General features: G+C 71.2%; 33 protein-coding genes, 2 tRNA genes and 1 pseudogene. 28 read left to right on the top strand and 8 right to left on the bottom strand.

The genetic code is table 11. From position 1 onward, the window contains the following. Positions 1-254: 254 nt before the first annotated feature. Positions 255-2,837 carry an aminopeptidase N gene (gene pepN / locus IF37_RS0126610; protein ID WP_030747604.1) on the bottom strand — a complete coding sequence of 861 codons (2,583 nt, stop codon included), beginning with the start codon at positions 2,835-2,837 and terminating at the stop codon, positions 255-257. 141 nt (positions 2,838-2,978) lie between these two features. Here pepN and IF37_RS0126605 point away from each other — a divergent pair, with 141 nt between their 5' ends. Continuing rightward, complete coding sequence (locus IF37_RS0126605) at positions 2,979-3,641, top strand: DsbA family protein (RefSeq protein WP_030747601.1); 663 nt, start codon at positions 2,979-2,981, stop codon at positions 3,639-3,641. Positions 3,642-3,749: 108 nt separating this feature from the next. On the opposite strand, the gene IF37_RS0126600 is transcribed toward IF37_RS0126605, so the two are convergent. Next, on the bottom strand, positions 3,750-5,135 hold the full coding sequence (locus tag IF37_RS0126600; protein WP_030747594.1) for an amino acid permease: 1,386 nt from the start codon (positions 5,133-5,135) through the stop codon (positions 3,750-3,752). A 366-nt stretch (positions 5,136-5,501) separates the two neighbouring features. Here IF37_RS0126600 and IF37_RS0126595 point away from each other — a divergent pair, with 366 nt between their 5' ends. Beyond that, on the top strand, positions 5,502-6,083 hold the full coding sequence (locus IF37_RS0126595) for a biotin transporter BioY (RefSeq protein WP_030747593.1): 582 nt from the start codon (positions 5,502-5,504) through the stop codon (positions 6,081-6,083). Between the two features lie 107 nt (positions 6,084-6,190). Here IF37_RS0126595 and IF37_RS0126590 read toward each other — a convergent pair whose 3' ends face one another. Next, positions 6,191-7,609 (bottom strand): amino acid permease, encoded by a 1,419-nt coding sequence (locus tag IF37_RS0126590; RefSeq protein WP_030747592.1) that lies wholly within the window; start codon positions 7,607-7,609, stop codon positions 6,191-6,193. 215 nt (positions 7,610-7,824) lie between these two features. On the opposite strand from IF37_RS0126590, the gene IF37_RS0126585 reads away from it, so the two are divergent. Both IF37_RS0126585 and IF37_RS0126580 read left to right on the top strand, forming a co-directional pair. Then, the gene (locus IF37_RS0126585) at positions 7,825-8,310 is read left to right on the top strand and encodes a ribose-5-phosphate isomerase (RefSeq protein WP_030747591.1); all 486 of its coding nucleotides are present in this window, start codon (positions 7,825-7,827) and stop codon (positions 8,308-8,310) included. A 101-nt stretch (positions 8,311-8,411) separates the two neighbouring features. Next, entirely contained in the window at positions 8,412-9,221 is an 810-nt protein-coding gene (locus IF37_RS0126580; RefSeq protein ID WP_030747590.1) for an Fpg/Nei family DNA glycosylase, read from the top strand. A gap of 67 nt (positions 9,222-9,288) precedes the next feature. On the opposite strand, the gene IF37_RS0126575 is transcribed toward IF37_RS0126580, so the two are convergent. Beyond that, positions 9,289-10,530: a GNAT family N-acetyltransferase gene (locus IF37_RS0126575; RefSeq protein WP_030747583.1), complete on the bottom strand. Its 1,242-nt coding sequence runs from the start codon at positions 10,528-10,530 to the stop codon at positions 9,289-9,291. 172 nt (positions 10,531-10,702) lie between these two features. On the opposite strand from IF37_RS0126575, the gene IF37_RS0126570 reads away from it, so the two are divergent. Then, positions 10,703-11,872 carry a PP2C family protein-serine/threonine phosphatase gene (locus tag IF37_RS0126570; protein ID WP_030747582.1) on the top strand — a complete coding sequence of 390 codons (1,170 nt, stop codon included), beginning with the start codon at positions 10,703-10,705 and terminating at the stop codon, positions 11,870-11,872. A gap of 95 nt (positions 11,873-11,967) precedes the next feature. Beyond that, complete coding sequence (locus tag IF37_RS0126565) at positions 11,968-12,438, top strand: HD domain-containing protein (RefSeq protein WP_030747581.1); 471 nt, start codon at positions 11,968-11,970, stop codon at positions 12,436-12,438. Positions 12,439-12,462: 24 nt separating this feature from the next. Here IF37_RS0126565 and IF37_RS0126560 read toward each other — a convergent pair whose 3' ends face one another. Beyond that, entirely contained in the window at positions 12,463-13,662 is a 1,200-nt protein-coding gene (locus IF37_RS0126560; RefSeq protein WP_037857096.1) for an acyltransferase family protein, read from the bottom strand. A 436-nt stretch (positions 13,663-14,098) separates the two neighbouring features. Here IF37_RS0126560 and IF37_RS0126555 point away from each other — a divergent pair, with 436 nt between their 5' ends. Then, positions 14,099-14,293, top strand: coding sequence for a hypothetical protein (locus IF37_RS0126555; RefSeq protein WP_030747579.1), 195 nt, complete (start codon positions 14,099-14,101; stop codon positions 14,291-14,293). 427 nt (positions 14,294-14,720) lie between these two features. Here IF37_RS0126555 and IF37_RS0126550 read toward each other — a convergent pair. After that, positions 14,721-14,791 (bottom strand) — tRNA-Gly (locus tag IF37_RS0126550). Between the two features lie 182 nt (positions 14,792-14,973). Here IF37_RS0126550 and IF37_RS0126545 point away from each other — a divergent pair. The 5 genes from IF37_RS0126545 to clpX all read left to right on the top strand — a co-directional run bounded on the left by IF37_RS0126545 (position 14,974) and on the right by clpX (position 19,917). Beyond that, a tRNA-Pro gene (locus IF37_RS0126545) sits at positions 14,974-15,050 on the top strand. A 179-nt stretch (positions 15,051-15,229) separates the two neighbouring features. Then, entirely contained in the window at positions 15,230-16,624 is a 1,395-nt protein-coding gene (gene tig, locus IF37_RS0126540; protein ID WP_030747577.1) for a trigger factor, read from the top strand. A gap of 494 nt (positions 16,625-17,118) precedes the next feature. Next, positions 17,119-17,724, top strand: coding sequence for an ATP-dependent Clp protease proteolytic subunit (locus tag IF37_RS0126535; RefSeq protein WP_030747568.1), 606 nt, complete (start codon positions 17,119-17,121; stop codon positions 17,722-17,724). A 70-nt stretch (positions 17,725-17,794) separates the two neighbouring features. Then, complete coding sequence (locus tag IF37_RS0126530) at positions 17,795-18,460, top strand: ATP-dependent Clp protease proteolytic subunit (RefSeq protein WP_030747565.1); 666 nt, start codon at positions 17,795-17,797, stop codon at positions 18,458-18,460. 170 nt (positions 18,461-18,630) lie between these two features. After that, positions 18,631-19,917 carry an ATP-dependent Clp protease ATP-binding subunit ClpX gene (gene clpX, locus IF37_RS0126525; protein WP_030747560.1) on the top strand — a complete coding sequence of 429 codons (1,287 nt, stop codon included), beginning with the start codon at positions 18,631-18,633 and terminating at the stop codon, positions 19,915-19,917. Between the two features lie 162 nt (positions 19,918-20,079). Here clpX and IF37_RS0126520 read toward each other — a convergent pair whose 3' ends face one another. Continuing rightward, on the bottom strand, positions 20,080-21,087 hold the full coding sequence (locus tag IF37_RS0126520; RefSeq protein WP_030747558.1) for a membrane protein: 1,008 nt from the start codon (positions 21,085-21,087) through the stop codon (positions 20,080-20,082). Between the two features lie 137 nt (positions 21,088-21,224). Between IF37_RS0126520 and IF37_RS0126515 the strand changes: the two genes are divergently transcribed. From IF37_RS0126515 to IF37_RS39715, 13 genes and pseudogenes are all read left to right on the top strand, one after another. After that, on the top strand, positions 21,225-23,849 hold the full coding sequence (locus tag IF37_RS0126515; RefSeq protein WP_030747554.1) for a valine--tRNA ligase: 2,625 nt from the start codon (positions 21,225-21,227) through the stop codon (positions 23,847-23,849). 188 nt (positions 23,850-24,037) lie between these two features. After that, a complete protein-coding gene (locus IF37_RS0126510) occupies positions 24,038-25,549 on the top strand; it encodes a folylpolyglutamate synthase/dihydrofolate synthase family protein (protein ID WP_030747551.1) in 1,512 nt (503 codons plus the stop codon). Positions 25,550-25,557: 8 nt separating this feature from the next. Beyond that, positions 25,558-25,920, top strand: coding sequence for a DUF4233 domain-containing protein (locus tag IF37_RS0126505; RefSeq protein WP_030747548.1), 363 nt, complete (start codon positions 25,558-25,560; stop codon positions 25,918-25,920). Between the two features lie 66 nt (positions 25,921-25,986). Further along, complete coding sequence (gene ndk / locus IF37_RS0126500; protein WP_030747546.1) at positions 25,987-26,400, top strand: nucleoside-diphosphate kinase; 414 nt, start codon at positions 25,987-25,989, stop codon at positions 26,398-26,400. Positions 26,401-26,671: 271 nt separating this feature from the next. Next, positions 26,672-27,691: a rod shape-determining protein gene (locus tag IF37_RS0126495; protein WP_020940056.1), complete on the top strand. Its 1,020-nt coding sequence runs from the start codon at positions 26,672-26,674 to the stop codon at positions 27,689-27,691. A 167-nt stretch (positions 27,692-27,858) separates the two neighbouring features. Next, entirely contained in the window at positions 27,859-28,821 is a 963-nt protein-coding gene (gene mreC, locus IF37_RS0126490; RefSeq protein ID WP_030747541.1) for a rod shape-determining protein MreC, read from the top strand. Between the two features lie 12 nt (positions 28,822-28,833). Beyond that, on the top strand, positions 28,834-29,511 hold the full coding sequence (gene mreD / locus IF37_RS0126485; RefSeq protein WP_030747538.1) for a rod shape-determining protein MreD: 678 nt from the start codon (positions 28,834-28,836) through the stop codon (positions 29,509-29,511). A 311-nt stretch (positions 29,512-29,822) separates the two neighbouring features. Further along, positions 29,823-32,075 (top strand): penicillin-binding protein 2, encoded by a 2,253-nt coding sequence (mrdA, locus tag IF37_RS0126480; protein ID WP_030747536.1) that lies wholly within the window; start codon positions 29,823-29,825, stop codon positions 32,073-32,075. Further along, positions 32,072-33,268, top strand: coding sequence for a rod shape-determining protein RodA (gene rodA / locus IF37_RS0126475; protein ID WP_030747533.1), 1,197 nt, complete (start codon positions 32,072-32,074; stop codon positions 33,266-33,268). Before mrdA ends, rodA begins: the two co-directional genes overlap by 4 nt. Positions 33,269-33,446: 178 nt before the next feature. Next, entirely contained in the window at positions 33,447-34,994 is a 1,548-nt protein-coding gene (locus IF37_RS0126470) for a CYTH and CHAD domain-containing protein (protein WP_030747530.1), read from the top strand. Between the two features lie 70 nt (positions 34,995-35,064). Then, positions 35,065-37,035: a TIGR03960 family B12-binding radical SAM protein gene (locus IF37_RS0126465; protein ID WP_030747527.1), complete on the top strand. Its 1,971-nt coding sequence runs from the start codon at positions 35,065-35,067 to the stop codon at positions 37,033-37,035. 258 nt (positions 37,036-37,293) lie between these two features. Then, the gene (locus tag IF37_RS0126460) at positions 37,294-39,351 is read left to right on the top strand and encodes a restriction endonuclease (protein ID WP_030747524.1); all 2,058 of its coding nucleotides are present in this window, start codon (positions 37,294-37,296) and stop codon (positions 39,349-39,351) included. Between the two features lie 48 nt (positions 39,352-39,399). Then, positions 39,400-40,033 (top strand): annotated as a pseudogene (locus IF37_RS39715) (cytochrome P450); the annotation flags it as partial. Between the two features lie 19 nt (positions 40,034-40,052). Here the strand turns inward: IF37_RS39715 and IF37_RS45965 are convergent. After that, entirely contained in the window at positions 40,053-40,202 is a 150-nt protein-coding gene (locus IF37_RS45965) for a hypothetical protein (protein WP_253915853.1), read from the bottom strand. A 403-nt stretch (positions 40,203-40,605) separates the two neighbouring features. Here IF37_RS45965 and IF37_RS0126445 point away from each other — a divergent pair, with 403 nt between their 5' ends. From IF37_RS0126445 to IF37_RS46415, 3 genes are all read left to right on the top strand, one after another. Continuing rightward, a complete protein-coding gene (locus IF37_RS0126445; protein ID WP_030747522.1) occupies positions 40,606-41,727 on the top strand; it encodes a hypothetical protein in 1,122 nt (373 codons plus the stop codon). Between the two features lie 46 nt (positions 41,728-41,773). Continuing rightward, positions 41,774-42,550 (top strand): TIGR03936 family radical SAM-associated protein, encoded by a 777-nt coding sequence (locus IF37_RS0126440; RefSeq protein WP_030747519.1) that lies wholly within the window; start codon positions 41,774-41,776, stop codon positions 42,548-42,550. A gap of 262 nt (positions 42,551-42,812) precedes the next feature. Further along, positions 42,813-43,457, top strand: a complete 645-nt coding sequence (locus IF37_RS46415) for a hypothetical protein (RefSeq protein ID WP_030747516.1) — start codon at positions 42,813-42,815, stop codon at positions 43,455-43,457. Positions 43,458-43,823 lie beyond the last annotated feature (366 nt).

Below are 43,823 nucleotides of genomic sequence, written 5' to 3'. Positions count from 1 at the left end.
TGTAACAGCGGTTACGGGCGGGGGGAGAGCGGGGTGTTGTGGGTCATGGCGTCGGCATTCCCGCCCTCCGTCCCGCCCGTAACCGCTGTTACACGCCCGTCGAGAAATACGGACAAGGCGGGACTAAAGGTCAGGTGTTCGGATGCCGAGGAGGACGCGAAAACCCCTGGTCCGATCAGGTGCGGACCAGGGGTTACGGCCAGGACTGCCCGGATCTCGTAACGGTCACCGCCCGGGCAGGCCCAGGCCAAGGCTCAGCGGTCGGCGGCCGTCGCGTCGGACGCCTGTGCGCGCAGGCCCCGCGCCAGGTCGTCCCGCGCCTCCAGCACCAGCCGGCGCAGCGCCGGAGCCGCGTCCGCGTGGGCCGAGAGCCACGCGTCCGTCGCGTCCAGCGTCCCCTGCCGGTCCTGGAACGCCGGGAACAGGCCCCGCACCACGTCCATGCCGATCTGGATCGACCGCTCCCGCCACACCCGCTCGATCGCGGCGAAGTACAGCTGCGCGTACGGCGCGGTCAGCTCCCGCTGCGACGGCTGCTGGAAGCCCGCGATCGTCGCCTCCACCAGCGCGTTCGACAGCGCGTCGGACTCCACGACCTGCGCCCACGCCTGCGCCTTCACCGCCGCCGACGGCCGCGCGGCCAGGCAGCGCACCTGGTGCCGCTTGCCGGACGCCGTGTCGTCCCGGGCCAGTTCCGCCGCCAGCACCGACTCGTCGGCCGCGCCGTGCGCCGCCAGCGGCCCCAGGAACGCCCAGCGCAGCTCCTGGTCCACCACCAGGCCCTCGACCTCGGTCGTGCCGTCCAGCAGCTCCCGCAGCAGCTTCAGGTCCGGCTCGGCGGCGGCCACGGCGGCGAAGAACCGTGCCCAGGCCAGCTGGTGCTCACTGCCCGGCTCGGCCGACCGCAGCTCCCCGAGCGCCCCCTCGGCCAGCAGCTCCCCGCCCCGCTCCCGCCAGGCGGGCGCCGCGTAGTGCACCAGCGCCGTGTTCGCCCAGGCGTGCAGCATCTGGAGCACGCCGATGTCCGACTCCCGGCCCGCGAACCGCAGCACCAGGCCGATGAAGTCCCGCGCCGGCAGCAGCCCGTCCCGGGTCATGTTCCACAGCGCCGACCAGCACAGGGCACGCGCCAGCGGATCGGTCAGCGCGCCCAGGTCCGTGCGCAGCGTCTCCAGCGAGTTCTCGTCGAACCGGATCTTGCAGTAGGTGAGGTCGTCGTCGTTGACCAGCACCAGCTCCGGCGCCTCGGCGCCGGCCAGCTCCGCCACCACCGTGCGCGGCTCGTGCAGGTCCGTCTCCACGCGGGCGTACCGCTCCAGCGCGCCCTCGGGCGTCCGCCGGTACAGGCCCACCGCGACCCGGTGCGGGCGCAGCCGCGGGTGCGACTCCGGGGCCTCCTGGACCACCGCCAGCTCGGCGATCCGGCCGCCCGTGGTGTCCAGCAGCACCTGCGGGGTCAGCGAGTTCACCCCGGCCGTCTGGAGCCAGGAGCGCGCCCATTCCGTCATGTCCCGGCCGCTCGTCTCGGCCAGCACCGACAGCAGGTCGCCCAGCCGGGTGTTGCCGTACGCGTGGCGCTTGAAGTAACGCCGGGCGCCCTCCAGGAACGCGTCCTGGCCGACGTACGCCACCAGCTGCTTCAGCACCGAGGCGCCCTTGGCGTAGGTGATGCCGTCGAAGTTCAGCTTGGCGTCCTGGAGGTCGCGGATGTCCGCCGTGACCGGATGCGTGGACGGCAGCTGGTCCGCCCGGTACGCCCAGGACTTGCGCCGGTTGGCGAAGGTGATCCAGGCGTCCTTGAAGCGGGTCGCGCCGACGTTGGCGAACGTGCCCATGAAGTCGGCGAAGGACTCCTTCAGCCACAGGTCGTCCCACCACTCCATGGTGACCAGGTCGCCGAACCACATGTGCGCCATCTCGTGCAGGATGACGTTGGCCCGCGCCTCGTACGACGCCTGCGTCACCTTCCCGCGGAAGATGTACTCCTCCCGGAAGGTCACCATCCCCGGGTTCTCCATCGCGCCCAGGTTGTACTCCGGCACGAACGCCTGGTCGTACTTCCCGAACGGGTACGGGAAGTCGAAGTGGTCGTGGAAGAAGTCCAGGCCCTGCTTGGTGACCAGGAAGACGTCCTCGGCGTCGAAGTGCGGGGCGAGCGCCTTGCGGCACATCGCGCCGAGCGGGATCTCCAGCTCCGTGCCGTCCGCGAAGGCGCGCCGGTAGGAGTCCGTCACGTAGTGGTACGGGCCCGCCACCACACAGGTGATGTACGTCGAGATCGGCTTCGTCTCCGCGAACCGCCAGGTGCCGTCGGCGAGTTCACCGGCGCTGTTGCTCCACACCGTCCACCCCTCGGGCGCCCGCACCTCGAACCGGTACGGCGCCTTCAGGTCGGGCTGCTCGAAGTTGGCGAACACCCGGCGGGCGTCGGCCGGCTCGTACTGGGTGTACAGGTAGACCTCGCCGTCCTCCGGGTCGACGAAGCGGTGCAGGCCCTCGCCGGTGCGCGAGTAGGCGCACTCGGCGTCCACCACCAGCTCGTTCTCCGCGGCCAGGTCCTCCAGCGCGATCCGGGAGCCGTCGAAGACCTCGCCCGGGTCCAGGTCCCGGCCGTTCAGCGAGACGGAGGTGACCCGCGGGGCGATCAGGTCGGCGAAGCTCGACGCTCCCGGCTCGTTGCAGCGGAAGCGGACCGTGGTCACCGACCGGAAGGTGCGCGCCCCGCCGTTCCCGTCGCCGACGGCGGACCTCAGGTCCAGGAACACCTCGTACCCGTCTACGGAGAGCAGGGCGGCCCGCTCCCTGGCCTCGTCGCGGGACAGATTCTCACCGGGCACGGACGGAACTCCTTCGTGATCACGCGAATGGCGGCTGAACAGGACCGATCCTGCCATGTGCTCCTGAGGGCGGACAGCGGGGAATGCGCGTGGCGGCGGCCTCGTTGACGCCGGTAAAGCACGTTCTCGCTGAGGAGCCCCATGTCCGAGACCGCCAGCTCGTCCGGCAAGACCCCCGTCGACTTCTGGTTCGACCCGCTGTGTCCGTGGGCCTGGATGACCTCCCGCTGGGTGCTGGAGGTGGAGAAGGTCCGCGACATCGAGGTCCGCTGGCACGTGATGAGCCTGGCGGTGCTCAACGAGGACAGGCTGGAGGAGCTGCCCGAGGACTACCGCGAGCTGCTGGCGACCAAGGCGTGGCCGTCGGTCCGCGTGGTCACCGCGGCCTGGCAGAAGCACGGCGACGAGGTCGTCGGCCCGCTCTACACCGCCCTCGGCACCCGCATTCACAACAATGGCGAGGGCGCGACCCGGGAGGCCATCGCCGGCGCGCTCGCCGATGTCGGCCTGCCCGCCGAGCTGATCGACTACGCCGGCCAGGAGGACTTCGAGTTCGAGGCCCAGCTGCGCGCCTCCCACAAGGAGGGCATCGAGAAGGTCGGCCAGGACGTCGGCACGCCGATCATCGCCCTGCCCGGTCCGGACGGCGAGCAGATCGCCTTCTTCGGCCCCGTCGTCACCCCCGCCCCGAAGGGCGAGGAGGCGGCCCGGCTGTGGGACGGCACGGTCGCCGTGGCCTCGGTGCCGGGCTTCTACGAGATCAAGCGGACCCGCACCAAGGGCCCGGACTTCGGCAACCTCTGACCCCGCGCGAACGGCCGCCTCCGGGACACGGGCACCCGGGGCGGGCGGCGGGCGACACGAAGGCCCCCACGCGTCGTGCGTGGGGGCCTTCGACGGTGACCGGGGGGTTCAGCCTCGGGCGCGTGCCCGCTGGCGGGCGTAGCCGACCGCGGCCAGGCACAGGGTCATGCCGCCCGTCGAGTACAGCTGGAGCCGGGTGTCCGGCTCACGGGCCATCAGGACGAAGATCGCGGCCATCCCGGCCAGCGCGATCCAGGTCAGCCACGGGAACGCCCACATGCGCACGACGAGCCGCTCGGGGGCCTCGCGCTCGATGCGGCGGCGCAGCAGCAGCTGGGAGACGGCGATGAAGATCCAGACGACCAGGATCACCGCGCCGATCATGTTCAGCAGCCACTTGAAGACGTCGTCCGGCCGCCAGTAGCTGAGCAGCACGCAGAGGAAGCCCAGCACGCACGAGGTGAGGACCGCGATCCGGGGCACCCCGCCGGACAGCCGCGCCAGCGCCTTCGGGCCCTGGCCGCGCTCGACCAGCGAGAAGGCGATGCGCGAGGAGCCGTAGATGTTGGCGTTCATCGCGGACAGCAGGGCGACCAGCACGACCACGTTCATCAGCTTCCCCGCGCCCGGGATGCCGAGGTGGTCGAGGGTGGCGACGTACGGGCCCTTCTCCACGACCTCCGCGGAGTCCCAGGGGACGAGGGTGACGACGACCGCCATGGAGCCGATGTAGAACAGCGCGATGCGCCACATCGCCGTCCGGACGGCGGAGGCGACCCCGCGCACCGGGTCCTCGGACTCGGCCGCCGCGATGGTGACCGTCTCCAGACCGCCGTACGCGAAGACCGACGCGAGCAGCCCGACCAGCAGGCCCTCGCTGCCGTTGGGCAGGAAGTCGCCGAGGTGGGAGGTGCCGGGGGCGTCCGTGCCGGGCAGCACGCCCGCGATGGCCAGCACGCCCAGGATCAGGAAGAGGCTGATCGCGCCGATCTTCAGCGCGGCGAACCAGAACTCGAACTCGCCGAAGTTCTTCACGGCGGCCAGGTTCGCGCCGCAGAACACCAGCATGAACAGGGCCACCCACATCCACTGCGGGGTGCCCGGCAGCCAGCCCTGGACGATCTTCGCGGCGCCGATGCCCTCCAGACCGACCGCCGTGCACAGCAGCACCCAGAACGACCAGCCGGCGGCGAAGCCCGCCCAGGGGCCGATCGCCCGTTCGGCGTGGGCGGAGAAGGAGCCCGACGACGGGTAGGCCGCCGACATCTCGCCGAGCATCCGCATCACCAGCATCACCAGCAGGCCGGAGAGGGTGTAGGCGATCACGATGGACGGGCCGGCGGCGGCGATGCCCGCGCCGGAGCCGACGAACAGTCCGGCGCCGATCACCCCGCCGAGGGCGATCATCGACAGATGGCGCTGTTTGAGTCCGTGGGAGAGGGAGCCGTCCGCCCGCTGCTGCGGCGGCGTCTCCTCGGTGGTGCGACTGGGCATGGGCGCGGCTCTCCCCTGATGAGCGGGCAAAAACTCCGCCAGTGTGGGCGGCCCGTCCGCCCGGGCGAAGGGGCGGCCCACCATCCGGACGGTCGACGAGCGGACGGTGAACATCCGGTTACCCGACCGGAGTCTAGTGGGGTCCGTTTGGCGGGAGTCAACAGTGCGTCCGTGAACCGTCGCGTGAGCGAAACGTCCTCCGCCCCGTGATCAGTGTCACGCCCGGGCCGGTGTAAGCCGCGCTCTTTGTCCGGAGCCCACCAAGCTCCCGTTCGGCGCTTTGTCGAGCGCGGACGGTGATCGGCCCGAACGGCCTGGGATAGCGTCACCGTGTCCCAGCATGTCCCCGTCACCCGCGGAGTCACCATGAGCACCGCCACCGCCGTCGCCCGCCCGGGCGCCGTCCTCGCCGACCTCCTGCCGGCCTCCCGCGTCCGCGACGCCGCCCTCGTCGTCGGCGGCGCCGTGCTCACCGGCGTCGCGGCCCAGCTCGCGGTGCCGGTGCCCGGCTCCCCGGTGCCGGTGACCGGCCAGACCTTCGCCGCGCTGCTCGTCGGCACCGCCCTCGGCGCCCGCCGCGGCTTCCTCTCCCTCGCCCTGTACGCGGTCGCCGGCGTGGCGGGCGTGCCGTGGTTCGCGGACGGCGGGGCCGGCGCAGGCACGGTCTCCTTCGGTTACGTCCTCGGCATGCTCCTGGCCTCCGCCCTCGTCGGCGCGCTGGCCCGGCGCGGCGCCGACCGCTCCCCGCTGCGCACGGCCGGCACGATGGTCCTCGGCGAGGCCGTCATCTACGCCGTCGGCGTCCCCTACCTGGCCCTGGCCGCGCATCTGTCCGCGTCCGAGGCGATCGCCGCCGGCCTCACCCCGTTCCTGATCGGGGACGCCCTCAAGGCCGCCCTGGCGATGGGCCTGCTGCCCGCCGCGTGGAAGTTCGCCGGCAAGCGCTAGGAACCCACGACGCACTCCGCACGGAAGAGGTCCGCCGGACCGGGGGGAACCCCGGTCCGGCGGACCTCTTCCGTGTCATGCGGTGCCGGGCCGGCCCGGCCCCGGGATCAGCCGACGGACACCCGGTCGGCCGGGGCCTCGGCGGCGGGGGCCGGGCGGTTCGCCCGGAGCCGCTCCCGGACCACGGCGATCACCAGCACGAAGGCGGCGACCAGCAGCGACAGCAGCACGGTCGTGCGGCCGTCGTGCTCGGTGTCGAACAGCATGTAGACCAGGACCGCCATGATCATTAGGGCCGTCGCCCAGGTCAGGTACGGGTACAGCCACATCTTCACGACGAGCTTCTCCGGCGCCTCGCGCTGGATGATCTTCCGCATCCGCAGCTGCGAGAAGCAGATGACCAGCCACACGAACAGGGCCACCGCGCCGGAGGAGTTCACCAGGAAGAGGAAGATCTTGTCCGGCGACAGGTAGTTGAAGAAGACGGCGACGAAGCCGAACACGACCGAGGAGAGGATCGCGGCCATCGGCACGCCCCGGCTGTTGACCCGGGCGAACGCCTTCGGCGCGTCGCCCCGCTCGCCGAGCGAGAAGGCCATCCGGGAGGCCGTGTACAGACCGGAGTTCAGACAGGACAGCACCGAGGTCAGCACGATGACGTTCATGATCTGACCGGCGTGCGCGATGCCCAGCGAGTCCAGGGCGGCGACGTAGGAGCCTTCCTTCCCGATGGCCGGGTCGTCCCACGGCAGCAGCGAGACCACGATCAGGATCGAGCCCAGGTAGAAGACGCCGATCCGCCAGATGATGCTGTTGGTGGACTTGGTGACGGCCCGCTGCGGGTCCTCGGACTCACCGGCCGCCAGGGTGGCGATCTCGCTGCCCATGAAGGAGAAGACGACCAGCAGCACACCGGTGAGGATCGCGCCCGGACCGTGCGGCAGGAAGCCGCCGTGCGAGGTGAGGTTGCCGAAGGAGGCCTTCTCGGCGTCGACGCCCGGCAGCACGCCGAACACGGCGAGCAGACCGATGACGATGAACGCGCCGATCGCCACGACCTTGATCCCGGCGAACCAGAACTCGAACTCGCCGTAGGAGCCGACGGAGACCAGGTTGGTCGCGGTCAGCACGGTCATCACGATCAGTGCCCAGCCCCACTGCGGGACGGCCGGGACCCAGCCCTCGAGGATCTTCGCGCCGGCGGTCGCCTCGACCGCGAGCACGACGACCCAGAAGAACCAGTAGAGCCAGCCGATGGAGAAACCGGCCCAGCGGCCGAGCGCACGGTCGGCGTGCGCGGAGAAGGAGCCGGACGTCGGGTTGGCCGCGGACATCTCGCCCAGCATCCGCATCACGAGGACGACGAGCGTGCCGACGAGTGCGTACGACAGGAGGATGCCGGGTCCCGCGGTGGCGATACCGGAACTGGAACCGACGAAGAGGCCGGCTCCGATGACGCCACCGATCGCGATCATCGTCAGGTGGCGGTTCTTGAGTCCTGCTTGGAGGCCCGAACCAGGGGTCATGGACGGATTTCCTTTGCGCCAGGTGATGCGTCCCGTACGAGCGGTGTACGAGTCGGTCCAGTGAATCCGAGGCGAACAGATTCGGGAACCTCCGAATCCGGATCGTTACTTGAGGTTCCCTTGAGGATCTATGGTGTGTCTCACGTTTGCCGCGCTCTGCCGGACCCCGACACCCTGGGGCTGCTGCCCGGAAACGGGCGTGTCACACTCGTTGCATGCGCGTGTATCTCGGCTCGGACCATGCGGGCTACGAACTGAAGAACCACCTCGTCGAGTGGCTGAAGGCCGCCGGACACGAGCCCGTCGACTGCGGGCCGCACGTCTACGACGCCCAGGACGACTACCCGCCCTTCTGCCTGCGGGCCGCGGAGCGGACCGCCGCGGACCCGGACGCCCTCGGCATCGTGATCGGCGGCTCCGGCAACGGCGAGCAGATCGCCGCGAACAAGGTGAAGGGCGTGCGCGCGGCGCTCGCCTGGAGCGAGGAGACGGCGTCGCTGGGCCGGCAGCACAACAACGCCAACGTGGTGGCCGTGGGCGCGCGCATGCACAGCACGCAGGAGGCGACCAAGTTCGTCGAGGTCTTCCTGGACACCCCGTTCTCCGGTGGCGAGCGCCACATCCGCCGCATCGACATGCTGTCGGAGTACGAGACCACGGGCGAGCTCCCGCCGATCCCGGCGCACCACCCGCAGCCGTAGCCGTAGCCGTCCCGGCCACCGGTTCCGCCCGCCGCCCGCCCGCCCCGCCCGCCTCGCGGCCGACCGGGGCGGGCGGGAGACGAGGAAAGGACACCCCCGCCTTGCCGGAAGGGCACACCATCCACCGGCTGGCCCGGGACTACGCCGAGCGCTTCCAGGGCACGGCCCCCCGCGTCACCAGTCCCCAGGGCAAGTTCTCCGACGCCGCCGCCCTCCTGGACCGCACCGGACTGACCGCCACCGACGCCCACGGCAAGCACCTCTTCCTGGGCTTCCGGGACGCCGACTGGGTCCACATCCACCTCGGCCTCTTCGGCAAGGTCGACTTCGGCGACACCCCCGCGCCCCCGCCGACGGACACCGTCCGGCTCCGGCTCGCGAACGACACCTCGTACGTCGACCTGCGCGGCCCCACCACCTGCGCCCTGATCACCGACGAGGAGAAGCGGGCGGTCCACGACCGGCTCGGCCCCGACCCGCTCCGCGCGGACGCCGACCCGGCCGCCGCGTACGGCAGGATCTCCCGCAGCCGCACCTCGATCGCCGCGCTCCTCATGGACCAGAAGGTCGTGGCCGGCGTCGGCAACGTCTACCGCGCCGAGGTCCTCTTCCGGCACGGCATCGACCCCTACCGCCCGGGCCGGGACATCACCCCGGCCGAGTGGGACGCCATCTGGACCGACCTGGCCGAGCTGATGCGGGAGGGCGTGCGGAACAACCGGATCGACACCGTCCGCCCCGAGCACACCCCGGAGGCGATGGGCCGCCCGCCCCGCGTGGACGACCACGGCGGCGAGGTGTACGTCTACCGCCGCGCGAACCAGCCCTGCCACATCTGCGGCGACGGGGTCCGCACGGCCGGCCTCGCCGCCCGCAACCTCTTCTGGTGCCCCGGCTGCCAGAACCGGTGAGCCGGGGCCCGTCGTCAGGGCCGGCGCACGGGCGACCGGCCGGCCGGCCGGAGTCCGGCCACAGGATCTAGAAACCGTGGGAGACCCACGGGGCCACCGGTGAGCCGAACGCCACCGACGCCTCCGTCAGCACCCCCGGCCTCAGCTCCCGCCCCCGCCCGGCCGCCGCCAGCGACAGCAGGCTCACCCCGCCGAGGTAGACCGCGCCCAGCTCCCGCACCGACAGGGCCAGGTCCGCCGCGTGGTCCGTCCGCTCGCAGGACGCCCCCTTCGCGTCCCCCGTCAGCCGCCAACGCCCCGCGTTCCAGGGGCAGAAGGCGTCCTCCACCTCGAACACGACGTCCACCGGCGTCACATAGGTGCGCGCCGACAGGGCCGCGCCCACGTCCACGAGCCGGATGTGCCCCGCGTCCCGCGGCTGGAGCAGACAGCGGCGGATGTCGGAGACCTGGTGCTGCCATGCCTCGTCCACCGGCCGCCCCCGCAGGCTCAGCGTCGTCATCAGGTCCATGCCGAACAGGAACCGCCACAGCGCCCCCGCGGTGACCGGATCGAGCGCGGCCAGGTCCGCCAGGCTCACCGTGCCCTCGGGCCCGCCCGGCCCCCAGCCGGACTTGGTGCGGAAGCGGGCGTACCCGGTGACCCGGCCGTCCCGTTCGGCGGTCACGCACTGGAGGGGCGACGCCCCTCCCCGCCGGCTCTCCGGGTCGAGCAGCACACTCCGCTCCCAGCCGGGCTGCCGGGCCAGCATGCCGGGGCGGGCGGGCACCTGGGCCGCGTACACCGCCTCGCACTCCGCCAGCACGTCGGCGGGCGCCGCGTAACGCACCCGTACCCCGTCCGCGCCCGCGGGCGGCTCCAGGGCGACCCGGCTGGTGTCGATCTCGGCGTTCACCTGGAAGGTCGCCGCCCCGAACCCGAAACGGCCGTAGATGGCGGGCTCGGACGCGAACAGCGCCGCCAGCGGCTCGCCCGCGGCGCGCGCGTCGTCCAGCAGCCGGCGCATCATCGAGGTCAGCACCCCGCGCCGCCGGTGCGTCGCGGACACACTGACCATGGTCACCCCGGCGGTGGGCACCAGGGCCCCGCCCGGCACGGACATCCGCAGGCTGTACGCCCCGGACGTGCCGACCACCGCGTCACCGTCCCACACGGCGAGCGTCCGGTCGAACTCCGTGAGAGACTCGTCCAGTTCACGCTCCTCGTCGGAGGCCGGACCGCCTCCGAAGGCACGGTACAGATGGTTCCACCACTGGTCGAACTCTTCCGGACGGAGCAGCTTCAGCTCGGTCCCGTGATCAGTCCCCATGCGCCATGATTACCAGGGCGCACGGGGGGCGATCCAGGCGATTTCCCGGCCGGAGCATGCCGCGAGACCGCCGGGAGACCGCGCGGGCGGACGGCGAAGTGGCGTCCCGCACGGGGGACAAGTGGGACCTCCCGTGCCAAGGAGCCGGTCCGCTGGATAGGGTCCCGAACTGATGGCAGCAGGACGACAGCGGCGCGCGAAGGCCGAGACGTTCGCGGCCCGGTGCAGAATGCAGTGGCACCGGGCCCGGGTCGGCGTGCGCAGAAGCGCCGTGGACTACTTCCGCGGCGACGGCTCCGACTGGATCGCCTTCGCCGGGCTGCTGCTGACCGTCCCGGTCCTCGCGGCCATGACCCTGCTCAACCCGGTGTGGTGCTCACCGGCCACCCTGGTGCTGCCGATCGTCGCGGGCGGCCTGCTGCTGCGCCCGGCGAGCCTGCTGGGCCTGTACGCGACGGCGGCCACCGCGCTGATCGTGGAGTCGGTACGGCTCGGCCCGTACACCGAGGGCCCCTCCCGGGTCACCCCGGGCGTGGTCCTGGTGGTCGCCGCGTGCGGCTTCTTCGGACTGCTGACCGCGCAGTTCCGCAGCCGGGTCGGCGTGCCCTGGCGGCGCGGCGGCACGATGCTGTTCGACCTGCGCGAGCGGATCCGGGTGCAGAGCAAGCTGCCGAAGCTGCCGAAGGGCTGGCACCACGAGATGGCGCTGCGGCCGGCGGGCGGCCAGTCCTTCTCCGGTGACTTCGTCGTCGCGTCCCGCACCAACGGCGGCCGGACCCTGGAGGTCGTGCTCACCGACGTCTCCGGCAAGGGCATGGACGCCGGTTCGCGCGCCCTGCTGCTGTCCGGCGCGTTCGGCGGCCTGCTCGGCTCCCTGCCCCCGCACGCCTTCCTCCCGGCAGCCAACGGCTACCTGCTCCGCCAGGACTGGGACGAGGGCTTCGCCACCTCCATCCACCTCGTCCTGGACCTGGACTCCGGGGACTACGAGCTGTACTCCGCGGGCCATCCGCTGGGGCTCCAGCTGAGCGCCGGCAGCGGACGCTGGGAGGAGAAGGCCGCAGAGGGACCGCTGCTGGGCGTGTACGACGGCGCGCAGTTCGACTCCGTGAAGGGCTCCCTGCGCCCCGGGGACGTGCTGATGCTGTTCACGGACGGGCTGGTGGAGACCTCCGACCGGGACATCGTGGAGGGCATCGACCGCCTCACCGGCGAGGCCGACCGCTATGTGGCGGGCGGCTTCCTAGGCGCCGCCTGGCACCTCATCGAGGCGGTCGCCAAGGACGTCAACGACGACCGGGCCCTGCTGCTGATCTGCCGCGAACCGACGACCCTCCACTGAACGCGCCCCGTTCCGGAGCCCCGTCCGGCCGCCGGAGGGCGCGAGGGCTTCCCGGGCGACGTCACCGGCCGGCCGGGACCGGGGAGACTGGGACCATGAACCAGCTCACCCTCGCCGAGGTCGAGGCCCTCGCGCGCGCCGCCCACGCCGGTCAGACCGACAAGGCGGGACGCCCGTACGCGGAGCACCTCGCGGCCGTCGCCGACGGCGTGCGCGCCCGCGGCGGCGACCCGGAGCAGATCGCGGCGGCCTGGCTGCACGACTCCGTGGAGGACGCGGCCCTCAGCGAGGAGTGGCTGGACGCCGCCGCGCTCACCGCGCGGACCAAGGCGATCGTGCGCGCCCTCACCAAGCGGCCGGGGGAACCGCCGGAGGTCTACGCCGGCCGTGTCCTCGCCACGCCGGGCGCGCTGCTGGTGAAGCGGGCCGACCTCGGGCACAACGCCGATCCGCGGCGCCTCGCGGCCCTCGACGAGGAGACCCGGAAACGACTGACCGAGAAGTACGCCCGCATGCGCGCACTTCTCGGTCTTCAGGGGGACACGGAGCCGGAACCGGGCCCGTGAGACGCGGCCGGCACGGCCAACCGGTCAGACGCCGACCTTCTCCCGCCGCTCCTGCCGGGGCTGCTGGCGTTCGCGGGCCGACTGGGCCGCGTCCCGCCGGAACGCCCACTCCATCCGCGGCTCCATGGCGAAGCGGAAGACGCGCCGCACCGGACCGGTGCACAGCACCGTGACGGCGCCCGCGGCGAGCACGGTCACCAGGATCTCGCCGAGCGGGCGGTGCAGCCAGGGGTGCTCGAACCAGCCGCGGTAGTCGCCGAACTTCACCAGGAACCCGTGCAGCAGATAGCCGTAGAGCGTGCCCGCGCCGAGCGTCGTGAACCACATGTGCCGACGCGGCACCCACGCGAAGAAACAGGCCGTCAGCAGCAGCGAGCAGCCCATCATCGCCAGCGTCATCACCGGACCGCACCACCACGGTGCGCCCAGCTCCTGCGCCGAGTCGCGGTGGTAGAACCACGCGGTGTTCATCCGCGGCACCGCCCACCAGCCGACCGCCAGCGCCACCGCGAACACCGGCACCGCGGCGACGCGCACCCAGCGCCGGCGCACCAGCTGGAAGTGCTCGGGCTTCATGCACAGGCCGAGCACGAAGTAGGGCAGGAACTGGAGGACCCGCTGGAGGTCGAGGTCGTCGCCGATGTTCGGGCTGACGGTGGCCAGCATGGCGATGCCGAGGGCCAGCGGCAGCGGCCAGCGCACCAGCCGCCAGATCGGCGTGGTCAGCCGCCAGACGAACAGCGCGACCAGGAACCAGGTCAGGTACCAGGGATCGAGGAGGCTGATCTCCTCGTGCGAGCCGGTGACGAGGTTCTTGAAGAGCGGGTACGCCGTCTCGAACAGCACGTACGGCACGACGACGCCGGTGATCAGCCGCTTCAGCCGGTCCGGCCGCATGTCGAAATTGCGCGAGAAGAAGCCGGAGATGAGGATGAACGCCGGCATGTGGAAGGAGTACACGACGGTGTACGCGGCCTCCAGGATGCGGCTGTCACCCTTCAGCGGCTCCCACGAGTGACCCATCGCGACGAGGACGATGGCCAGGTACTTGGCGTTGTCGAAGAACGCGTCGCGCTGCCGGCCGGGTCTGTCCGGTGCCGTCCGCCCCTTCCGGTCTCCCCGCGCGCTCACCGGGGTGCGCGGGGTGGGCACTCCGTCCGCCGGCGGCTGTGCCGGGGGGAGTGGCCTGCGGGTCTGGCCGTGGGACGAGGCGGCGTCAAACATCTCAGGCACCCTAGCGTCGTCTGCGGGATTTCGTAAAACTCCCGGAGTCATTCCTGGTTATCCCGTCCGGGTACCCGCTCATTTACCTGACTTGCCGCCCCTGTTCACGTGATGGTGCGCACACCGGGTCATCAGTTCATCCTTGATGTCCCGATTCATCCTGACTAATTGGGGCATGCATCGCCTCTGTGTCATCAATTCGAATTACCTGCGCACAGGATGTGTGGACACGGAAACGAAGTCGCGTAATTCCGTGGCGAGTCGGGCGTGCGTACCGGTCGAATTGCTGTGCGGAGGACCGCCCCGGCCGGCACCGGCTCCCGACGATCCGTCACGGGCCGCATATGTCGGCCGCGTTGGTGGCACGATGGTTCTGGCGGGGGTGCGCGGCGTGCTCCCGGGCCGGGGAAGCGGACCGACCTAAGGTGTGATCAGTGTGGCCATTTCACTGTCCGTGGTGGTGCTGTTGGCGGTCATCCTGGTGGTGTTGATCCGAGGGGGGAACATCAAGGCCGGCCCCGCCATCGTGGCGATCCTCTTCGGCTTCTTCCTGGCCTCCAGCGGCATGGCGCCGTCGATCACCCGCTTCCTGAACTCGATAGCGGACTCCATCAGCTCGATCAAGTTCTGACCCGGCGGCGGAGCCGGCGGACTCCGGCGAGCCGGACGGCCGCGTCGACGGGAAGGCCGAGCCGGCGGGAAGGTGCGGTGAAGCCGCCGCGGCCCCCGCCGCCGGTCGCCGGCCCGTCCCCGGCTGTCGGTCCCGTCACCGGCCGTCCACGCGCCGTCACCGACCGCCGAGGCCGCTCACGGCCCGTACGCCCCCGGCGACGGGTCCCGCACCCGCTCCCGCCGCGAGGCGGCCGTCGCGCGCCGTGCCGGGACGACTCCAGTGTGCGATGCCCCCGCGCATCCCGGTGGGCACCCGTTCGGCCCAACGCGTGGACACGTCCGGTCCGCGGCGGACGGCGGGCGGCGGATGGCGTCGGCGCGGGCCCCCGGGAACGTGCCAGGGGCCCGGCCCCGCCGAAGCGGAACCGGGCCCCTGGACCGGACAGAGCGGGCGACGGGAATCGAACCCGCGTAGCTAGTTTGGAAGACTAGGGCTCTACCATTGAGCTACGCCCGCAACGGCGCGCCGCAGGTCGGTGACCGCGGCACTGGAGGCATCGTAGCGGGTCGCCCGCCGTCGAGGCCAACGAGTCGCCGAGGACGGCGCCGGGGCGCGCGGCGCGGGCGGTCCTGCGTGTCGCGCCGGAGAATACGGCCGGCGCGGTCGGCCGGGGCATGTACCCTACGTGTCGCACCAGACGGGGTGTGGCGCAGCTTGGTAGCGCGTCCGCTTTGGGAGCGGAAGGCCGTGGGTTCAAATCCCGCCACCCCGACCACCGGCACACGACGTCCCGATGATCGCCTTTTGGGGCGCTGACCGCCTGCGGTTACTATGCAGACTGCGCGCCCGTGTGTCCCGGCCCACTCGGCCTACGTACTCCTCCGGGCAGCGAAATCCGCCGGGCCGGTCTGGCCCCGGCGGAACCCCAGAAGTCAGCCACAAGGAGACCGAACCGTGAAGAGCGCCGTGGAGACCCTGAACCCGACCCGGGTTCGGCTCACTGTCGAGGTGCCCTTCGAGGAGCTCAAGGACAGCCTCGACGCGGCGTACAAGAAGATCAACCAGCAGGTCACGGTGAAGGGCTTCCGCAAGGGCAAGATCCCCGCCCGCGTGATCGACCAGCGGTTCGGCCGGGGTGCGGTGCTGGAGGAGGCCGTCAACGACGCGCTGCCCAAGTTCTACACCGACGCCGTCAACGAGGCCGAGCTGAGCCCGCTGGGCCAGCCCGAGGTCGACATCACGGAGCTGAAGGACGGCGAGACGCTGAACTTCACCGCCGAGGTCGACGTCCGCCCGGCCCTGGAGATCCCGGACTACTCCGGTATCGAGGTCGAGGTCGACGCCGTCGAGGTCACCGACGAGGACCTCGAGAAGTCGGTGGAGCAGCTCCGCGAGCGCTTCGCCTCCACCACCCCGGTGGAGCGTGCCGCCGAGGACGGCGACGTCGTCACCATCGACCTGGAGGCCAAGGTCGACGGCGAGGTGCTGGAGGACGGCATCGCCAACGGCGTCTCCTACACCATCGGCTCCGGTGAGCTGCTGGACGGCATCGACGACGCCGTCAAGGGCAAGTCGGCCGGCGAGGAGGCCACCTTCTCCTCCGAGCTGAAGGGCGGCTCCGCCGCGGGCCGCGAGGCCGAGGTCACCGTCAAGGTCACCCAGGTCGCCGCCCGGGAACTCCCCGAGCTGGACGACGAGTTCGCGCAGCTCGCCTCCGAGTTCGACACCCTGGAGGAGCTGAAGGCCGACAGCCGCAAGCGCCTCGCCAACATGAAGCAGTTCGACCAGGCCACGCAGGCCCAGGAGCGCGTCCTGGAGAAGCTGCTGGAGCTGGTGGAGGTCCCCGTCCCCGAGAAGCTCCTCGAGGACGAGATCAACACCCGCAAGCACAACCTGGAGCACCACCAGCTCGGCCAGATGGGTCTCACCCTCGACAAGTACCTGGAGATCCAGGGCAAGACCGCCGAGGAGTTCGAGGCCGAGACCCGCGAGGCCGCGGTCAAGGGCATCAAGACCCAGTTCGTCCTGGACGAGCTGGTCAAGAAGGAGCAGCTCAACGTCAACCAGGAGGAGCTCACCGAGCACCTCATGCGGCGCGCCGCCTCCTCCGGCATGTCCCCCGACCAGTTCGCCCAGGCCGTCGTCGAGGGTGGCCAGGTGCCGCTCCTGGTCGGCGAGGTCGCCCGGGGCAAGGCGCTGGCCGTCGTGGTCGAGGCCGCCACGGTGAAGGACACCAACGGCGAGATCGTCGACCTGGACGACGAAGAGGAGGAGACCGAGGCCGCCCAGGCCGAGGCCACCGAGTCCACTGAGGCCGCCGAGGCCGCCGAGGAGAAGACCGAGGGCTGAACCGCCCCGCGTCGCCTCTGACGACGTCGACGGGCCCCTGGGAGTGTCTCCCGGGGGCCCGCGCCGTCTCCGGCCGGTGCGACCCGCCCGGGAAGCGCGCACCCGCGGCCGGGGGGCGGGCCTCACGGGAGACGGCCGTACCGGGACGACCCCGCCGGGCGACCGGCGATCACACCGGTCGGGCCGTACCGGACGACCGCGTCGACCCGGCCGCACCCACGGCCGTACCGGACGGCCGTACCGGAGCCACCGCACCGGACGACCACCCCGGGACGGCCGCACCGCACCCACGAACCGCACCCGGCCGCCCGCGGAGCGCTACGCCCCCGGCGAACACTCCCATCTCCGGGATTCTCCGAAGGGGCCTGAGCGTTAGGGTCCATGAATACGGGGGCAGGGGAGTCTCCTGACACCCCCCGCCAAGCCTCCGGCAGGACGACGTGAGACGGCCCGGCGCCGTCGTAAGACGAGCAGGTGGATACGTGACGAATCTGATGCCCTCCGCCGCCGGCGAGCCTTCCATCGGTGGTGGCCTCGGCGACCAGGTCTACAACCGGCTGCTCAACGAGCGGATCATCTTCCTCGGCCAGCAGGTTGACGACGACATCGCCAACAAGATCACCGCACAGCTGCTGCTCCTTGCCGCCGACCCGGACAAGGACATCTTCCTTTACATCAACAGCCCCGGCGGCTCGGTGACGGCCGGCATGGCGATCTACGACACCATGCAGTACATCCCGAACGACGTGGTGACGATCGCCATGGGAATGGCCGCTTCGATGGGCCAGTTCCTGCTCACCGGCGGCGCCGCCGGCAAGCGCTTCGCGCTGCCCCACGCCGACATCATGATGCACCAGGGCTCCGCGGGCCTCGGCGGTACGGTCTCGGACATCAAGATCCAGGCCGAGTACCTGCTGCGCACCAAGAAGCGCATGTCCGAGCTGACCGCGCTGCACTCCGGCCAGACGGTCGAGGCGATCATCCGCGACGGCGACCGCGACCGCTGGTTCACCCCGGAAGAGGCCAAGGAGTACGGTCTCATTGACGAGATCATCACGCACGCCTCGGGTGTTCCGGGAGGCGGCGGCACCGGTGCCTGACCGGCCCGGCCACGCCACGCACCGCCGAGACCGAAGCCACCCAGAACGCCACCAGGACGGTGAACACCCCATGAGCAACTTCCCCGGCGCCGCCAGCGGCATGTACGAAGGGCCCCGCCCCGACAGCCGCTACGTCATCCCGCGCTTCGTCGAGCGCACCTCCCAGGGCATCCGCGAGTACGACCCGTACGCGAAGCTCTTCGAGGAGCGCGTGATCTTCCTCGGCGTCCAGATCGACGACGCCTCCGCCAACGACGTCATGGCGCAGCTGCTGTGCCTGGAGTCGATGGACCCGGACCGGGACATCTCGATCTACATCAACAGCCCCGGTGGCGACATGACCGCCCTGACGGCGATCTACGACACGATGCAGTTCGTGAAGCCCGACATCCAGACGGTCTGCATGGGCCAGGCGGCCTCCGCCGCGGCCATCCTGCTCGCCGCGGGCACGCCCGGCAAGCGCATGGCGCTGCCGAACTCGCGCGTGCTGATCCACCAGCCGGCGGGCTCCACCGGTCGCGGTCAGCTCTCGGACCTGGAGATCATCGCCGCGGAGTTCACCCGGATGCGTGAGCAGCTGGAGAACATGCTGGCCAAGCACTCGAACCAGCCGATCGAGAAGGTCCGCGAGGACATCGAGCGCGACAAGATCCTCACGGCCGAGGAGGCGCTGGAGTACGGCCTCGTCGACCAGATCATCTCCACCCGCAAGCTGAACAACAGCGCGGTCCGCTGACGCGGATCCTCGCACTTGCGCCCTCCCTTGGCACGGCGCACGGCAAAGTGAACCCTGCCAAGGGGGGCCCGAACACCGGGCCCGGCAAGGTACCGTCGGACATAAGGCAGCACCAGGAGCCGCTGGACTCATGACGTCCAGGCGTCTCCCAGGCGAAGGGGAAGCACACCGTGGCACGCATCGGTGACGGCGGCGATCTGCTCAAGTGCTCGTTCTGTGGCAAGAGCCAGAAGCAGGTCAAGAAGCTCATCGCAGGGCCCGGTGTGTACATCTGCGACGAGTGCATCGATCTCTGCAACGAGATCATCGAGGAGGAGCTCGCGGAGACGAGCGAGGTGCGCTGGGAGGAACTGCCCAAGCCCCGCGAGATCTACGAGTTCCTGGAGGGCTACGTGGTCGGCCAGGAGGCCGCCAAGAAGGCCCTGTCCGTCGCGGTGTACAACCACTACAAGCGGGTCCAGGCGGGCGAGAACGGCGGCGCGAGCGGCCGTGACGACGCGATCGAGCTGGCGAAGTCCAACATCCTGCTGCTCGGGCCCACGGGCTCGGGCAAGACCCTCCTCGCGCAGACCCTGGCGCGCATGCTGAACGTCCCGTTCGCGATCGCCGACGCCACGGCGCTGACCGAGGCGGGGTACGTCGGCGAGGACGTCGAGAACATCCTGCTGAAGCTGATCCAGGCCGCGGACTACGACGTCAAGAAGGCCGAGACCGGGATCATCTACATCGACGAGATCGACAAGGTCGCCCGCAAGAGCGAGAACCCGTCGATCACCCGTGACGTGTCGGGCGAGGGCGTGCAGCAGGCCTTGCTGAAGATCCTCGAGGGCACCACGGCCTCGGTGCCGCCGCAGGGCGGCCGCAAGCACCCGCACCAGGAGTTCATCCAGATCGACACGACGAACGTGCTGTTCATCGTGGGCGGCGCCTTCGCCGGGCTGGAGAAGATCATCGAGGCCCGGGCCGGCGCGAAGGGCATCGGCTTCGGTGCCACGATCCTGTCCAAGCGCGAGCTGGAGGCCAAGGACGTCTTCGAGGACGTCATGCCGGAGGACCTGGTCAAGTTCGGCATGATCCCCGAGTTCATCGGCCGCCTGCCGGTGATCACCTCGGTCCACAACCTCGACCGCGAGGCGCTCCTGCAGATCCTGGTGGAGCCCCGCAACGCGCTCGTCAAGCAGTACCAGCGGCTGTTCGAACTCGACGGCGTGGAGCTGGACTTCGAGCGCGAGGCGCTGGAGGCCATCGCCGACCAGGCGATCCTCCGCCAGACCGGCGCCCGCGGTCTGCGCGCCATCATGGAGGAGGTCCTCCAGGGCGTGATGTACGAGGTGCCGTCCCGCAAGGACGTGGCCCGTGTCGTCATCACCGCCGACGTGGTCCTCTCCAACGTCAACCCGACCCTGATCCCGCGTGACGCCCGGGGACGGGGCTCGGGGGAGCAGAAGACGGCCTGAGCACACCGCACGCCGACGGGCAGGCACCCCCACGGGGTGCCTGCCCGTCGGCGTTTCCGGAGCCGGAGGCTCCGGACCGGGCGCCGACGCGCGAAAAGGGGTGTCCGCCCCCGTGGCGGACACCCCTGCGCGGAAGACGCGACGCCGCCCGCGCCCCGACCGCTAGATCTTCTCCCGCACGTCGTTGCGGAGCTTGGCCGTGAGGTTGCCCAGGTCCTCCACCGAGCCGCCGTCACCGGAGGCGATGGAGGCGACGCTGTACGCCGACACGAAGGCGACGGTGCTGTGGTCGGCCCATATGCACACCGGCATCTTGATGGTCTCCGGAACGCCCGACTCCGAGGCCGACGAGCTGCTGCTGTCGATCTGGGCGATCTGGCACTTCATGATGCCGCCCGAGAAGTCCGCCGGGCTCACGGCCTCGGGGCTGCCGACCAGCTTGCCCTTGGTGTCGGAGCCGCTCTGGGTCTTGTCGGCCTCGGACTTGGCCTTGGCGAACATGGCGTCGACGACGGCCTCGGGGTCGTCGATGGTGCCGTAGACGCCGCTGAAGGAGAGCCCCTTCTTGCTCAGCCCGGTGCCGGCCTCGTAACCGGCGCTCACCTCGGTGGGGTTCTTCACCCCCCACTTCTCGAAGTCCGAGCGGTCGGAGTCGGTGATGTCGTTGTCGGACCCCGAGTCGTTGGACTTCTTGTAGGTGCCGTCGACCACCGAGCTCTTCGCGACCAGCTTGTGCGGACCGTCGTCCGTGATATCGCCGCCGCTCCCGGCGAGCACGAAGTACGCCCCCACCGCCACGGCGGCCACCACGGCGACGGCGCCGACGATGAGACCCGTCTTCTTCTTCCCGCCGCCCGACTGCGGCGGCTGCGGCACGCCGTACGGCTGCTGCTGGCCGTAGGGGTTCGGCTGCTGGCCGTACGGCCCCGGCTGCTGCGGAGCGCCCTGCGGCGCGCCCTGGGGAGCGCCCTGGGGAGCGCCCTGGGGGTAGCCGTACCCGGGCTGCGGCGCCGGAGGGGCCTGCTGGGGGTAGCCGTAGCCGGGCTGCGGAGCCTGCGGCGGCTGGCCGTAGGGGCCCGGCTGGCCGTACGGCCCAGGCTGCCCCGGCTGGCCGTAGGGGCCCGGCTGCTGGGGCGGCTGGCCGTACGGGCCCGGCTGGTTGTTGCTCATTCCTGGGTTCCCCTCCAGAAGTTTATGTGTTCCCGACATCCTGGCCCAGGGCCGGGAAACGCACGGCACCGGGGGCCGCACCGTTACAGAACAAACGCGTTTCGGGACCGCCCCGTGACACCTCTAAACTGACCTGCGTGACCGAGAACGCTCAGCAGCAGCCACCCGCGCCCGACACCGAACTGCCGACCCAGTACGCGCCGGCCGATGTAGAGGGGCCGCTGTACGAGCGCTGGGTAGAGCGCGGTTACTTCGAGGCGGACGCGAAGAGCGACAAGCCGCCCTACACGATCGTCATCCCGCCGCCCAACGTCACCGGCAGCCTGCACCTCGGGCACGCCTTCGAGCACACCCTCATCGACGCCCTCACCCGCCGCAAGCGCATGCAGGGCTACGAGACGCTGTGGCAGCCCGGCATGGACCACGCCGGCATCGCCACGCAGAACGTGGTCGAGCGCGAGCTGGGCAAGGAGGGCAAGTCCCGGCAGGACCTGGGCCGCGAGGCATTCGTCGAGCGCGTCTGGCAGTGGAAGTCCGAGTCCGGCGGCCAGATCAGCGGCCAGATGCGCCGCCTCGGCGACGGCGTCGCCTGGTCCCGTGAGCGCTTCACCATGGACGAGGGCCTGTCCCAGGCCGTCCAGACCATCTTCAAGAAGCTCTACGACGACGAGCTGATCTACCGCGCCGAGCGCATCATCAACTGGTGCCCGCGCTGTCTGACGGCCATCTCGGACATCGAGGTGGAGTACCAGGACGACGACGGCGAGCTGGTCTCCATGAAGTACGGGGAGGGGGACGACACCATCGTCGTCGCCACCACCCGCGCGGAGACGATGCTCGGTGACACCGCCGTCGCCGTCCACCCCGAGGACGAGCGGTACAAGCACCTCGTCGGCACGCTCATCAGGCTCCCGCTGACCGACCGCTCCATCCCGGTCGTCGCCGACGAGCACGTCGACCCCGAGTTCGGCACGGGTGCCGTCAAGGTCACCCCGGCCCACGACCCGAACGACTTCGAGATCGGCCAGCGGCACGACCTGGCGTCCATCACCGTGATGGACGAGCACGCCGTCATCACCGTCCACGGCCCCTTCCAGGGCATGGACCGGCTGGAGGCCCGCTCGGCGATCGTCGCCGCGCTGCGCGCCGAGGGCCGGATCGTCGCCGAGAAGCGGCCCTACGTCCACTCCGTCGGCCACTGCTCGCGCTGCAAGACCACCATCGAGCCCCGGCTGTCCATGCAGTGGTGGGTCAAGGTCGGCCCGCTCGCCCAGGCCGCCGGCGACGCCGTCCGCGAGGGCAAGGTCAAGATCCATCCGCAGGAGATGGAGAAGCGGTACTTCGACTGGGTCGACAACCTGCACGACTGGTGCATCTCGCGCCAGCTGTGGTGGGGCCACCGCATCCCCGTCTGGTACGGCCCGGACGGCGAGGTCGTCTGCGTCGGCCCGGACGACGAGGCACCGACCGGCGAGGGCTGGCACCAGGAAACCGACGTCCTCGACACCTGGTTCTCCTCCGGCCTGTGGCCCTTCTCCACCCTCGGCTGGCCCGAACAGACCGAGTCGCTGGCGAAGTTCTACCCGAACTCCGTCCTGGTCACCGGCTACGACATCCTCTTCTTCTGGGTCGCCCGGATGATGATGTTCGGCCTGTACGCGATGGACGGCACCCCGCCGTTCCACACCATCGCCCTGCACGGCATGGTCCGCGACCAGTTCGGCAAGAAGATGTCGAAGTCCTTCGGCAACGCGGTCAACCCGCTGGACTGGATGGACAAGTACGGCTCCGACGCGCTCCGGTTCACCCTGGCGCGCGGCGCCAACCCGGGCGTCGACGTCCCGATCGGCGAGGACTGGGTCCAGGGCGCCCGCAACTTCGCCAACAAGATCTGGAACGCGACCCGCTTCGCGCTGATGAACGGCGCGACGGTGGAGGGGCCGCTGCCGGAGCCGGCGAAGCTGTCGGCGACGGACCGCTGGATCCTCTCCCGCCTCAACTCGGTCGTCGCCGAGGTCGACGCCCACTACGACGACTACCAGTTCGCCAAGCTCACCGACGCCCTCTTCCACTTCGCGTGGGACGAGGTCTTCGACTGGTACGTCGAGCTGTCCAAGACGGTCTTCCAGGCGGGCGGCGAGCCGGCCGAGGTCAGCAAGCGGGTCCTCGGCGAGGTCCTGGACGTCACCCTCAGGCTGCTGCACCCGGTGGTCCCGTTCGTCACCGAGACCCTGTGGACCACGCTGACCGGCGGCGAGTCGGTCGTCATCGCCGACTGGCCGACCGACAGCGGCTTCCGCGACGCGGCGGCCGAGCAGGAGATCTCCACCCTCCAGTCGGTCATCACCGAGGTCCGCCGGTTCCGCGCCGACCAGGGCCTCCAGCCCGGCCAGCGGGTTCCGGCCCGTCTGACGCTGGACGGCACGGCCCTCGCCCCGCACGAGGCCGCCATCCGCCAGCTGCTCCGCCTCCAGCCGGAGGGCGACTCCTTCACGGCCACGGCCACCCTGCCGGTGGGCGGCGCCGAGGTCGCCCTCGACCTCTCCGGCACGATCGACGTCGCCGCGGAGCGCAAGCGCCTGGCCAAGGACCTGGCCGCCGCCGAGAAGGAGAAGGCCCAGGCCACGGGCAAGCTCGGCAACGAGGCGTTCCTGGCCAAGGCCCCGGAGAACGTGGTGGACAAGATCCGCACGCGCCTGGCCAAGGCCGAGGAGGACATCACGCGCATCCAGGCCCAGCTGGAGCGGCTGCCGGAAGCGTGAGTCACCCCCGCGGGGGAGCGTCGAACGGCTGACGTCGGGGAAGGCCCCGGTGCCGGTGAGGCACCGGGGCCTTCCCCTGCCCGGGAGCGCGGGGAGCGCGCGATCGGCCATGGCGCACCTGTACCCGGCCGGGGCGCCCGGCCACCCCGAACGGCCCCTTTGTCAGTTCCGCTCCGTAGACTGGCACCGTGAGCGACACTCCCGGCAACGACCAGTCCGACCCCCTCGACAGCTTCGACGAGATCATCGAGGCCGAGACCGACCGCGACCCCGACCTCGCGGTCATCGAGGCCGGCAGCCGCACTCTGCGCACCCAGGGCGGCACCCCGCAGGCCGACGTCCCCGCGCGCCCGGAGGACCCGGAGGTCGACAAGGCCCTGCGCGAGGTCGAGGCCGAGCTGGCCACCCGCTGGGGCGAGACCAAGCTGGAGCCCTCGGTCGCCCGCATCGCCGCGCTGATGGACGTCCTCGGCGAGCCTCAGCGCTCGTACCCCTCGATCCACATCACGGGCACCAACGGCAAGACCTCCACCGCCCGCATGATCGAGGCCCTGCTCGGCGCCTTCGAGCTGCGCACCGGCCGGTACACCAGCCCGCACGTGCAGTCGGTCACCGAGCGGATCAGCCTGGACGGCGCCCCGGTCACGGCCGAGCGGTTCATCGAGACGTACCGGGACATCAAGCCGTACGTCGAGATGGTCGACTCCGCGCAGGAGTACCGCCTGTCCTTCTTCGAGGTCCTCACCGGCATGGCGTACGCCGCCTTCGCGGACGCCCCCGTGGACGTCGCCGTCGTCGAGGTCGGCATGGGCGGCTCCTGGGACGCAACCAACGTGATCGACGGTGACGTGGCCGTCGTGACCCCCATCGACCTCGACCACACCGACCGGCTCGGCGGCACGACCGCCGAGATCGCCGGCGAGAAGAGCGGCATCATCAAGCAGGACGCGACCGTCATCCTGGCCCAGCAGCCGGTGGACGCGGCGCAGGTGCTGCTGAAGAAGGCCGTCGAGGTGGACGCCACGGTCGCCCGCGAGGGGCTGGAGTTCGGCGTCGTCGCCCGGCAGGTCGCCGTCGGCGGGCAGCTGCTCACCCTGCGCGGCCTCGGCGGCGAGTACCCGGAGGTGTACCTCCCGCTGCACGGCGCGCACCAGGCGCACAACGCGGCCGTCGCGCTCGCCGCCGTGGAGGCGTTCTTCGGCGTCGGTGCGCAGCGCCGGGAGCCGCTGGACATCGACACCGTCCGCAAGGCCTTCGCGGCCGTCTCCTCCCCGGGCCGCCTGGAGGTCGTCCGGCGGTCACCCACCGTCGTGCTGGACGCCGCGCACAACCCGGCGGGCGCCGCGGCCACGGCCGAGGCGGTGCGGGAGGCGTTCGACTTCAGCCGGCTGATCGGGGTCGTGGGCGCGAGCGGCGACAAGAACGTGCGGGGGCTGCTGGAGGCCTTCGAGCCGCTCTTCGCCGAGGTCGTCGTCACCCAGAACTCCAGCCACCGCGCCATGGACGCGGACGAGCTGGCCGCGATCGCCGTCGAGGTGTTCGGCGACGAGCGGGTGCAGGTGGAGCCGCGGCTGCCGGACGCCCTGGAGGCCGCGATCACGCTGGCCGAGGAGGAGGGCGAGTTCGCGGGCGGCGGTGTGCTCGTCACCGGTTCCGTCATCACGGTCGGCGAGGCCCGGCTGCTGCTGGGGAAGGGCTGAGGACGACCATGCGTACGCTCTGCGCGTCGACCCTGCTCGGCGAGTTCTTCGTGATCGGTTTCGCCGGGCTCGTCGCCATGAAGGACCCGGACCTGTCCGGGTCGACGGTGTGGCTGGTCAGCGGCATCGCCATGGTGCTGTGCCTGCTGCTGTGCGGTGTGGTGACCCGCCCCGGCGGGGTGGCCCTCGGCTGGGCCCTCCAGATCGCCCTGATCGCCTCCGGCGTCTTCGTCCCGACCATGTACTTCATGGGCGCGGTCTTCGCGGCCCTGTGGTGGGCTTCGGTGCACTTCGGGAGAAAGGTGGACGAGGCGAAGGCCCGCTTCGCGGCGCAGGCCGGGTCCTCCTCCTCCACGGCTGACGCTGCGTAACAGGCGCCCCGATACGCCCTGTAACCTCATCCCACCGCACCCCGCACGTCGCGTAAGGAGTCTCCCGTGAGCCAGCGCACCCTCGTCCTCCTCAAGCCCGACGCCGTCCGTCGTGGCCTGACCGGCGAGATCATCAGCCGGATCGAGCGCAAGGCCGGCTGGCAGATCACCGCGCTGGAGCTGCGCACCCTGGACCGCGGCACGCTGGAGCAGCACTACGGCGAGCACGTCGGCAAGCCGTTCTACGAGCCGCTGGTCGAGTTCATGTCCTCCGGCCCGGTCGTCGCCCTGATCGTGGAGGGCGAGCGGGTGATCGAGGGCGTGCGCGCGCTCGCCGGCCCGACCGACCCGATCGCCGCCCCGCCCGGCTCGATCCGCGGTGACTTCGGTGTGATCGTCCGGGAGAACCTGATCCACGCCTCGGACTCGGAGGAGTCCGCCGAGCGCGAGGTGAAGCTCTTCTTCCCGGGCCACGTGTAACCCGGACGACCCGAGGCCGGGGAATCGGGGGACCGCTCCCGGGCCTCGTTCTTCCCGGCATGAGTACCGGCGATTGAGGGAACGCGCGTCCCCGAACGCCCGTCTCCACAAGCGGGGCGGCACGCCATCCGGTGACAATGGCGGAGACCCTCGCGCAGTGTTCGTGCAGGCGCGTTTACGATGGAAGCCTTCACGTCACAGCACCCGCCTCGCCGACCTGATATGCCCTCACATACGCAGGCCGGCCAGATGAATCCGGATGGGGAACTCAATGTCGTTCATCGGCCGTGACATGGCTGTCGACCTCGGGACCGCCAACACGCTGGTGTACGTCAGGGGTCGCGGGATCGTCCTGAACGAGCCGTCCGTCGTGGCGATCAACACCAACACGGGTGGGATCCTCGCGGTCGGTGCCGAAGCGAAGAAGATGATCGGCCGGACCCCGGGCAACATCGTGGCCGTCCGCCCGCTGAAGGACGGCGTCATCGCCGACTTCGAGATCACCGAGCGGATGCTCCGCTACTTCATCCTGAAGATCCACAAGCGGCGGTACCTGGCCCGGCCGCGGGTCGTCGTCTGCGTGCCCTCCGGCATCACGGGCGTCGAGCGCCGCGCGGTCATCGAGGCGTCCTCGCAGGCGGGCGCCCGCCAGGTGCACATCATCGAGGAACCCATGGCCGCCGCCATCGGCTCCGGACTGCCGGTCCACGAGGCCACGGGCAACATGGTGGTGGACATCGGCGGCGGCACCACGGAGGTCGCGGTCATCTCGCTCGGCGGCATCGTCACCGCCCAGTCCATCCGGGTCGCCGGCGACGAGCTGGACAACGCGATCATCCAGTACATCAAGAAGGAGTACAGCCTTCTGCTGGGCGAGCGCACCGCCGAACAGATCAAGATCACCATCGGTTCGGCGTACGACCTCGACAGCGACGAGCACACCGAAGTGCGCGGCCGGGACCTGGTGTCCGGGCTGCCGAAGACCGTCGTCATCTCGGCGGCCGAGGTCCGCAAGGCGATCGAGGAACCGGTCAACGCGATCGTGGACGCCGTGAAGACCACCCTCGACAAGTGCCCGCCGGAGCTGTCCGGCGACATCATGGACCGCGGAATCGTTCTGACCGGCGGCGGAGCACTGCTGCGCGGTCTCGACGAGCGGCTGCGGCGGGAGACCGGAATGCCGATCCACATCGCCGAGGACCCGCTGGACAGCGTCGCGCTCGGTTCCGGAAAGTGCGTCGAGGAGTTCGAGGCACTCCAGCAGGTTCTGGACGCCCAGCCGCGCAGATGACGCGACTCTTCGATTCCGCCGTACGAGACGTTCTCCTCTCGTGCGGCGGATCGTTGATATAGAGGCATAAGCTCCCCCAAATGGGCCGCTCCGGTTTGCGCCGCACCATTCGCGTTTTCCAGAGGCCCGACGAATTCCTACTTGAGGAAGGGCACGGCCGCCGCACTGTGAGGGACACGAAAGAGAGCCGGCTGCTCCTGGTCCTGTTGGTCGCGATCGCGTTCGCGTTGATCACGGTGGACATCCGGGGAGGACGCAACTCCCCGGTCGACGGCGCCCGGCACGCCGCCGCGGCGGTGTTCGGCCCGGTCGAGGACGGGCTGTCCTCCGCGGTCGACCCGGTCGGCAACGCCGTCTCCGCCGTCCGCGACTCCGGCGGCCGGCACGACCGGCTCGCCGCGCTGGAGAAGGAGAACGCGGCCCTCAAGGCCAAGCTGGGCAGCGACGACCGCAACCGCAGCCGCCTGGAGCAACTCGACAAGCTGATGAAGATCGCCGGCGAGGGGCAGTACGGCATCAAGGGCGCCCAGGTCATCGCCATAGGGTCGGCACAGGGCTTCTCCTGGACCATCACCATCGACGCGGGCGCCGACGACGGCATCAAGCGGGACATGACCGTCCTCAACGGCGACGGCCTCGTCGGCCGCGTCACCACCGTCGGCCCCGGCACCTCCACCGTGCTGCTCGCCAACGACCCGGACTTCACCGTCGGCACCCGGATGGAGGGTGACGACGAACTCGGCTTCGCCTCCGGCCAGGGCGACCGCCCGCTGCGCGTCGAACTGCTCAACGGCAAGGCGGAGGTGAAGAAGGGCGACCGGCTCGTCACCTTCGGCTCGCAGGCCGACCGGCCGTTCGTGCCCGGCGTCCCGGTCGGCGTGGTCTCCCGCGTCGACCCCTCCGGCGGCGGACTCACCCGCACGCTCAGCGTCACCCCGTACGTCGGCTTCACCAAGCTCGACATCGTCGGTGTGGTCGTGCAGGCCCCGAAGAAGGACCCGCGGGACACCGTGCTCCCGGCCAAGCCGAAGCCGGTCCCGACGCCGACGGTGACCGTCACGGTCACCCCGTCGGCCGGTGCGCCCGGCACGGGCACCGACACCGCGACCGCCACCGACGAGCAGCAGTAGGAGCCGTATCCCATGCGTGTCAACCGGATCGTGCTCTCCACCGCGCTGATCGTCGTGGCCCTGGTGATCCAGGTCAGCGTCCTCGCGCGGCTGCACCTGCCCGGCGCGGTGCCCGACCTGCTGCTGCTCACCGTCCTCGGCCTGGCGATGGTGTACGGCCATGTCGGCGGCGCCCTCGTCGGGTTCGGCGCCGGCCTGCTCGCCGACCTGGCGCCGCCCGCCGACCACGCGGCCGGCCGCTACGCCCTGGTGCTGTGCGTCACCGGCTACTTCGCCGGGCTCGTCCGGCCGGAGAACGGCCGGCTGAAGTCGGCGACCGGCCCGATGGCCGTCGTGGTCGCCGCCGCCGTCGGCTCCACCCTGCTCTACGCCGGGGTGGGCGCCCTGGTCGGCGACACCGCCGCCCGCCATGTCGGCCTGACCGGGCTGCTGTTCTCCGCCGCCCTGTACGACCTGCTGCTCGCCCCGTTCGTGGTCCCCGGGGTCATGTGGCTGGCCCGCCGCTCCGACAACGACCCGCTCACCGAGAGCGGGCCCGCGGCCAAGGCCGGTGACATCTCCTCCGGCTGGCTCTCCTCGGGCACCGGCCTGCGCATCGGCGGCCAGCGCGGCGGCCTCGGCGCGCTGAAGGCCAAGGCCCGCACCCGTTCCGCCCGGGTCGGCCGCATCAAGGGGGTCAAGCGGCTGTGAACGCCGGGAGGTTCACCCGAACGAGGCGGCTCTCCCGGAACGCGGGCTCACAGGCCGGTCGTTCATCATGCGGAGACGCGCGGGCGGTCCGCACACCGGTGCCCCGCGTGCGACCACCGCGCGCACATCCGCATCCCGTACGTCCGCGACCGGTGAGACCGCGTTCCGTACCGCCGCGTTCCGTACCGCCGTATTCCGTACGTCCGCACGACACGCGTCCGCACCACGTGCACCCGCACAGCGCGCATCCATACCGCGCGCGTCCGTACCGCGCACAGACGTCCACGCACTGAGAGGGGGAGACAGCCGCAGTGACCAACATCCCCGAGACCGGACGGACCCCACGGGTCCAGATCCGGCTCGTCGTGATCCAGATCCTCGTCCTGTCCCTCCTCGGCACGCTCGGCGGCCGGCTGTGGTACCTCCAGATCCGGGAGGGCGCGGAGTACCAGAAGAAGGCGTCCGGCAACCACGTCCAGCAGGTGGTCGACGCCGCCGTGCGCGGCGACATCCTGGACGCCCGCGGTGTGCCCCTCGCGGACAACGAGACCCGCCTGGTGGTCTCCGCCTCCCGCACCGACCTGCTCAAGCAGCGGGACGGCGGCAAGGCCGTCCTCGCCAAGCTGGCCGGCGTCCTCGGCATGAGCGCCACCGAGGTCGCGCGGAAGGTCCGGCTGTGCGACGCCAAGACCCCCCAGCCCTGCTGGAACGGCTCGCCCTACCAGCCGATCCCCATCACCGACGAGGCCACGGCCAAGCAGGCCCTCCAGATCCGTGAGCGCTCCGAGGACTTCCCCGGGATCACCGCCGAGCCCGAGGCCGTCCGGCGCTACCCGGCCCCCGGCAAGTCCAACACCGCGCAGGTGCTGGGCTACCTCTCGCCCGTCACCGACGACGAGATCCAGCAGGCCAAGGACAGCGACTCGCCCTACCTCCGCTCCGACATGGTCGGACGCTCCGGCCTGGAGCGGACGTACGACAAGGTGCTGCGCGGCAAGGCCGGCGTCACCCGCTACGAGGTGGACAACCTCGGCCGGGTCATCGGCAAGGCCGAGTCGGACGCGGCCGAGCCCGGTTCGAATCTGGTCACCAGCATCGACTCCCGGGTCCAGCGGGTCGCGGAGTACGAGCTGGACAAGGCGATGAAGGTCGCCCGCCAGCAGTTCGACAAGATCACCGGGACGAACTACAAGGCCGACTCCGGCGCCGTCGTGGTGATGGAGGCCAAGACCGGCCGGATCGTCGCCATGGCCTCCGCACCGACGTACGACCCGAACGTCTGGGTCGGCGGCATCTCCGCCAAGGACTACAAGGCCCTCACCGGCAAGGACTCGGACTACCCGCTGCTCAACCGGGCCATACAGGGTCAGGCCGCGCCCGGCTCGACGTTCAAGGTGGTCTCCACGGCCGCCGCCGTCGAGGCCGGCTACCCCTTCGACGGCAGTTACCCGTGCACCAGCTCCTACTCGGTGGGCGGCCAGGTCTTCAAGAACTTCGAGGGCGAGAACTTCGGCCCCATCTCCCTCGGCCGCGCCCTGGAGGTCTCCTGCGACACCGTCTTCTACGGCCTCGCGGACAAGGAGTGGAAGAAGGACGGCGGCATCAACCCCAAGAAGGGCCAGCCGAAGGACTACTTCTACAAGGCCGCCCACCAGTTCGGCCTCGGCAGCGAGACCGGCGTCGACCTGCCCAACGAGGTCACCGGCCGGGTGCCGGACCGCCGTTGGAAGCTGGACTACTGGAAGGCCAACAAGGACGCCTGGTGCCGATCCGGCAAGAAGGACGGCTCCTACGTCGAGAAGATCGCCTACGAGAACTGCCTCGAGGGCAACAAGATGCGCGAGGGCGACTCGATCAACTACTCCATCGGCCAGGGTGACACGCTCGTCACCCCGATCCAGGAGGCGGTGATCTACGGCGCCGTCGCCAACGGCGGCACGATGTACCGGCCGACCATCGGCAAGGCGATCATCAGCGCCGACGGCAGGACCGTGCGGGAGATCAAGCCGAAGAAGCGCGGGAAGCTGCCGGTCAGCCAGGCCACCCTCAAGGGCATGGACGACGCCTTCGCGGGCGTCATCACCCGCGGTACGGCGGCCTGGAAGTTCGGCGGCTGGCCACAGGACAAGATCCCGCTGCACGCCAAGACCGGTACGGCCGAGGTCTACGGCAAGCAGACCACGTCCTGGCTCGCCACCTACTCCAAGGACTACACGGTGATCATGACGATCGCCCAGGCCGGTACGGGTTCCGGCGCCTCCGGCGAGGCCGTGCGCAACATCTACAGCGCGCTCTACGGCGTCCAGGGCGACGGCTCCGTCGACGACAAGAAGGCGCTGCTGCCCCAGCCGCAGCAGGATCTGCCCAAGGTCCGCGCGGACGGCACCATCGCCGCCCCCAAGGTGGGCGGCGACCCGGCGAAGGACGCCGAGGCCGCCCAGAAGAACAACCCGACCAACGGCGACGACCAGCAGCCCGCGGGCACCACCGCCTCGCCCGGCACGGGCAACCGCGACACCCGCAGACGGCCCCGCGGCAGGGGCGGCCGGAGGATGCCCTCATGACCGGCGCGAACAGCTTCTCCGTCTCCGGGTACGGCCCCGAGCGGGCCGGCTGGACCAGGATCTTCGCCCGCGACTCGCTCACCCGCCGGCTGGACTGGCCCATGCTGCTGGCGGCCACCGCGCTGTCCCTGATGGGCTCCCTGCTGGTCTACTCGGCGACCCGAAACCGCACCGAGCTGAACCAGGGCGACCCGTACTACTTCCTGGCCCGCCATCTGATGAACCTCGGCATCGGGGTCGCCCTGATGACGGGCACGCTCTGGCTCGGCCACCGGGCCCTGCGCAACGCGGTGCCGATCCTCTACGGCCTGTCGGTGCTGCTCGCCCTGGTCGTCCTCACCCCGCTCGGCGCGACGATCAACGGCCAGCGCAACTGGCTCGTCATCGGCGGCTTCTCGCTCCAGCCCGCCGAGTTCCTCAAGGTCTCGATCATCCTCGGCATGTCGATGCTGCTGGCCGCGCGGGTGGACGCGGGCGACAAGCCGTACCCCGACCACCGGACCGTCTTCCAGGCGCTGTGCCTGGCCACCGTACCGATCATGATCCTGCTGCTCATGCCGGACCTCGGCTCGGTGCTGGCCATGGTGGCGATCATCCTGGGCGTGCTGCTCGCCTCCGGCGCCTCCAACCGCTGGGTCTTCGGCCTGCTCCTCACCGGTGTGATCGGCTGCGTCGCGATCTGGCAGCTGCACATCCTGGACGAGTACCAGATCAACCGGTTCGCGGCCTTCGCCAACCCGGACCTGGACCCGTCGGGCGTCGGCTACAACACCAACCAGGCCCGCATCGCCATCGGCTCCGGCGGGCTCACCGGCGCCGGCCTCTTCCACGGCTCGCAGACCACCGGCCAGTTCGTGCCCGAGCAGCAGACGGACTTCGTCTTCACGGTCGCGGGGGAGGAGCTGGGCTTCCTCGGCGCGGGCCTGATCATCTTCCTGCTCGGCGTCGTCCTGTGGCGTGCCTGCCGCATAGCGCGTGACTCGACCGAGCTGTACGGGACGATCGTGGCCGCCGGCATCGTCGCCTGGTTCGCCTTCCAGTCCTTCGAGAACATCGGCATGACCCTCGGCATCATGCCGGTCACCGGTCTGCCCCTGCCGTTCGTGTCGTACGGCGGCTCGTCCATGTTCGCGGTCTGGGTCGCGATCGGCCTGCTCCAGTCGATCAAGGTGCAGCGGCCGATGTCGGCGTGAACCACCGGGCACGGGAGGCAGCGGCGGCGGGAAGCGCAGGAGGACCGGTGGGAAGCCCGGCGGATGCCCGGCAGGAGCACGGCCGGCGGACGTTCGCCGGGGTGAAAGGCGGGGACTCCCGGCCCCTCACCCCCGGCGGCCCCTGCCGCACCGCCCTCCCGCCCACTAGATTCGGTGCATGGCGGATGCGAAACGCGAGATCGAGCGCAAATACGAATCCGACGAGAGCGGGCTGCCCGACCTGACCGGCACGGGCGGGGTGGCCGCGGTCCTCGACAAGGGCCTGGTCGACCTGGACGCGACGTACTACGACACCGCCGACGAACGCCTGGCCGCGGCCTCGCTCACGCTGCGCCGCCGCACCGGCGGCTCCGACGCCGGCTGGCACCTGAAGTTCCCGGTCGCCCCCGGAGTCCGCGACGAGATCCGGGCCCCGCTCTCCGACACCGTCCCCGAGGAGATCGCCGCCCTGGTCCGCTCCCGGGTCCGGGACCGCGCACTGGTTCCCCTGGTCCGGCTGCGCTCCGCCCGGGACGTCCGGCACCTGGTCGACACGGAGGGCACCCTGCTGGCCGAGGCGAGCGTCGACACCGTGACCGCCGAGCGGCTCACCGGCGCAGGCGGGGCCGCCCAGTGGACCGAGATCGAGGTGGAACTGGCCGACGGAGGCGACCCGGCCCTCCTCGACCAGCTGGAGAAACGGCTGCGCGCGGCGGGCGTACGACCGTCCGCCTCCCCGTCCAAACTGGCCCGCGCCCTGGAACAGACCGGGAGCCCCGCCGAGCACCGGCGCGGGAAGAAGCCCGCGCCGTCCGAGCCCGCCAAACCCGCCGAACGGGCCAAGCCCGCCAAGCCCGTGACGGCCGGCGACCACGTCCTCGCCTACCTCCGCGCCCAGCGCGACGCACTGGTCGAACTCGACCCCGCCGTCCGCCGTGACCTCCCCGACGCGGTGCACCGCATGCGGGTCGCCACCCGCCGCGCCCGCAGCACCCTGCGCACCTTCACCGGCATCCTCGACCGCGCCGTCACCGGCCCCGTCGGCGCCGACCTGAAGTGGCTCGCCGGCGAGCTGGGCGTCGACCGCGACCAGGAGGTGCTGGCCGACCGCCTGCTGACCGCCCTCGACGCCCTCCCGCCCGACCTCGTCACCGGCCCCGTCCGCGAACGCCTCACCGCCTGGGCCGACGCCCGGCACGGCGGCGCCCACGCCCATCTGACCGGCATCCTCGACTCCCGTCGCTACCTGGCCCTGCTGGACGCCCTGGACAGCCTGCTCGCCGACCCGCCGCTGCGCGGGGCGGCCGGCGGAAAGCCCGGCAAGGCGCTCGCCAAGGCCGTGCGCAAGGACGAGAAGAAGCTGAAAGCCAAGATGGAGCACGCGCTCGACCAGCCGGCGGGGAAGGACCGCGACCTCGCCCTGCACGAGGCCCGCAAGAAGGCCAAGCGCACCCGGTACGCCGCGGAGGCCGCCACCGAGGCCCTCGGCGCCGACGCCCGCTTGCTCAGCCGGGCCATGAAATCCCTGACCACCCTGCTCGGCGACCACCAGGACAGCGTCATGGCCCGCCGCGCCCTGCGCGAACTCGCGGCGGTGGCCCACGCGGCGGGGGAGAGCGCGTTCACGTACGGGCTGCTGTACGGCAGGGAGGAGGCGCGGGCGGCGCGGCTGGAGGAGGAGCTGCCCGGGCGCTGGAAGGAGGCCAGGGCCCAGGCGACCGGCTGAGCGTTCGGGGGAGGCCGCCGGGCGGGTTACGCTTGATGGTCACCCCTGTCAGCTCACGAAGGTTCGCGAGATGCCTGCCGAAGCCGCCGAGTCGGTGTTCCCGCAGCTCGAAGCACTGCTCCCGCATGTGCAGAAGCCCATCCAGTACGTCGGCGGAGAGCTCAATTCCACGGTGAAGCCGTGGGACGAGTGCGATGTCCGCTGGGCGCTCATGTACCCCGACGCCTATGAGGTCGGTCTGCCCAACCAGGGCGTCATGATCCTCTACGAGGTCCTCAACGAGCAGGCGGGCGTGCTCGCCGAGCGCACGTACAGCGTCTGGCCGGACCTGGAAGCGCTGATGCGCGAGCACGGCGTCCCCCAGTTCACGGTGGACAGCCACCGCCCGGTGAAGTCCTTCGACGTGTTCGGCCTCAGCTTCTCCACGGAGCTGGGCTACACCAACATGCTCACCGCGCTGGACCTCGCGGGCATCCCGCTGGAGTCCCGGGACCGCACGGTCGACGACCCGATCGTCCTGGCCGGCGGCCACGCCGCCTTCAACCCGGAGCCGATCGCCGACTTCATCGACGCGGCGGTCATCGGCGACGGCGAGCAGGCCGTCCTGGACATGACCCGGATCATCCGCGAGTGGAAGGCGGAGGGCCGCCCCGGCGGCCGCGAGGAGGTCCTCCTCCGCCTGGCGAAGACGGGCGGGGTGTACATCCCGGCGTTCTACGACGTCGAGTACCTGCCCGACGGCCGGATCGCCCGCGTCGTGCCCAACAGGTCGGGCGTCCCGTGGCGCGTGTCCAAGCACACCGTCATGGACCTGGACGAGTGGCCGTACCCCAAGCAGCCGCTGGTCCCCCTGGCCGAGACGGTCCACGAGCGGATGTCGGTGGAGATCTTCCGCGGCTGCACCCGCGGCTGCCGCTTCTGCCAGGCCGGCATGATCACCCGCCCGGTCCGCGAGCGCTCCATCACCGGCATCGGCGAGATGGTCGACAAGGGCCTGAAGGCGACGGGCTTCGAGGAGGTGGGCCTGCTCTCCCTCTCCTCCGCCGACCACTCGGAGATCGGCGACATCGCCCGGGGCCTGGCGGACCGCTACGAGGACGACAAGATCGGCCTCTCGCTGCCCTCCACCCGCGTCGACGCCTTCAACATCGACCTGGCCAACGAGCTGACGAGGAACGGCCGCCGCTCGGGCCTGACCTTCGCCCCCGAGGGCGGCTCGGAGCGCATCCGCAAGGTCATCAACAAGATGGTCTCGGAGGACGACCTGATCCGCACGGTCGCCACCGCCTACGGCAACGGCTGGCGCCAGGTGAAGCTGTACTTCATGTGCGGCCTGCCGACGGAGACCGACGAGGACGTCCTCCAGATCGCCGACATGGCGACGCACGTCATCCAGAAGGGCCGCGAGGTCTCCGGCGCGAACGACATCCGCTGCACGGTCTCCATCGGCGGCTTCGTCCCCAAGCCGCACACCCCCTTCCAGTGGGCCCCGCAGCTCTCGGCGGAGGAGACGGACGCCCGGCTGGCCAAGCTCCGCGACAAGATCCGCGGCGACAAGAAGTACGGCCGCTCGATCGGCTTCCGCTACCACGACGGCAAGCCCGGCATCGTCGAGGGCCTCCTCTCCCGCGGCGACCGCCGCATCGGCGCCGTCATCCGCGCGGTCTACGAGGACGGCGGCCGCTTCGACGGCTGGCGCGAGCACTTCTCCTACGACCGCTGGATGGCCTGCGCCGACAAGGCCCTCGCCCCCTTCGGCGTGGACGTCGACTGGTACACCACCCGCGAGCGCACCTACGAGGAGGTCCTGCCCTGGGACCACCTCGACTCCGGCCTGGACAAGGACTGGCTCTGGGAGGACTGGCAGGACGCCCTCGACGAGACGGAGGTCGAGGACTGCCGCTGGACACCGTGCTTCGACTGCGGGGTGTGCCCGCAGATGGACACCCAGATCCAGATCGGCCCGACCGGCAAGAAGCTGCTGCCGCTGACGGTCAAGAACACGGGCCCGACGCCGGCGGCGAGCGGGCACACGCACTGAGGTGAGCGAGGCACTCGATCGGGTGGCGCCGCAGGAGCTCCCTCGCACGCAGGCGATGTGACGACCATGAGCGCCCCCTTCGCTTTGGAGGGGGCGCACTGGTGTCGTGACCTGCCGGAAGAACCGGTGCACGTTGCCTTTGGCAAGTTGATGTCCGCACCAGCGATTGCTGGTTAAAGTCGTTTGGTTACTACTGGTTGTGGGGGCAATCAGAGCTTGGTCGGCTGCGCCCGACATCCTGGGGAGGGCCTGTAGCGCATGAGTCGTCGCTCTGCTGGTTTTGTCGGTGCCTGGGCAGAAGTGCAGCGTGAGCACCAGCGTCAAGTGGAAGCCGAAGCCAGACGGCGCCGGGAAGAGGCACGGCAGGCGCGGGCCTGTCAACGACGTGCCACGCAGGAGTACCGGCAGTACCGGCAGGCAGAGGCGAGGCGACGCACGGAGGAGCTGGACGCGCAGGTCGCCACCTTGCAAGGGCTGCTGACCGCGGGCTGCCAGGCGCCGGCCTTCAGAGCCTCGTCCCTGATGCGTGCGGAAGAGATCCCGCCGTTCGACCCGGGACAGCTCGCCTGGCCCGTGCGCATGCCGGATCCCAGCCAATACCAGGCGCAGGGAGGTTGGACTGCAAACCGGCGTGCACAGGCCCAGGCGGAGGCAGAGGCTCGGTTCGAACGGGACTGGCACGCCGCGCAAGCTGCCGAAGCACAGCGACAGCAGCAGCTGGCGGCCCTCCAGAGGGACTATGAGCAGAGGACTGGGGCCCAGCGGGCGGAGGTGCGTCGGCACAACGCCGGCATCGTCGAGGTGACCGAGGGCGTGAGGCGGGGAGACCCTGACTCCGTGGTCGAGTACTTCTCAGCGGCTCTCTACTCGTCGACTGCTTGGCCGGAAGGGTTTCCTCGGCAGGTCGCGGCAGCCTTCGACGCGGCGGCGCGGCAGCTTGTGCTGGACTGGGAGCTGCCCGGATACGACGTGGTCCCCGAGGCGAAATCCGTGAGGTACATGCCCGCCCAGGACGCGGACAAGGAAACCGCACGTTCTGTTACCCAGCGTCGTGGGCTGTACCGAGAGGTGCTGGCGCAGAGCCTGCTGCTGGTCCTGCATCAGCTCTTCGCGGCGGACGAGTACGGCATCCTCGACTCGGTGGCCGTGAACGGCTTCGTCGACGCCCATGATCCGGCCACGGGCAGGCGAACACACATCTTCCTTGCGACCGTCATGGCCCAGCGGGCGGCGTACACCGGCCTGCACCTGGAACAGGTGGACGCGGTCAGCTGTCTGACCGACGCGTTGAGGGGCCAGCTCGCGTCCCGCCCTGATCAGCTCGCCTCCGTACGCCCGGGCCGGAAGCCTCAGGACGTCGGAAACCATGTCGTCGCGCACGGCGGTGATGAGGAGCCGGATCTATACGACATGGACCCGATCGAATTCGAGTCGCTCGTTGCCGACCTGTTCCGCGCCATGGGCATGCAGGCTGTGACGACCCAGCGCTCGAATGACGGCGGCGTGGATGTCGACGCGCTGGACCCGACGCCCATCCGAGGCGGCAAGATCGTCGTACAGGTGAAGCGCTACCGCAGCACAGTGCCGCCTACCGCGGTACGTGACCTGTACGGAACGGTCCAGGACGTCGGCGCCAACAAGGGAGTGCTGGTGACCACGGCGGGCTTCGGCCCCGGCTCACACACATTCGCCCGGGGCAAGCCCTTGGAGCTCATCTCGGGCGGTGAACTCGTCGACCTGCTGCACCGGCACGGGCTTCGTGGGCGCCTGGGGGAGGGGGGACGAGCGACTCCAGGGCAGCCGTCGCCGTCCAGTCCTGCAACAGCACCCGACAACCACAACGTGTTGGGCATGACGTGGTCCGGCAGTGTCGCACTGGACGTATGTGCTCTCGTCTGCCGTGGCAACCGAGTCCTGAGCGAAGACCACTTCGTCTTCTTCAACAACCCGCAGGCCCCGGACGGCTCGGTGCGCACAGTGCCGGCTGCGGCACCGGACAAGGCAGCGCTCCGCGTTTCCTTCGACGCGCTGCCGGAAGCGGCTGATCGGTTCGTGCTCGCGGCGGCCGTTGATCCGGAGGTGAACCCGGACGCCGACCTATCCGGATTCACCGATGCATGTATCCGGTTGCTGGACCCGGCAATGACTGAGCTCGGTCGACTCGAAGTCTCCGATGGCCGTTCCGGCGAGACCGCATTGGTGCTCGGCTCCTTCCGGCGCAGAACCAATGGCGACTGGGACTTCGTGCTTGGAGGGAAGGGGTACACAGGGGGGCTGGAGCAGCTCGTCCAGGAGTACGGCATCGAAGTCGAGTGACGACACGGGGCTCCTGCATAGTGCTGACCTCGTCCGTAGATGGACACCCAGATGTGGCAGTACCTCGGCGGGCTGCTGGAGGAACGCCACGGACGGCCGGGGGAGGACCTGTTGACCCGGCTGGCCAACGACGACGGGCCGGACGGGCGGATGACCGACGAGGAGATCATCGCCACCGTCAACCTGCTGCTGATCGCCGGCCACGAGACCACCGTCAACCTCATCACCAACGGCATGCTGACGCTGCTGCGCCACCCGCCGGTGCTCCGCCGACTGCGCGACGACCCGGACCTGGTCGTGCCGCTGGTCGAGGAACTGCTGCGGTACGAGCCTCCCGTGCACATCTTTCGCTGGCGGGCGGCGTACAGCGACATCAGCGTCGACGGCACCGTGATCCCGAAGGGCTCGCGGATCCTGCTCATGCCGGCCTCCGGCAGCCGCGATCCGAAGCGCTTCCGCGATCCCGACCGGTTCGACCCCGACCGGCGTGACGACCGGCACCTCGGCTTCGGCAGCGGCATCCATCTGTGCTTCGGCGGACCGCTCGCGCGGCGGGAGACCCAGATCGCGCTGGTGGAGCTGGTACGCAGGCTGGAGGAGCCCAGGCTGGTCGCCGATCCACCGCCCCAGCCCGGTGCTGCGCGGCCCGGTCCACCTGCACATCGAGCGGGACGCGGGCTGACGCCGCCGCACGGGAGCCGTCACGCCGGCCCGGGGCCCGGCGGCGTGGCGGCCGGTGCGGCCCGGGCGAAGCCGTGGTCGGCGAGGACCCGTTCACGATGGGCCGCGGGCAGCGACCGGATCGCGTGCGCCTCGTCCGCGACGGTCGTATCGAGGCAGACCGATTTCATGTGGTCTGATTCTTCTTCGCCGCGCCGCTCCGGAAAGGGCCGGCTGAAAGTGGGCGGCCGAAAAGGGCGGAATGAAGGTCCCGGCCGGTGAATTCAACGGGACCGGGCAGGCCGCACAAGCAGTGACCTGCGGGTTTTCGCATAAGGGTGGCGAATTCCCGCCGTACCGCCTACCGTTTGCCGCCGCACGGGCGCGTGCGGGAATTCCGGTTCCGGTTCCCCGGGAACCGGAGCCGGAAAAGTCACGCGCCGGTCCTCGTCACGGCATCCCGTCGTTCGGCCGGGGGCAGGCGTGGGCCCGGACGGGCGTCCGGGAGCGGAGGGGACCCGCGGAACGCCGGTTCCCGCAGGCCGCGGACGATCCGGCCGGATCCGAACGGGCGGTCCGCGCGTCTACCCCGGTATGGATCTCCAGAAGCCGCCGCCCCCGCCCCGCCGGCCCGAAGGGTGCCTCGTCGTCGCCGTCCGGCTCCCCGTGCGGATCGTCGTCCTGGTGCTGGTCGTGCCGGTGCGGATGGTGTGGGACGCGCTCGTCGTCACCGGGCGGCTGCTGCGGGACACCGTGCTCAGGCCGCTCGGGCGGGCCCTGCTGTGGACCGGCCGGGCCCTGTTCGTGTGGCCGTTCACGGCGCTGTGGCGTTACGTCCTGGCCCCCGCCGGCAGGGCGCTCGCCTGGCTGGTCCGCGCCCTCGCCGCCCTCGTCGTCGTACCCGCCGGCTGGCTCCACCGGTACGTCCTCACCCCCGTCGGGCGTGCCCTCGCCCTGCTGGCGCGCGGGGTGGGCGCCGTGCTCGCGTGGGTCCACGCGCGCGTGCTGGGCCCGGCCGGGCGCGGTCTGGCCCGGCTGCTGAAGGGCGTCGGCGCGGTGCTCGCCGCTCTCGGCCTCGGGGTGTACACGGCCGTCGCCTGGCTGGTCCGGTACCTGCTCGTCGTGCCCGCGCGGTGGCTGTACACCTGGGTCCTCACGCCCGTCGGCCGGGCCGTCGCCTGGTGCGTGCGCGGACTCGGGTGGCTGCTGGGCGTGCTCGTCACCGGTGCCGGCCTGGCCCTGTACCGGACGGCCCGGGTGCTGTTCGTGCTGCCCGCGCTCGCGCTGTGGCGCTGGGTGCTCGCGCCCGCCGGCCGGTTCCTGGTGTTCCTGCTGCGCGAGGTGGGGGACGCGTTCGGGCACGCCTGGCGGATCGCCGGGCGGATCTCACGGGCCGTCGGGCGGTTCCTCGGCACCCTCTTCCGGTGGATGGTCGCGGAGCCGGTGCGCTGGGTGTACCGGACCGTCCTCACCCCCGTCGGGCACGCCGTGCGGGACGCCGTCCTGCGCCCCGTCGCCGCTGGCGTGCGCGCGGCGGGCCGGGTCACCCGCGAGGCGCTGGCCGCGGCCCGCGACACGGCGCGGCAGGCCCGCGCCGAGTTCCGCCGGATGCTGTTCGGAACGTCCCCGGAGCCGGCCGCGGTGGACCGGCGGGAACCCGTGGCCCGCGACACACGTACTCTTGGTAGGAGTACGACCGCACTCACGAAGGACTAGGACACTGGGCAAGCGACAGCCCGAAGGCCCGCCGCCCGCACCCGCGGTGCAGCGCATCCGACTGCGCTACACCAAGCGCGGCCGCCTGAGGTTCACCAGCCACCGAGACTTCCAGCGCGCCTTCGAGCGTGCGTTGCGCCGTGCCGAGGTGCCGATGGCCTACTCGGCCGGGTTCACGCCGCATCCGAAGGTGTCGTACGCCAATGCCGCACCCACCGGCACGGGCAGTGAGGCGGAGTACCTGGAGATCGCGCTCACCGCACCGCGTGACCCCGAGACCCTGCGCGCCCTCCTCGACGAGTCGCTGCCCACCGGGCTCGACATCATCGAGGCGGTCGAGGCACGGACCTCGGGCCTCGCCGACCGGCTGACGGCCTCCGTCTGGGAGCTGCGGCTGGACGGCGTGGAAGCCGCCGACGCGGAGCGCGCGGTCGCGGCCTTCACGACGGCCGGTTCCGTCGAGGTGCAGCGGATGACCAAGAACGGCGTCCGCACCTTCGACGCCCGCCCCGCCGTGGCGAGCCTGGAAACGCACGGCTCACCGGCTGATAGGCCGACGGACCAGCCCTGTGCGATACTGCGGCTGGTTGTTCGGCACGTGACGCCTGCCGTACGACCCGACGACGTCCTGTCCGGTCTCCGCGCCGTGGCCGACCTGGCGCCGCCGGTCCCCGCAGCGGTGACCAGGCTGGCGCAGGGGCTGTTCGATGAAGAGACCGGCACGGTGACCGACCCGCTCGCGCCCGACCGCGAGGCAGCCGAGGCCCTGACGGCCGTACCGGCCGCCGCCGCGACGGCGCCGACGCCGGAAGGTCCCGCGTAGGGACGGACGCCGTAGCGCCGCCCTCGGACTCGGGAGCCACCTGGGTCGGGCAGCGCACCGACCAGAAGACTTTCGCCAGGCCGTACCGACAAGGCGTACGGAACCGGCGAGACAGGACACAGAGTGCTCCCGTGCGGCGCCCGCGCCCCGGACGGCGGCCACCGCGCATCGCGCGGGCCGCGGACGTCAACGGCGGCCGGTCCCCAGGGACCGGCGCCGGACCAGGTGCGGCGCCCGGGAGCCTGACGGGAGAAACGCCCGCATGCTCGAACCGACCGAACCCAACGAGGGTTCCGAACTGAACACTCCCAGCGACACCCTGCCGCCGCGCAGGCGCCGCCGGGCCGCTTCCCGGCCGGCGGGTCCGCCCGCCGCGACCGCGGAGGCGCCCGCCGAGGTCACCGTGCCGGCCATACCGGCCGCGGAGACCGAGGAGATCGCCGAGGACCCCGACGCTTCCGGCGCCGGGACGACCGAGGAGACGGCCGCCGAGACCCGGGTGACGGAAGAGTCCGCCGCCGAGGAGGTGCCCGCGCGTCCGCGTCGTCGGGCGACCCGTCGTGCGGCGGCGCCCGCCGGTTCCCCGGCTGCGGTCGAGGCCGCCGAGACCGTGGTCCCGGCCGCGTCCGCCGCCACCGAGCCGTCCGCCGCCCCCGTCGCCGAGGCCGGAGAGGTCGTCGTCGGCGAGGAGGCCGCCCCGCGCCGTACCCGCCGCCGGGCCACCCGCGGCGCGCCGTCGAGGCGGAGCAGTCGCAGGAGCCCGCCGCCGAGGAGGTGCCCGCGCGTCCGCGTCGTCGGGCGACCCGTCGTGCGGCGGCGCCCGCCGGTTCACCGACGACGGCCGAGGCCGCCGAGACGGTGGTTCCGGCCGCGTCCGCCGTCGAGGCATCCGTGGAGACCCAGGTGACGGAGGAGGCCGCCGAGGCCGCTCCCGCCGCGCGTCCCCGCGCGTCCGCGTCGTCGGGCGACCCGTCGTGCGGCGGCGCCCGCCGGTTCCCCGGCTGCGGTCGAGGCCGCCGAGACGGTCGTCCCGGCCGCGCCCGTCGCCGTCGAGGCTCCCGCCGTCGAGGCGGAGCGGTCGCAGGAGCCCGCCGCCGAGGAGGTGCCCGCGCGTCCGCGTCGTCGGGCCACCCGCCGCGCGTCCGCGCCAGCCGGTGCCCCGCAGGGTGCCGAGGAGGCGCCGGCCGTCGTCGCGGAGCCGGAGCCGCAGGCCGAGGCCGAGGAGGAGCAGGCGCCCGCCGCCGAGGAGGCCGCCCCGCGCCGTACCCGCCGC

The sequence above is a fragment of the Streptomyces sp. NRRL S-31 genome (assembly GCF_000718775.1).
In the GTDB taxonomy this organism is placed as follows: domain Bacteria; phylum Actinomycetota; class Actinomycetes; order Streptomycetales; family Streptomycetaceae; genus Streptomyces.
This window is presented reverse-complemented; position numbering and strand designations above follow the sequence as displayed.

Bases quoted from the DNA above. Each gene is read 5' to 3' on its own strand.
- IF37_RS0126605 (WP_030747601.1), top strand. From the start codon at position 2,979: ATGTCCGAGACCGCCAGCTCGTCCGGCAAGACCCCCGTCGACTTCTGG.
- IF37_RS0126600 (WP_030747594.1), bottom strand. From the start codon at position 5,135: ATGCCCAGTCGCACCACCGAGGAGACGCCGCCGCAGCAGCGGGCGGAC.
- IF37_RS0126595 (WP_030747593.1), top strand. From the start codon at position 5,502: ATGAGCACCGCCACCGCCGTCGCCCGCCCGGGCGCCGTCCTCGCCGAC.
- IF37_RS0126590 (WP_030747592.1), bottom strand. From the start codon at position 7,609: ATGACCCCTGGTTCGGGCCTCCAAGCAGGACTCAAGAACCGCCACCTG.
- IF37_RS0126585 (WP_030747591.1), top strand. From the start codon at position 7,825: ATGCGCGTGTATCTCGGCTCGGACCATGCGGGCTACGAACTGAAGAAC.
- IF37_RS0126575 (WP_030747583.1), bottom strand. From the start codon at position 10,530: ATGGGGACTGATCACGGGACCGAGCTGAAGCTGCTCCGTCCGGAAGAG.
- IF37_RS0126570 (WP_030747582.1), top strand. From the start codon at position 10,703: ATGGCAGCAGGACGACAGCGGCGCGCGAAGGCCGAGACGTTCGCGGCC.
- IF37_RS0126565 (WP_030747581.1), top strand. From the start codon at position 11,968: ATGAACCAGCTCACCCTCGCCGAGGTCGAGGCCCTCGCGCGCGCCGCC.
- IF37_RS0126560 (WP_037857096.1), bottom strand. From the start codon at position 13,662: ATGTTTGACGCCGCCTCGTCCCACGGCCAGACCCGCAGGCCACTCCCC.
- IF37_RS0126535 (WP_030747568.1), top strand. From the start codon at position 17,119: ATGCCCTCCGCCGCCGGCGAGCCTTCCATCGGTGGTGGCCTCGGCGAC.
- IF37_RS0126530 (WP_030747565.1), top strand. From the start codon at position 17,795: ATGAGCAACTTCCCCGGCGCCGCCAGCGGCATGTACGAAGGGCCCCGC.
- IF37_RS0126520 (WP_030747558.1), bottom strand. From the start codon at position 21,087: ATGAGCAACAACCAGCCGGGCCCGTACGGCCAGCCGCCCCAGCAGCCG.
- IF37_RS0126505 (WP_030747548.1), top strand. From the start codon at position 25,558: ATGCGTACGCTCTGCGCGTCGACCCTGCTCGGCGAGTTCTTCGTGATC.
- IF37_RS0126495 (WP_020940056.1), top strand. From the start codon at position 26,672: ATGTCGTTCATCGGCCGTGACATGGCTGTCGACCTCGGGACCGCCAAC.
- mreD (WP_030747538.1), top strand. From the start codon at position 28,834: ATGCGTGTCAACCGGATCGTGCTCTCCACCGCGCTGATCGTCGTGGCC.
- rodA (WP_030747533.1), top strand. From the start codon at position 32,072: ATGACCGGCGCGAACAGCTTCTCCGTCTCCGGGTACGGCCCCGAGCGG.
- IF37_RS0126470 (WP_030747530.1), top strand. From the start codon at position 33,447: ATGGCGGATGCGAAACGCGAGATCGAGCGCAAATACGAATCCGACGAG.
- IF37_RS0126465 (WP_030747527.1), top strand. From the start codon at position 35,065: ATGCCTGCCGAAGCCGCCGAGTCGGTGTTCCCGCAGCTCGAAGCACTG.
- IF37_RS0126460 (WP_030747524.1), top strand. From the start codon at position 37,294: ATGAGTCGTCGCTCTGCTGGTTTTGTCGGTGCCTGGGCAGAAGTGCAG.
- IF37_RS45965 (WP_253915853.1), bottom strand. From the start codon at position 40,202: ATGAAATCGGTCTGCCTCGATACGACCGTCGCGGACGAGGCGCACGCG.
- IF37_RS0126445 (WP_030747522.1), top strand. From the start codon at position 40,606: ATGGATCTCCAGAAGCCGCCGCCCCCGCCCCGCCGGCCCGAAGGGTGC.
- IF37_RS46415 (WP_030747516.1), top strand. From the start codon at position 42,813: ATGCTCGAACCGACCGAACCCAACGAGGGTTCCGAACTGAACACTCCC.